The sequence below is a fragment of the Phenylobacterium sp. genome, assembly GCF_030651185.1.
In the GTDB taxonomy this organism is placed as follows: domain Bacteria; phylum Pseudomonadota; class Alphaproteobacteria; order Caulobacterales; family Caulobacteraceae; genus Phenylobacterium.
Genome location: NZ_JAUSCJ010000022.1, coordinates 503,480 through 555,601 on the forward strand (window position 1 = coordinate 503,480; position 52,122 = coordinate 555,601).

The 52,122-nt window shown below is 68.5% G+C and carries 64 protein-coding genes and 1 pseudogene (2 of these 65 only partly in view); 30 read left to right on the forward strand and 35 right to left on the reverse strand.

Annotation, left to right across the window (positions count from 1 at the left end; all coding sequences use genetic code 11):
* A protein-coding gene (locus Q7J39_RS11340) for a hypothetical protein (protein ID WP_304824520.1) crosses the window boundary here: on the reverse strand, window positions 1-230 show its start. The gene continues 1,093 nt to the left of window position 1, outside the view; 230 of the gene's 1,323 nt are visible here — the first part of the coding sequence; the start codon lies at window positions 228-230; the stop codon falls past the left edge of the window.
* 172 nt (window positions 231-402) lie between these two features.
* Between Q7J39_RS11340 and Q7J39_RS11345 the strand changes: the two genes are divergently transcribed.
* From Q7J39_RS11345 to Q7J39_RS11360, 4 genes are read left to right on the forward strand one after another with little or no spacing between them, the layout of a single operon-like run.
* The gene (locus Q7J39_RS11345; RefSeq protein ID WP_304824523.1) at window positions 403-1,467 is read left to right on the forward strand and encodes an MBL fold metallo-hydrolase; all 1,065 of its coding nucleotides are present in this window, start codon (window positions 403-405) and stop codon (window positions 1,465-1,467) included.
* Between the two features lie 31 nt (window positions 1,468-1,498).
* On the forward strand, window positions 1,499-2,278 hold the full coding sequence (locus Q7J39_RS11350) for an enoyl-CoA hydratase-related protein (protein ID WP_304824525.1): 780 nt from the start codon (window positions 1,499-1,501) through the stop codon (window positions 2,276-2,278).
* A 1-nt stretch (window position 2,279) separates the two neighbouring features.
* Window positions 2,280-3,245, forward strand: coding sequence for an oxidoreductase (locus Q7J39_RS11355; protein WP_304824528.1), 966 nt, complete (start codon window positions 2,280-2,282; stop codon window positions 3,243-3,245).
* Window positions 3,242-4,099, forward strand: coding sequence for an NAD(P)-dependent oxidoreductase (locus Q7J39_RS11360; RefSeq protein ID WP_304824531.1), 858 nt, complete (start codon window positions 3,242-3,244; stop codon window positions 4,097-4,099). Before Q7J39_RS11355 ends, Q7J39_RS11360 begins: the two co-directional genes overlap by 4 nt.
* Before the next feature lie 48 nt (window positions 4,100-4,147).
* Here Q7J39_RS11360 and Q7J39_RS11365 read toward each other — a convergent pair whose 3' ends face one another.
* Window positions 4,148-4,486, reverse strand: coding sequence for a TfoX/Sxy family protein (locus Q7J39_RS11365; protein ID WP_304824535.1), 339 nt, complete (start codon window positions 4,484-4,486; stop codon window positions 4,148-4,150).
* A 33-nt stretch (window positions 4,487-4,519) separates the two neighbouring features.
* On the opposite strand from Q7J39_RS11365, the gene Q7J39_RS11370 reads away from it, so the two are divergent.
* Window positions 4,520-4,999, forward strand: a complete 480-nt coding sequence (locus Q7J39_RS11370) for a GNAT family N-acetyltransferase (protein ID WP_304824538.1) — start codon at window positions 4,520-4,522, stop codon at window positions 4,997-4,999.
* Here Q7J39_RS11370 and Q7J39_RS11375 read toward each other — a convergent pair.
* Window positions 4,996-5,415, reverse strand: a complete 420-nt coding sequence (locus tag Q7J39_RS11375) for a hypothetical protein (RefSeq protein WP_304824541.1) — start codon at window positions 5,413-5,415, stop codon at window positions 4,996-4,998. The two genes, Q7J39_RS11370 and Q7J39_RS11375, sit on opposite strands and share 4 nt — an antisense overlap.
* Window positions 5,416-5,485: 70 nt before the next feature.
* Between Q7J39_RS11375 and Q7J39_RS11380 the strand changes: the two genes are divergently transcribed.
* Window positions 5,486-6,097, forward strand: coding sequence for a GNAT family N-acetyltransferase (locus Q7J39_RS11380; protein ID WP_304824544.1), 612 nt, complete (start codon window positions 5,486-5,488; stop codon window positions 6,095-6,097).
* A 50-nt stretch (window positions 6,098-6,147) separates the two neighbouring features.
* Here Q7J39_RS11380 and Q7J39_RS11385 read toward each other — a convergent pair whose 3' ends face one another.
* The gene (locus tag Q7J39_RS11385) at window positions 6,148-7,062 is read right to left on the reverse strand and encodes an SDR family NAD(P)-dependent oxidoreductase (protein ID WP_304777395.1); all 915 of its coding nucleotides are present in this window, start codon (window positions 7,060-7,062) and stop codon (window positions 6,148-6,150) included.
* Between the two features lie 34 nt (window positions 7,063-7,096).
* Window positions 7,097-8,359 (reverse strand): MFS transporter, encoded by a 1,263-nt coding sequence (locus tag Q7J39_RS11390; protein WP_304824547.1) that lies wholly within the window; start codon window positions 8,357-8,359, stop codon window positions 7,097-7,099.
* A 217-nt stretch (window positions 8,360-8,576) separates the two neighbouring features.
* Between Q7J39_RS11390 and Q7J39_RS11395 the strand changes: the two genes are divergently transcribed.
* Genes Q7J39_RS11395 through Q7J39_RS11425 form a run of 7 tightly spaced genes read left to right on the forward strand, consistent with a single transcriptional unit; the run spans window position 8,577 to window position 13,354 of the window.
* Window positions 8,577-9,098: a GNAT family N-acetyltransferase gene (locus tag Q7J39_RS11395; protein WP_304824550.1), complete on the forward strand. Its 522-nt coding sequence runs from the start codon at window positions 8,577-8,579 to the stop codon at window positions 9,096-9,098.
* 43 nt (window positions 9,099-9,141) lie between these two features.
* Window positions 9,142-9,717 carry a DUF1285 domain-containing protein gene (locus tag Q7J39_RS11400; protein ID WP_304824553.1) on the forward strand — a complete coding sequence of 192 codons (576 nt, stop codon included), beginning with the start codon at window positions 9,142-9,144 and terminating at the stop codon, window positions 9,715-9,717.
* The gene (locus Q7J39_RS11405) at window positions 9,714-10,358 is read left to right on the forward strand and encodes a CoA pyrophosphatase (protein WP_304824556.1); all 645 of its coding nucleotides are present in this window, start codon (window positions 9,714-9,716) and stop codon (window positions 10,356-10,358) included. Before Q7J39_RS11400 ends, Q7J39_RS11405 begins: the two co-directional genes overlap by 4 nt.
* Window positions 10,351-10,629 (forward strand): hypothetical protein, encoded by a 279-nt coding sequence (locus tag Q7J39_RS11410; RefSeq protein ID WP_304824559.1) that lies wholly within the window; start codon window positions 10,351-10,353, stop codon window positions 10,627-10,629. Before Q7J39_RS11405 ends, Q7J39_RS11410 begins: the two co-directional genes overlap by 8 nt.
* Complete coding sequence (locus Q7J39_RS11415) at window positions 10,626-11,876, forward strand: CCA tRNA nucleotidyltransferase (RefSeq protein WP_304824563.1); 1,251 nt, start codon at window positions 10,626-10,628, stop codon at window positions 11,874-11,876. The genes Q7J39_RS11410 and Q7J39_RS11415 overlap by 4 nt, the downstream gene beginning before the upstream one ends.
* Entirely contained in the window at window positions 11,873-12,577 is a 705-nt protein-coding gene (locus Q7J39_RS11420; protein WP_304824566.1) for a type 1 glutamine amidotransferase, read from the forward strand. The genes Q7J39_RS11415 and Q7J39_RS11420 overlap by 4 nt, the downstream gene beginning before the upstream one ends.
* Window positions 12,578-12,625: 48 nt before the next feature.
* Window positions 12,626-13,354 carry an Isoquinoline 1-oxidoreductase subunit gene (locus Q7J39_RS11425; RefSeq protein ID WP_304824569.1) on the forward strand — a complete coding sequence of 243 codons (729 nt, stop codon included), beginning with the start codon at window positions 12,626-12,628 and terminating at the stop codon, window positions 13,352-13,354.
* Here Q7J39_RS11425 and Q7J39_RS11430 read toward each other — a convergent pair.
* Genes Q7J39_RS11430 through Q7J39_RS11440 form a run of 3 tightly spaced genes read right to left on the reverse strand, consistent with a single transcriptional unit; the run spans window position 13,351 to window position 15,313 of the window.
* A complete protein-coding gene (locus tag Q7J39_RS11430; protein ID WP_304824572.1) occupies window positions 13,351-13,965 on the reverse strand; it encodes a GNAT family N-acetyltransferase in 615 nt (204 codons plus the stop codon). The two genes, Q7J39_RS11425 and Q7J39_RS11430, sit on opposite strands and share 4 nt — an antisense overlap.
* Before the next feature lie 14 nt (window positions 13,966-13,979).
* Window positions 13,980-14,858, reverse strand: coding sequence for an oxygen-dependent coproporphyrinogen oxidase (hemF, locus tag Q7J39_RS11435; RefSeq protein WP_304824573.1), 879 nt, complete (start codon window positions 14,856-14,858; stop codon window positions 13,980-13,982).
* A complete protein-coding gene (locus Q7J39_RS11440) occupies window positions 14,855-15,313 on the reverse strand; it encodes a tRNA (cytidine(34)-2'-O)-methyltransferase (protein WP_304824574.1) in 459 nt (152 codons plus the stop codon). Before Q7J39_RS11440 ends, hemF begins: the two co-directional genes overlap by 4 nt.
* A 201-nt stretch (window positions 15,314-15,514) precedes the next feature.
* On the opposite strand from Q7J39_RS11440, the gene petA reads away from it, so the two are divergent.
* The 4 genes from petA (at window position 15,515) to Q7J39_RS11460 (ending at window position 19,311) form a co-directional block, all read left to right on the forward strand.
* Complete coding sequence (gene petA / locus Q7J39_RS11445) at window positions 15,515-16,069, forward strand: ubiquinol-cytochrome c reductase iron-sulfur subunit (RefSeq protein ID WP_304824576.1); 555 nt, start codon at window positions 15,515-15,517, stop codon at window positions 16,067-16,069.
* Between the two features lie 5 nt (window positions 16,070-16,074).
* The gene (locus tag Q7J39_RS11450; protein WP_304824578.1) at window positions 16,075-17,388 is read left to right on the forward strand and encodes a cytochrome b/b6; all 1,314 of its coding nucleotides are present in this window, start codon (window positions 16,075-16,077) and stop codon (window positions 17,386-17,388) included.
* 7 nt (window positions 17,389-17,395) lie between these two features.
* Complete coding sequence (locus tag Q7J39_RS11455; RefSeq protein WP_304824580.1) at window positions 17,396-18,238, forward strand: cytochrome c1; 843 nt, start codon at window positions 17,396-17,398, stop codon at window positions 18,236-18,238.
* A gap of 137 nt (window positions 18,239-18,375) precedes the next feature.
* On the forward strand, window positions 18,376-19,311 hold the full coding sequence (locus Q7J39_RS11460; protein ID WP_304824583.1) for a CPBP family intramembrane glutamic endopeptidase: 936 nt from the start codon (window positions 18,376-18,378) through the stop codon (window positions 19,309-19,311).
* On the opposite strand, the gene Q7J39_RS11465 is transcribed toward Q7J39_RS11460, so the two are convergent.
* Window positions 19,308-20,072, reverse strand: a complete 765-nt coding sequence (locus tag Q7J39_RS11465; RefSeq protein ID WP_304824586.1) for a hypothetical protein — start codon at window positions 20,070-20,072, stop codon at window positions 19,308-19,310. The two genes, Q7J39_RS11460 and Q7J39_RS11465, sit on opposite strands and share 4 nt — an antisense overlap.
* Before the next feature lie 116 nt (window positions 20,073-20,188).
* Here Q7J39_RS11465 and Q7J39_RS11470 point away from each other — a divergent pair, with 116 nt between their 5' ends.
* Window positions 20,189-20,659: a hypothetical protein gene (locus Q7J39_RS11470; protein WP_304824589.1), complete on the forward strand. Its 471-nt coding sequence runs from the start codon at window positions 20,189-20,191 to the stop codon at window positions 20,657-20,659.
* Between the two features lie 3 nt (window positions 20,660-20,662).
* Here the strand turns inward: Q7J39_RS11470 and Q7J39_RS11475 are convergent, their stop codons facing one another.
* Together Q7J39_RS11475 and Q7J39_RS11480 are read right to left on the reverse strand one after the other, a co-directional pair.
* On the reverse strand, window positions 20,663-21,343 hold the full coding sequence (locus tag Q7J39_RS11475) for a dienelactone hydrolase family protein (RefSeq protein ID WP_304824592.1): 681 nt from the start codon (window positions 21,341-21,343) through the stop codon (window positions 20,663-20,665).
* Between the two features lie 5 nt (window positions 21,344-21,348).
* Complete coding sequence (locus Q7J39_RS11480) at window positions 21,349-22,017, reverse strand: dienelactone hydrolase family protein (protein ID WP_304824595.1); 669 nt, start codon at window positions 22,015-22,017, stop codon at window positions 21,349-21,351.
* A 147-nt stretch (window positions 22,018-22,164) separates the two neighbouring features.
* On the opposite strand from Q7J39_RS11480, the gene Q7J39_RS11485 reads away from it, so the two are divergent.
* Window positions 22,165-22,731 (forward strand): GNAT family N-acetyltransferase, encoded by a 567-nt coding sequence (locus Q7J39_RS11485; protein WP_304824598.1) that lies wholly within the window; start codon window positions 22,165-22,167, stop codon window positions 22,729-22,731.
* Window positions 22,732-22,783: 52 nt separating this feature from the next.
* Here Q7J39_RS11485 and ychF read toward each other — a convergent pair whose 3' ends face one another.
* The 8 genes and pseudogenes from ychF to lgt form a co-directional block, all read right to left on the reverse strand.
* Window positions 22,784-23,881: a redox-regulated ATPase YchF gene (ychF, locus tag Q7J39_RS11490; RefSeq protein WP_304824600.1), complete on the reverse strand. Its 1,098-nt coding sequence runs from the start codon at window positions 23,879-23,881 to the stop codon at window positions 22,784-22,786.
* 66 nt (window positions 23,882-23,947) lie between these two features.
* Window positions 23,948-24,571: an aminoacyl-tRNA hydrolase gene (gene pth, locus Q7J39_RS11495; protein ID WP_304824602.1), complete on the reverse strand. Its 624-nt coding sequence runs from the start codon at window positions 24,569-24,571 to the stop codon at window positions 23,948-23,950.
* Between the two features lie 42 nt (window positions 24,572-24,613).
* Window positions 24,614-25,237: a 50S ribosomal protein L25/general stress protein Ctc gene (locus Q7J39_RS11500; protein ID WP_304824604.1), complete on the reverse strand. Its 624-nt coding sequence runs from the start codon at window positions 25,235-25,237 to the stop codon at window positions 24,614-24,616.
* 125 nt (window positions 25,238-25,362) lie between these two features.
* Complete coding sequence (locus Q7J39_RS11505) at window positions 25,363-26,409, reverse strand: hypothetical protein (RefSeq protein ID WP_304824606.1); 1,047 nt, start codon at window positions 26,407-26,409, stop codon at window positions 25,363-25,365.
* A gap of 158 nt (window positions 26,410-26,567) precedes the next feature.
* Window positions 26,568-27,503, reverse strand: coding sequence for a ribose-phosphate pyrophosphokinase (locus Q7J39_RS11510; protein WP_304824609.1), 936 nt, complete (start codon window positions 27,501-27,503; stop codon window positions 26,568-26,570).
* A 75-nt stretch (window positions 27,504-27,578) separates the two neighbouring features.
* Window positions 27,579-28,343: a peptidoglycan editing factor PgeF gene (gene pgeF, locus Q7J39_RS11515; RefSeq protein WP_304824611.1), complete on the reverse strand. Its 765-nt coding sequence runs from the start codon at window positions 28,341-28,343 to the stop codon at window positions 27,579-27,581.
* A gap of 1 nt (window position 28,344) precedes the next feature.
* Complete coding sequence (locus Q7J39_RS11520; RefSeq protein WP_304824614.1) at window positions 28,345-29,400, reverse strand: class I SAM-dependent methyltransferase; 1,056 nt, start codon at window positions 29,398-29,400, stop codon at window positions 28,345-28,347.
* Between the two features lie 79 nt (window positions 29,401-29,479).
* A pseudogene (gene lgt, locus Q7J39_RS11525) lies at window positions 29,480-30,289 on the reverse strand (prolipoprotein diacylglyceryl transferase); the annotation flags it as partial.
* 83 nt (window positions 30,290-30,372) lie between these two features.
* Between lgt and Q7J39_RS11530 the strand changes: the two are divergent.
* Together Q7J39_RS11530 and Q7J39_RS11535 are read left to right on the forward strand one after the other, a co-directional pair.
* The gene (locus Q7J39_RS11530; protein WP_304824617.1) at window positions 30,373-30,621 is read left to right on the forward strand and encodes an accessory factor UbiK family protein; all 249 of its coding nucleotides are present in this window, start codon (window positions 30,373-30,375) and stop codon (window positions 30,619-30,621) included.
* 156 nt (window positions 30,622-30,777) lie between these two features.
* On the forward strand, window positions 30,778-31,281 hold the full coding sequence (locus tag Q7J39_RS11535) for a YbjN domain-containing protein (protein WP_304824620.1): 504 nt from the start codon (window positions 30,778-30,780) through the stop codon (window positions 31,279-31,281).
* On the opposite strand, the gene Q7J39_RS11540 is transcribed toward Q7J39_RS11535, so the two are convergent.
* From Q7J39_RS11540 to Q7J39_RS11555, 4 genes are all read right to left on the reverse strand, one after another.
* The gene (locus tag Q7J39_RS11540) at window positions 31,278-32,330 is read right to left on the reverse strand and encodes a glycosyltransferase (RefSeq protein ID WP_304824624.1); all 1,053 of its coding nucleotides are present in this window, start codon (window positions 32,328-32,330) and stop codon (window positions 31,278-31,280) included. The genes Q7J39_RS11535 and Q7J39_RS11540 overlap by 4 nt on opposite strands.
* Window positions 32,331-32,535: 205 nt before the next feature.
* Complete coding sequence (locus Q7J39_RS11545; protein WP_304824627.1) at window positions 32,536-33,315, reverse strand: glycosyltransferase family A protein; 780 nt, start codon at window positions 33,313-33,315, stop codon at window positions 32,536-32,538.
* Window positions 33,312-34,220 carry a Gfo/Idh/MocA family protein gene (locus tag Q7J39_RS11550; RefSeq protein WP_304824630.1) on the reverse strand — a complete coding sequence of 303 codons (909 nt, stop codon included), beginning with the start codon at window positions 34,218-34,220 and terminating at the stop codon, window positions 33,312-33,314. Before Q7J39_RS11550 ends, Q7J39_RS11545 begins: the two co-directional genes overlap by 4 nt.
* The gene (locus tag Q7J39_RS11555; RefSeq protein WP_370690047.1) at window positions 34,217-34,873 is read right to left on the reverse strand and encodes a dTDP-4-dehydrorhamnose 3,5-epimerase family protein; all 657 of its coding nucleotides are present in this window, start codon (window positions 34,871-34,873) and stop codon (window positions 34,217-34,219) included. Before Q7J39_RS11555 ends, Q7J39_RS11550 begins: the two co-directional genes overlap by 4 nt.
* A 40-nt stretch (window positions 34,874-34,913) precedes the next feature.
* Here Q7J39_RS11555 and proC point away from each other — a divergent pair, with 40 nt between their 5' ends.
* A complete protein-coding gene (gene proC / locus Q7J39_RS11560) occupies window positions 34,914-35,705 on the forward strand; it encodes a pyrroline-5-carboxylate reductase (RefSeq protein ID WP_304824633.1) in 792 nt (263 codons plus the stop codon).
* On the opposite strand, the gene Q7J39_RS11565 is transcribed toward proC, so the two are convergent.
* Genes Q7J39_RS11565 through Q7J39_RS11580 form a run of 4 tightly spaced genes read right to left on the reverse strand, consistent with a single transcriptional unit; the run spans window position 35,702 to window position 38,720 of the window.
* Window positions 35,702-36,136, reverse strand: a complete 435-nt coding sequence (locus tag Q7J39_RS11565; RefSeq protein ID WP_304824636.1) for a DUF2147 domain-containing protein — start codon at window positions 36,134-36,136, stop codon at window positions 35,702-35,704. The genes proC and Q7J39_RS11565 overlap by 4 nt on opposite strands.
* A 60-nt stretch (window positions 36,137-36,196) precedes the next feature.
* Window positions 36,197-37,543: an ATP-binding protein gene (locus Q7J39_RS11570; RefSeq protein ID WP_304824639.1), complete on the reverse strand. Its 1,347-nt coding sequence runs from the start codon at window positions 37,541-37,543 to the stop codon at window positions 36,197-36,199.
* Window positions 37,543-38,244: a response regulator gene (locus tag Q7J39_RS11575; protein ID WP_304824642.1), complete on the reverse strand. Its 702-nt coding sequence runs from the start codon at window positions 38,242-38,244 to the stop codon at window positions 37,543-37,545. Before Q7J39_RS11575 ends, Q7J39_RS11570 begins: the two co-directional genes overlap by 1 nt.
* Window positions 38,241-38,720 (reverse strand): helix-turn-helix domain-containing protein, encoded by a 480-nt coding sequence (locus tag Q7J39_RS11580; protein WP_304824645.1) that lies wholly within the window; start codon window positions 38,718-38,720, stop codon window positions 38,241-38,243. Before Q7J39_RS11580 ends, Q7J39_RS11575 begins: the two co-directional genes overlap by 4 nt.
* A gap of 71 nt (window positions 38,721-38,791) precedes the next feature.
* Here Q7J39_RS11580 and Q7J39_RS11585 point away from each other — a divergent pair, with 71 nt between their 5' ends.
* Window positions 38,792-39,679 (forward strand): branched-chain amino acid aminotransferase, encoded by an 888-nt coding sequence (locus Q7J39_RS11585; protein ID WP_304824647.1) that lies wholly within the window; start codon window positions 38,792-38,794, stop codon window positions 39,677-39,679.
* Here the strand turns inward: Q7J39_RS11585 and Q7J39_RS11590 are convergent.
* From Q7J39_RS11590 to Q7J39_RS11615, 6 genes are all read right to left on the reverse strand, one after another.
* On the reverse strand, window positions 39,676-40,662 hold the full coding sequence (locus tag Q7J39_RS11590; RefSeq protein WP_304824650.1) for a tetratricopeptide repeat protein: 987 nt from the start codon (window positions 40,660-40,662) through the stop codon (window positions 39,676-39,678). The genes Q7J39_RS11585 and Q7J39_RS11590 overlap by 4 nt on opposite strands.
* Window positions 40,663-40,808: 146 nt before the next feature.
* Window positions 40,809-41,213 carry a hypothetical protein gene (locus Q7J39_RS11595; protein ID WP_304824654.1) on the reverse strand — a complete coding sequence of 135 codons (405 nt, stop codon included), beginning with the start codon at window positions 41,211-41,213 and terminating at the stop codon, window positions 40,809-40,811.
* A gap of 126 nt (window positions 41,214-41,339) precedes the next feature.
* Entirely contained in the window at window positions 41,340-41,843 is a 504-nt protein-coding gene (locus Q7J39_RS11600) for a hypothetical protein (RefSeq protein ID WP_304824657.1), read from the reverse strand.
* A 94-nt stretch (window positions 41,844-41,937) separates the two neighbouring features.
* Window positions 41,938-42,285, reverse strand: coding sequence for a dihydroneopterin aldolase (gene folB / locus Q7J39_RS11605; RefSeq protein WP_370690051.1), 348 nt, complete (start codon window positions 42,283-42,285; stop codon window positions 41,938-41,940).
* Between the two features lie 83 nt (window positions 42,286-42,368).
* A complete protein-coding gene (locus Q7J39_RS11610; RefSeq protein WP_304824663.1) occupies window positions 42,369-43,103 on the reverse strand; it encodes an SDR family oxidoreductase in 735 nt (244 codons plus the stop codon).
* Window positions 43,104-43,113: 10 nt separating this feature from the next.
* Complete coding sequence (locus Q7J39_RS11615) at window positions 43,114-43,248, reverse strand: hypothetical protein (RefSeq protein ID WP_304824666.1); 135 nt, start codon at window positions 43,246-43,248, stop codon at window positions 43,114-43,116.
* Window positions 43,249-43,317: 69 nt separating this feature from the next.
* On the opposite strand from Q7J39_RS11615, the gene Q7J39_RS11620 reads away from it, so the two are divergent.
* A complete protein-coding gene (locus Q7J39_RS11620; RefSeq protein ID WP_304824669.1) occupies window positions 43,318-44,244 on the forward strand; it encodes an SMP-30/gluconolactonase/LRE family protein in 927 nt (308 codons plus the stop codon).
* A 125-nt stretch (window positions 44,245-44,369) separates the two neighbouring features.
* The gene (locus tag Q7J39_RS11625) at window positions 44,370-45,809 is read left to right on the forward strand and encodes an aldehyde dehydrogenase family protein (RefSeq protein WP_304824672.1); all 1,440 of its coding nucleotides are present in this window, start codon (window positions 44,370-44,372) and stop codon (window positions 45,807-45,809) included.
* A 62-nt stretch (window positions 45,810-45,871) separates the two neighbouring features.
* Here the strand turns inward: Q7J39_RS11625 and Q7J39_RS11630 are convergent, their stop codons facing one another.
* A complete protein-coding gene (locus Q7J39_RS11630) occupies window positions 45,872-46,432 on the reverse strand; it encodes a TetR/AcrR family transcriptional regulator (protein WP_304824675.1) in 561 nt (186 codons plus the stop codon).
* Between the two features lie 112 nt (window positions 46,433-46,544).
* Here Q7J39_RS11630 and Q7J39_RS11635 point away from each other — a divergent pair, with 112 nt between their 5' ends.
* From Q7J39_RS11635 to Q7J39_RS11645, 3 genes are all read left to right on the forward strand, one after another.
* A complete protein-coding gene (locus tag Q7J39_RS11635) occupies window positions 46,545-46,985 on the forward strand; it encodes a tautomerase family protein (RefSeq protein WP_304824678.1) in 441 nt (146 codons plus the stop codon).
* A 90-nt stretch (window positions 46,986-47,075) separates the two neighbouring features.
* Window positions 47,076-48,611 carry a long-chain-fatty-acid--CoA ligase gene (locus tag Q7J39_RS11640; protein WP_304824681.1) on the forward strand — a complete coding sequence of 512 codons (1,536 nt, stop codon included), beginning with the start codon at window positions 47,076-47,078 and terminating at the stop codon, window positions 48,609-48,611.
* A gap of 17 nt (window positions 48,612-48,628) precedes the next feature.
* Window positions 48,629-49,561 carry an alpha/beta hydrolase gene (locus tag Q7J39_RS11645; protein WP_304824684.1) on the forward strand — a complete coding sequence of 311 codons (933 nt, stop codon included), beginning with the start codon at window positions 48,629-48,631 and terminating at the stop codon, window positions 49,559-49,561.
* A gap of 103 nt (window positions 49,562-49,664) precedes the next feature.
* Here Q7J39_RS11645 and Q7J39_RS11650 read toward each other — a convergent pair whose 3' ends face one another.
* Window positions 49,665-50,921: an adenosylmethionine--8-amino-7-oxononanoate transaminase gene (locus tag Q7J39_RS11650; RefSeq protein WP_304824687.1), complete on the reverse strand. Its 1,257-nt coding sequence runs from the start codon at window positions 50,919-50,921 to the stop codon at window positions 49,665-49,667.
* 134 nt (window positions 50,922-51,055) lie between these two features.
* On the opposite strand from Q7J39_RS11650, the gene Q7J39_RS11655 reads away from it, so the two are divergent.
* Entirely contained in the window at window positions 51,056-51,991 is a 936-nt protein-coding gene (locus Q7J39_RS11655) for a hypothetical protein (protein ID WP_304824690.1), read from the forward strand.
* Window positions 51,992-52,058: 67 nt separating this feature from the next.
* Window positions 52,059-52,122 carry the beginning of a PAS domain-containing sensor histidine kinase gene (locus tag Q7J39_RS11660; RefSeq protein ID WP_304824693.1) on the forward strand. The gene runs 1,481 nt beyond the window's last position, so only the first 64 of its 1,545 coding nucleotides appear in the window; its start codon is at window positions 52,059-52,061; its stop codon lies beyond the right edge, outside the window.

Below are 52,122 nucleotides of genomic sequence, written 5' to 3' on the forward strand. Positions count from 1 at the left end.
CTGGTTTCCGTCTTCGCCTTCTTGTCGCTCATCTTGCCGACGAAGCGCGCGTCGCTGACCGTGCAGGCGATGCCAATGGCTTTCGCGATGGCGGGAGCCTCGGCCATGCCCTGGGTGCGGGACGCGGCGGTGACTTCCTCAACCGGCTTCTTGGCCGCCATAACGACGGCGGCGGGCGCCATCACTGCGACAAACAGGGCCGCCGCGAGCCCGATTCCGAATGACCTCATGGTCGTGATCTCTCCTGGGGTAGTTCCTCTGGGCGGACTTAAGCGCCCCTGCGTCCTTCAAATCAAGTTTGGCGTGAACGGCGTCTGAACTGAGCCGCGCATGACCGTATTGCGGTTTGATAGAGACAGCCTGTGGCGCGACAATGACCGAACACGGGTTGGAGTGGCGGCGATGCGGGACGGATTCGAAGAGACCATTGTCGAACACCCGCGCCCGAGGCTGACCTATCCCTTCGAAAGCGGCCCCAAGACCGGCGAAGCGCTGGACGTCGCGCCGGGGGTGAAGTGGCTGCGGATGCCATTGGGCGGGTCATTGGCCTTCATCAATGTCTGGGCGATTCGCGAGGGCGCCGGCTGGGCCATCGTCGACACGGGCATGGGCGGGTCGGAGACCATGCAGGCCTGGCGTGAGGCCTTCGCCAGGTCCCTGGGCGGCCTGCCGGTGACGAGGGTTTTCGTCACCCACATGCATCCCGACCACATCGGCATGGCCGGCTGGCTGACGCGGAAGTTTGATTGCCGCCTGTGGATCACCCGGCTGGAATTCCTGATGTGCCACAACCTGGCGGCCGACACCGGCCGCGAGGCGCCGGAGGACGCCCTGCGATTCTATCGTGGAGCCGGCTGGACCGAGGAGCAGATCGAAACCTACCGCGCCCGGTTCGGGGGCTTCGGCAAGGGGCTGCACGCCCTGCCGGCCAGCTTCCAGCGGCTGTCCGACGGCGACGAGATCCAGATCGGCGACCATCTGTGGCGGATCGTCGTGGGCTCGGGTCATTCGCCAGAGCATGCCTGCCTCTATTGCCCGGACCTGAGGCTGATGATCAGCGGCGACCAGGTGTTGCCGAAGATCTCCTCCAACGTCTCGGTCTTCCCCACCGAGCCCGGCGGCGATCCGCTGACCGACTGGCTGACATCGCTGGCCCGCATCAAGACCAAGGTCCCCGACGACGTGCTGGTGCTGCCGGCGCACAACGATCCCTTCCATGGCCTGCACGCCCGCATCGACCACCTGATCGGCGGCCATGAGCGGGGACTGGCGCGGCTCAAGACCCTGATCAGCGAGCCCAAGCGGTCGGTGGACGTATTCTCGGTCCTGTTCCGGCGGAAGATCGACGAGTGGGTGCTGGGGATGGCGACGGGCGAGAGCCTTGCCCATCTCAACTGCCTGATCACCCGGGGACAGGCCGTGCGCGAGACCGACGCGCAGGGGGTCGACTGGTACCGGGCGGCCTAATATACGATGTAAGAAATTGAGGGAGTGGACGATGAGCGAACATGTCTTGAGCGAGAAGTCGGGCGGCGTCCTGACCCTGACGCTGAATCGGCCGGAGAAGAAGAACGCCCTGACGCGGGACATGTACCAGGCCCTGGGCGACGCCATCGACCAGGCCGAATTCGACAAGGAGGTCCGCTGCGTCCTGATCCAGGCCAATGGCGACATGTTCACCGCCGGCAACGATCTCACCGACTTCGCCGCGGTCAATGCGGGCGAGAGCAACGCCAATGAGGCTCGGCGCGGCGGCAATCCGTTGCTGGCCGCCCTGGCGCGGGCCAAGACCCCGCTGGTGGCCGCCGTCAACGGCCGCGCCGTCGGCGTCGGGGTCACCATGCTGTTGCACTGCGACCTGGTCTACATCTCCGAGGACGCCCTGCTCACCACCCCCTTCGTCAACCTGGCCCTGGTGCCGGAAGCCGCCTCCAGCCTGACTCTGCCGGCCCGCATCGGCCATGCGCGGGCCTTCTCGATGTTCGTGCTGGGCGAGGCCGTGGATGCGAAGAAGGCCGTCGACTGGGGCATCGCCAACGCGGCGGTCCCCATCGACCAGCTCCGCGCCCGGGCCAAGGCCGCCGCCGACGCCGTAGCCGCCCGCCCGCCCGCCGCCGTGGTGATCACCAAGTCGCTGATGCGTGACGGCGAAGCCATCGCCAACCGCATGGACGAGGAGGGCCGCCACTTCGCCGCCCAGCTCAAGTCGCCGGAAGCCAAGGAGGCCTTCGCCGCCTTCGCCGAGAAGCGCGCGCCTGACTTCGCCAAGGCGGGCTGAGATGGCCCGCATCACCGCAGGGCTGTCGCCTTTCACCGACGCCGCCGAGATCGCCGAGGACCATGACCTCACCGGCCGCACGGTGGTGATCACCGGGGCGGCCACCGGCATCGGCATCGAGACCGCCCGGGCGCTCGCCGCCGCCGGCGCCGAGGTCACTATCGCCGTCCGCAACCGCGAGGCCGGCGAGACGGCCGCCGCTCAGATCAACGCCGACATCGGCGAGGACCGGGTCAAGGTCGGCGCCCTGGACCTCTCCGACCTCGCCTCGGTGGCCGGCTTCGTCAGCACCTGGGGCGACGCGCCGCTGAATGTGCTGATCAACAATGCCGGGGTCATGGCCTGTCCTCAGGCCTACACCGCCAACGATCTGGAGATGCAGATCGGCACCAACCACTTCGGCCACTTCCTGCTCGGGGTCGGCCTGGCGCGGGCCTTGATGAACGGGGCCGAGGCGGGGCGTTCGGCTCGGCTGGTCTCGCTGAGCTCCAGCGGCCACCGGCGGGGCGGCATCAACTGGGATGACGTCCACTACCGCACCCGGCCCTACGACAAGTGGGAGTCCTACGGCCAGTCCAAGACCGCCAACGCCCTGTTCGCCGTGGGCTACCACAAACGCTTCGCCGAGCTGGGGATCACCGCCAATTCGGTGATGCCCGGCGGCATCATGACCCCCCTGCAGCGCCACATGGCTCGCGAGGAGATGATCGCGCTGGGCTGGATGAACGCCGAGGGCGTGGTCCGCGAGGGCTTCAAGACCCCGGCACAGGGCGCGTCCACCAGCGTGTGGGCGGCCATCGGCCCGGAGCTGGAGGGCGTCGGCGGCCTGTATCTCGAGAACCTTGCGGAGGCCGTGCCCTTCGACCCCGCCGATCCCTATCAGGGCGTCATGCCCCACGCCCTGGATCCGGAGAGCGCCGAACGCCTCTGGGCCCTTTCCGAAGAGACCACCGGAGTGAACCTATGAGCCTGCAAGGCAAGACCCTCTTCGTCACCGGCGCCAGCCGCGGCATCGGCCTGGCCATCGCCCTGCGCGCCGCCCGCGACGGCGCCAATATCGCCATCGCCGCCAAGACCGCCGAGCCGCACAAACACCTGCCCGGCACCATCTATTCCGCCGCCAAGGAGATCGAGGCCGCCGGCGGCAAGGCCCTGCCGCTGATCGTCGACGTGCGCGACGAGGCTAGCGTCTACGCGGCGGTGGAGAAGACCGTGGCGGCCTTCGGCGGGATCGACATCTGCGTCAACAACGCCTCGGCCATCCAGCTGACCGGAACCCTGCAGACCGACATGAAGCGCTACGACCTGATGAACCAGGTCAATGCGCGCGGCTCGTACCTGACCTCCAAGGCCTGCATCCCGCACCTGAAGAACGCCGCCAATCCGCACGTCCTGATGCTGTCGCCGCCGCTGGACATGAGCCCCCGCTGGTTCGAGGGTCACGTGGCCTACACCATGGCCAAGTTCGGCATGAGCATGTGCGTGCTGGGCATGGCCGCGGAGTTCAAGGCCGACGGGATCGCCTTCAACGCGCTCTGGCCGCGCACCGGGATCGCCACGGCCGCCATCCAATTCGCCCTGGCCGGCGACGAGGGCATGAAGCAGTGCCGCACCGTCGAGATCATGGCCGACGCCGCCCACGCGATTTTCGAGAAGCCGGCCCGCGAGTTCACGGGCAATTTCCTGATCGACGATAGCTTCCTCTATGCGGAGGGCGAACGCGACTTCGACAAGTACCGGGTCGATCCCACCACCCGGCTGATGCCCGACTTCTTCGTGCCGGCGGACTCCGTGCCGCCGCCCGGCGTGGTCATCGGCTGACCCTTCTTTCCTCCCCTGTGAAGCGGAGCGGAAAGGGGGAGGAAAAGGTCAGCGTTTCGGCCTGCTCTTCCCCCGCGCGGCGGCGTCGATGCCCTTGCCCGCCCAGGCGGCCAGCAGGTCGGGGTCCTCAAGGGCCTCCAGCGGCGTGGACCAGTAGCTCATCGCCTTGTCGCCGCCGAAGGGCTTGAAGGGTTCGCAGCCCGCCGCCTCGAAGTCGGCCCGGTTGGCGTCGTCGACCTTGAGATAGAGGGTGTCCTCGGCGATCAGGGCGAAGAACAGCTCGTGGCGTGACAGGCCCACCCCGCCGAACATGCGGCGGTGGGTGATCCCGCCCAGGGGCTGGAGTTGCTCCAGCACGTAGTCGACGAATTCCGGTGAGACCGCCATGCGCTCCTCGCCAAGCCAGAGGACACCCTAGCCGTGACCGTCACCGTTCGTCCCGCCGTTCCCGCCGACGCCCCTGTCATCTTCAGCTTCATCCGGGCTCTGGCCGACTACGAGAAGCTGCTGCACGAGGTGGAGGCGACGGAGGCCGACCTGGCCGGACACCTGTTCGGGCCGGCTCCGCGCCTGTTCTGCGACATCGCCGAGCAGGACGGGACGCCGGTAGGGTTCGCCATCTGGTTCTACAACTACTCCACCTTCAGGGGCCGGCACGGGATCTATCTGGAGGACCTGTTCGTGGTCCCGCAGGCGCGGGGCGTGGGCGCTGGGAAGGCCCTGCTGCGCACCCTGGCCCAGCGTTGCGAGGCGCAGGGCCTGGCGCGGCTGGAATGGGCGGTGCTCAACTGGAACACGCCCGCCATCGCCTTCTATGACGGACTGGGCGCCGGGGCGCAGACGGAGTGGACGGTGCGCCGCCTCACCGACGAGGCGCTGACGCGGCTGGCGCGGAGCTAGACCTTGATGTCGATGATCGCCGGGCCCGACGGCTTGCCCTCGGGATCGGCCTTGGCTTGGTTTTCCAGCATCTCGAGCATGGCTTCCTTGATCCGCCGGGCAAGTTCTTCCGCGATGGAAGACTCTGCCGACGCCCGCTGCTTGGGATCGAGCTTGGCCAAGTCGCCCTCGCTTGTCCCGCGGGATTCCAGGATCTCGGCGCGCAGCTTCTCCTTCAGCTTCTCGGCCTTCACCTCCTGCGCCCACTGGTAGATTCCCTTCTCGCGTATCGCGTCGAGGGTGGCCTGGGTCTTGGTCTTGGACTCCGCGGCCTTCATGGCGGCGACGTCGGCCGCGCTCGCGGGCTTGCTGACGGCGTCGGCGACAGCGCGCAGGAGCGCGCCGAGAACCGAGGCGCCGATGGCGGAAATGGACATGCGAAACTCCGGTCTACCAGTTAAGGTTACGCAAGTTTCGGGCCAGCAAGAGCCCAGCAGGGAGGAGCTGATGAGCGCGCCACCGAAGACGGTTCTGGTCGCCACGCCGCAGGAGGAGGAAGCGATCCGGCAGGCTGTGCGGACCGCCCGGCCCAACTCGCCCGACAGTGTCCTGGCCGGAGCCGAACATGTGCCGGGCCTGGTGACCCTGCTCGCCGATCCGGCTGTCTCAGGCCCCATCTATGACCTGCCCAGGCCGATTAACACCGAGACGGTGAGCGCCTGGGTCGCGGAGGCGCAGGCGCTGCGCCAGAAGGGGGAAGCCCTGCTCTTTGTTTCGCTCGACCCGGCGGGCGAGGTGGCCGGCTATTCACGGTTCTCCGTCTGGCCCGACCGCGCCTCGGCGGAGATCGTCGGCGCCCGCCGCGCCGATCTGCAGAGCCGGGGGCAGGGCGGCTCTGGCGCGGCGCGCTCCTTCGGCTGGATGTTCGAGGCGCTGGGCGTGCGGCTGGTGGGCCTGACCGCCGCCCTCGACAACCTGCGCTCGGCCAAGGTGATCGAGGCCGCCGGCTTCGTGCGAATGGGCGAGCGCGACAGCGTCCGGCCCGACGGGACGATCCGCAGGTCGCTCTATTGGGAACTCACCCGCGACCAGTGGCAGGCGCTGCGGACAGCCCCATAGAAAAAGACCCCGGCCTTTCGACCGGGGTCTTCTTGTCGAACCGTTGGTTCTTAGGCGGCGGGCGCGGGGGCCGGAGCCGGGCGCTGAACCGGGAAGAACTTCGGGGCCATCGCGGGGATGGCTTCCTTGATGATGCTGTCGACGGTCCAGCCCTCTTCCTTGGTCACCGTCTCGATGGGCCGCGGCTGCGAGTAGAGGGTGATGGTTTCGCCCGAGGAGCCGAAGATCTGGCCCGAGACGCTGGCGGCGGCCGGGGTGATCATGGCGACGGAGAAACGGGCCGGCTGGTCGGCGCGGATCTTCTCGGCCATCACCGCGCGGCGGGCCGCGGCGGCTTCGTCCTTCACGGGGACCGACTGGGTCATGCGGGTCCAGGCGACCGGGGCCACGCAGTTGGAACGCACGTTGTTACGGGCGCCTTCCATGGCGATGATGCGCGACAGACCGGCGATGCCCATCTTGGCCGCGCCGTAGTTGGCCTGGCCGATGTTGCCCAGCAGGCCCGAGGTCGAGGTGAAGAACATGTAGGCGCCGTCGTTCTGCTCGCGGAACAGCTCGATGGTGGCGCGGGCCACGTTGAAGGAGCCGCGCATGTGGACGGCGATGACGGAGTCCCACTCGGCTTCGGTCATCTTGTGGAACATCACGTCGCGCAGGATGCCGGCGGGATTGATCACGGCGTGCAGACCGCCGAATTCCTTCTTGGCCTGCTCGACCATGCCGTAGACGGCGTCGAGGTCGGTCACGCTGTCGGAGTTGGAAACCGCTTCGCCGCCCGCGGCGCGGATTTCCTGGGCGACGGATTCAGCCGGACCGGCCGAACCTTCGTCTTCACCCTTCAGGCTACCGCCCAGATCGTTGACCACGACCTTCGCGCCTTCCTGCGCGGCGATCAGCGCGCAATCGCGGCCAATCCCGTTGCCGCCACCCGTTACAAGAACAACTTTGCCTGAAAGAGCACCCATGGACCAATCTCCCTGAAATATAATGCGCAGACTGTTATTCGAGCCTGTCGGCCTTGCGCAAGGCTGGAAACAGTTTCGCCCAGACGCCGGTGACGATCAACGCGCCTACTCCGCCGAACACAGCCGCGCCCACCGGACCCAGGAATCGCGCCACGACGCCGCTCTCGAACTCGCCCAATTCATTGGACGCGCCGATGAACAGGGACGACACCGCCGCCACCCGGCCGCGCATGTGGTCGGGGGTGACGATCTGCACGAGGGTCTGGCGGACATACACGCTGAGCATGTCGGCACCGCCCAGGACGGCGAGCGCAAGGACTGACAGGGGCAGGGATTTCGACAGCCCGAAGACGATGGTGGCCATGCCGAACACCGCCACGCCGGCGAACATCATCAGGCCCGCATGGCGCTTGATCGGCCGGCCGGCCAGGATCACCGCCACCAGGGTCGCCCCGATGGCGGGGCCGGCCCGCAGCAGGCCAAAGCCGTCGGGGCCGACATGCAGCACATCGCGCGCGAACACGGGAAGCAGGGCGGTGGCCCCGCCCAGCAGCACGGCGAACATATCGAAGGAAATGGCCCCGAAGACGATCTTGTTGGTCCAGGTATAGACCATCCCCTCCTTGATCAGCGCCCAGCGGGAGCCCGCCTGGACGACGGGCTTGGTCACGCCCCGGATCATGAAGACGCACAGGAACGAGACCGCGTAGAGGACCGTGGTCACCGAATAGGAGAGGCCGGTGGAGTGGGCCAGCAACAGCCCGCCGATCGCCGGGCCGACGATAGACCCGCCCTGCCAGGCGAGGGAATTGAGCGCGATGGCGCGGGGTAGCAGGCTGCGCGGCACCAGCATCGGGCCAAGCGCGGTGGCGGACGGGCCCATGAAGGCGCGGCTGGCCCCGAACAAGGCTGAGAGCAGCAGCAGCAGCGGGATCGTGGCGAAGCCATAGATCGAGGCCGCCGCCAGGGTGACCGCCGTGGCGATCTCGCCCACATAGCAGAGCAGCAGCACCTTGCGCCGATCGTAGCGGTCGGCGGTCTCGCCGGCGAAAGGCGACAGCAACAGCACCGGGATGAAGGCGGCCAGGCCGATCATGCCGACATAGAAGGCCGACTGCTTCACATCCATGGTCTCGCGGGCCACGGCGTACATCTGCCAGCCCAGGGCCACGCTCTGGATCTGTACGCCCAGAGTCGCGCCGACGCGCCCGATCCAGAACAGCACGTAGTCGCGGCGCCTCATCAGCTCGCGAAGGGTGGTGGGTTCGGCGGGGCCGTCGGGGAGAGTCTGCGTCATGGGCGGCGGACCTTGCGGCGCCGGGGGCCGCGTCGCAACGCGTGATTGACGCCACGCCCACATGGCCCTATCGCCGCGAAACGTTGAACGAAGTTCCGGGCCTGACGTCATGCGACGACTGCGACGAACCGGGCGCGCCCGCCGCGCCAGTTAGAACCGCCCGCCGGTCTGCGCATTGTTGCGCGGCCGGTGACCGTCGCACTTCGAAGAAGATCCCATGCCCATGACCCTCTCCGCCGCCGCGCAGGCGCCGACCCTCAAGCTTGAACAGGATCAGGATGGCGCCGCCATCGAGGTTCTGCTGGACCACGCCTTCGGGCCTGGCCGCTTCACCAAGGTTTCCGAACGCGTCCGCGAGATCGCCGAGTTCCGCCAGGACCTGTCCTTCTGCGCGTGGGACGGCGGCCGGCTCGTGGGCTGCGTGCGCATGACCCGCATCGCCATCGGCGACACCGAGGCGATGTTCCTGGGGCCGTTGGCGGTCGAGGAAGACGTGCGAAAATTCGGGACCGGCGGCCTGCTGGTGCAAGCGGCCTGCGACGCCGCCCAGGCGGCCGGCTTCGCAAATGTGCTGCTGGTGGGCGACGAACCCTATTTCAGCCGCTTCGGTTTCGCTGCCGCTCCGGCCAAGGCCGTGCGCCTGCCGGGGCCTGTCGATCAGCTGCGGGTGCTGGTCCGCGCCCTGCGCGAGGGCGGCGCCGATTGCCTTTCCGGTCTCGTCACGGCCCCGCTTCCCTAGCGTCGCGCTTGAGGCGGGGGGCCGCGCGCCCTACCTTCACAGGATGACCGACCCGACCCCCAAGACCGGCCTCGAAGGCGTGATCGCCGCCGCCAAGCAGGCGCCGGGCCGTGGCCTGCCGCCGGTCCATCTCTGGCATCCTGAGCACTGTGGCGACATCGACATCGTCATCAAGAAGGACGGGCTGTGGTTCCACGAGGGCACGCCCATCGGCCGCGAGGCCCTGGTGCGGCTGTTCTCCACCGTGCTGCGCAAGGATCCTGACGGCTTCCACCTGGTGACCCCGGTGGAGAAGATGAAGATCACCGTGGAGGACGCCCCCTTCATCGCCGTCCGCGTCGACAAGGTGGGCGAGACCCTGACGTTCCTCACCAATGTCGGCGACGAGGTCGAGGCCGGACCCGAGAACGAGATTCGCGTCGAGATGGACGCGACCACCGGCGAGCCGCGTCCCTATCTCCACGTCCGCCGTGGCCTGGAGGCCCTGATCGCCCGCCCGGTCTTCTATGAGCTGGTGGAGCTGGCCCAGGAGCGCGAGACGCCCGACGGGCCGCGCCTTGGGGTGGCCTCCAACGGCGCCTGGTTCCCCGTGGGCCCGGCCGGGGCGCACGTTCTGTGAATCCCGCGCAGGCCTCAGCCGCCACCCGCGACTGGATCACCCGGCATCTCGATCCGCTGGAGGAGCGTGAACCGGTGACGGGCGCGACGCGCTCGGACTTCGACCTGTCGGGCCAGTACGGAAACCCACCGGCCGAACTCACCCCAGCCTCGGTGCTGGTGGGCCTGGTGGAGCGGGAAGGCGCCTATTCGGTGATCCTGACCCGCCGGGCCGACACCCTGCGCCGCCACACCGGCCAGATCGCCCTGCCGGGCGGCCGTCGCGATCCGGGGGAGACGCCCTGGGGAACGGCCCTGCGCGAGGCGCACGAGGAGGTGGGACTGCACCCCGACTACGTGACGGTAGCCGGGCTTTCCTCGCCCTATGTCACCGGAACGGGCTTCCTGATCACCCCGGTGGTGGGGTTCATCCGCCAGGGCTTCACCCTGACGGCCAATCCCGACGAGGTGGCCGACATCTTCGAGACCCCCTTCGGCTTCCTGATGGATCCCGCCAATCACGAGGAGCATGAGCGTGAGGCGCCCAGCGGGGAAAGGCGTAGGTTCTACGCCATGACCCACGCCGAACGCTTCATCTGGGGGGCCACCGCCGGCGTCCTGCGGGCGCTGTACGAGCGGCTCTACGGCGCGGCTGTTGCTTAGCCTCATCGCCACCCGCGCGCTCCTGGTGGCCCTGCCCTTCGGTCTGTGGTTCCTGTGGCGCGAGGTCGCCCGGCGCACCGGCCGGGAGATGGGCTCCACCCCCTGGGCCTGGCTGTTCGCGGCCGGCGCGGTGCTGTTGGGGGTTTCGCTGATGGCCACGGCGGTGTTCCATGGCGACAATCGTGGCGAGGTCTATGTCCCCGCCGAAGCGGCCCCCGACGGGCGCGTCACGCCCGGCCATTTCGAGAAGAGAGCGCCCCAGACTCCATGACCGACAGTCTCGGCCAAAAGCCCTGGATGAAGACCCCGGCGGTCACCGCCGTGATGGACGCCCTGGAGGCGCGCGGCTTTTCCGGCTGCGCGCGGTTCGTGGGCGGGTGCGTGCGCAACTCCCTGCTCAATCGACCCATCGAAGACGTCGACATCGCCACGACCCTGACCCCGGACCAGGTCACCGAGGCCCTGCAGGAGGCCGGCATCCGGGCGGTGCCCACAGGGGTCGAGCACGGCACCATCACCGCCGTGGCCGACGGACAGCCCTTCGAGATCACCACCCTGCGCCGGGACGTCTCCACCGATGGCCGCCGCGCCGTGGTGGCCTTCACCCAGGACTGGGCCGAGGACGCGCAACGCCGGGACTTCACCCTGAACGCCGTCTATGCCGACCGCGACGGGACCTTGTTCGATCCGACCGGTCGAGGGATCGAGGACGGCCGGGCGGGCCGCATCGTCTTCGTGGGCGACGCCATGACCCGCATCCGCGAGGACTATCTGCGCATCCTGCGCTTCTTCCGGTTTCAGGCCTGGTACGGCAAGGGTGAGGCCGACGAAAAGGCGTTGGCGGCCTGCAAGGCGCTGAAGGAGACCCTGTCGGGCCGCCCGGCGGAACGCACGGCCAAGGAGCTCACCAAGCTGCTGGCCGCCGAGGAGCCACGCCCGGCCCTGGCCCTGATGGCCAAGACCGGCGTGCTGACCGCGGTCCTGCCCTGCGCCACCGATCTGGCGGCCCTCAACCAGCTGGTGGAGATCGAGACCGACCAGCTCTTCGAGAACGATCCGATCCTGCGGCTGGCCACCCTGATCCCCGACGACCAGATCGGCGCGGCCCAGATCGCCGAGCGCCTGCGCCTCTCCAACGAGGTCCGCGACCGGCTGGTGGCGGCCATGGGCAAGACGCCCCGCATCACCAGCTGGATGAGCCCGCGCGAGACCCGGCGCGGCGTCTACGCCATCGGGCTGTCGGCCTTCAACGACCGGGTGAAGCTGGCCTGGGCCAAATCGGGTCGTACATCGGCCACCCACCAGTGGCGGGGCCTGCTGGCCCTGGCCGAAAGCTGGTCGCCGCCGACCTTCCCGCTGACCGGTGAGGACGTGATGGCGTCTGGCGTCCCCAAGGGCCCGATGGTGGGCCAGGTGCTGCGCGAGGTGGAGGACTGGTGGATCGATCACGACTTCATCGACGACAAGTTCTCGGCCATCGAGAAGCTGAAGGCCGTCGCCCAGGGCATGGCCTATTGAGGCTGGGGATCCTCGAAACCGGCGCCCCGCCGCGCGAGGTCGACCAGTTCGGCGACTACCCCGCCATGTTCCGCGCCCTGTTCGGCCCGGACGCCTACGACTACGCCACCTTCGACGTGCAGGCGGGGAGGCTGCCGGCCACCGCCGACGCCTGCGCCGCCTATGTGATCACCGGGTCGTCGGCGGGGGTCTATGACCCGCTGCCCTGGATCGAACCGCTGAAGGCCTTTCTGCGCGCGGCCAGGGGCACGCCGATGGTCGGGATCTGTTTCGGCCACCAGATCATGGCCGAGGCCTTCGGCGGCAAGGTGATCGCGTCGCCCAAGGGCTGGGGCCTGGGCCTGCACCGCTACGAGGTCCAGGCCGCCCGGGCCTGGATGGACGCGCCCCGCCTGACCATCGCGGCCTCGCATCAGGATCAGGTGGTGCAGGCGCCGCCGGGCGCGACGGTGATCGCCGCCAGCGCGTTCACCCCCTTCGGCATGCTGGCCTATGACGACCAGCCGGCCATCTCCCTGCAGCTGCATCCGGAATTCGAGCCGGCCTATGCCCGGGCCCTGATCGAGAGCCGGCGCGGGACGCGGCTGACCGATGAACAGGCCGACACCGCCATCCTGTCCTTCGAGCAGCCGGACGACCGCCTCCAGGTCGGCGGCTGGATCCAGCGGTTCCTGGCCCAGGCAACGCTTGGCCGTCCCTGACGTTCTGGTCTCCGGCGTGATGTTGCGCGCCGGCCAGGAACGTTCCCAATGCGCCATGCCCGCGCCCTGCTTCTGTCCCTCGGCGCCGCCGGCCTGGTCGCCGCCGTGACCTTGACCGCCCAGGCCCAGACCGCCCCCAGCCAGACCGCCGCCTCGGTATTGGCCGAGATGGAGCAGCGGACCTCGCTGAAGCCCGCCGCCACGTTCAACACCATCGCCGACAAGACCGCCCGCTCGGTCGCCCTCTTCCAGGAGGCCGGCAAGGTCATCACCCACCCGCGCTGCGCCAATTGCCACCCGGTGGACCGCCCGACCCAGACCGATGATCGCCGCCCCCACATGCCGGTGGTCTCCCGCGGCGAGGACGGTCATGGCGAGGGCTTGCGGTGCGCGTCGTGCCACACCGCCAAGAACGTCTGGGTCGGCGGGACCCACATCGTCACCATCCCCGGCAATCCGAAGTGGGCGCTCGCGCCCGCCGCCATGGCCTGGCAGGGCAAGTCGCTCGGGGAGATCTGCGCTCAGATCAAGGACCCGGCCCGCAACGGCGGCAAGACCCTGGCCCAGATCCAGGAACACATGGCCAGCGACGAACTGGTGGCCTGGGGCTGGAACCCCGGTCTCGGCCGCACCGCCGCGCCGGGCACGCAGGCCCAGCTGGGCGAACTGATCCAGGCCTGGATCGACACCGGCGCCAAATGCCCCGGCCCCGGCGGCGTGAAGGTGCCCAGCCACGACCTGAAGACCGAGGCGGCGACGATGAAGCCGGCGGTCTAGGTCAGGTCCCGCACCATCCAGATCGTTCCTGGCGTGGCCTGATCGTCGAAGCGGGTGAAGCCGTAGATGTCGTAGAACCGCTGCGCGCGGGTATTGGCCTCGCTGACGCCCAGGTGGAGACCGCGGCCGCCGGCCGCCCTCAGCGCGTCGGACAGCGTGTCGATCAGGCGCTGGCCCAGGCCCTGGCCCTGCAGATGGGGCAGCAGGTTGATGTGCAGATGGGCGGGATAGGCCGCGACGACGGCGTCCGGCGCGGTGTTGGGTTTGTGGAACAGGCGCTCCAGGTGTTGGTCGGGCGTGCGCTCGGACCATGGGACTCCCTGCGGATCGGCATGGGCGGCCCGCAGCATCGGCCACCAGCGGTCCTCCAGCAGGGCCTCGAAGGCCCGCGTGTCGGCGGTTCCCACGACATAGCCGGCGACCTGGCCGCGATCCTCCACCACGAAGGCCAGGTCGGGGGCGTGGCGGCCGTAGGGGGCGGCGTAGATGGCCCCCAGCAGGTGTTTGTCCCGATAGAGGTTGGTGGCGTCCTGGCCGCTGTCGCCGGTTTTCAGGCAGACCTTGTAGAGGCCTTCCAGGTCGTCTGGGCGATGGGGCCGGATCTGAGCCATCCGTCGCTCCCTGGTCAGACCCAGGCCACCATCGGCGGCATGGACGACAGGATGGTGTCGATGTTCCCGCCCGCCTTCAGGCCGAACATGGTGCCACGATCGTAGAGCAGGTTGAACTCGACGTACCGGCCCCGGCGGACAAGTTGCTCCATCCGGTCCTGCTCGGTCCAGGGTTCGCTCATGCGGTGGCGGACGATCTTCGGATAGACCTCCAGGAAGGCCTCGCCGACGGCGCGGGTGAAGGCGAAGTCCTTCTCGAAGTCGCCGGAGTTGTGGCGGTCGTAGAAGATGCCCCCCACGCCCCGGGTTTCCTTGCGATGGGGCAGGTAGAAGTACTCGTCGCACCAGGCCTTGTACTTGGCGTGCCACTCTGGATCGTAGGGGTCGCAGGCCGCCTTCATGGCGGCGTGGAACAGGACCGCGTCGTCGGCCTCCTCGCTGCGCTGCTCATCGACCATCGGGGTCAGGTCGGCCCCGCCGCCGAACCAGCTCTCGGCGGTGGACAGGAAGCGGGTGTTCATGTGGACGGTCGGGATGCGCGGCGAGCGCGGGTGCACGATCAGGCTGATGCTGGCCGAGACATAGGAGGGGTCCTTGTCGGCGCCCGGCATCTGGGCCGCCATCTCTGGGGAGAAGCGGCTGGTGGCCGCCGAGGTGTGGACCCCGGCCTTTTCGAACAGGCGTCCCTTCAGGTGTCCGCCGATCCCGCCTCCGACGCCGGTGTCGCGGGTCCAAGGCCGCGGGTCGAATCGGCCCGGCGCCTCGGGATAGAGCTCGGGGGGGGCTTCCGCCTCCAGTTGCTCCAAGGCGGCGAAGATCCGCAATTGCAGGTCTTCAAACCACGTCTTGGCGCGGGCGCGGCGGTCTTCGATCTCGGGCGGCAGGCTGCTCATGTGGCTGGATTAGGAAATTGGCCGGTCTGGCGCAACGCCTCCGACAGGCCGATGGCCGCCGAGACGGTGACGTTCAGCGACCTCATTCCGGGTATCAGCGGAATATAAACCCGCGCATCGGCGCTCTCGTGAACCTCGTCGGGAACGCCTGCGCTTTCGCGCCCGAACAGCAGCACATCGTCGGGTTGGAAGACGAAGTCGTGGAGGGGCGTTGCGCCCCGGGTTGTGAACAGAACGATCCTTCCGGGCCTATCTTGCGCAAAATCGGCCCATCCGGGGTGCCGCGTCACTTCGCCCGGCTCACCGTAATCGAGGGCCGCGCGGCGTATCGCACGGTCGGAAAGTGGGAAGCCACAGGGCTCTATGACGTGAATACCGACCCCCAGACAGGCGCCGAGACGGAGAGCCGCCCCAAGGTTTTGCGGAATGTCCGGTTGAAAAAGCGCCAGCAGCATTCTAAGCGATCCAGCCTACGGGATTGGCCGGGGCTAGGCGCGAATCACGGGAGGGGCGACCGCAATGCGCGATCGCTGTCACTTCCGGTAATTCGACCTGCTCCAGCATTTGATTCTGAATGGCCCTTACCAGAACGTCTGGCAGGGTCGAAGACGGGTCTCGGCGCAAGGTCGCGGCCGCAAACGAAGGGTAGCTTTAAGGTGGCCGACACCGTCGTGGGCGCAAATCCCGATCCTCATGCCTCGGGCGAAGACCCGAACCGGCGTGATTTCATTCACATCGCCGCGGCCGTCATGGCCGTGGGCGCGGTTGGGGCCTTGGCCTGGCCGTTCATCGACCAGATGAACCCGGCCGGCGACACCCTCGCCCTCGCCTCGGTGGAATTCGACCTGACAAAGGTCGAAGCTGGCCAGCAGGTCACCATCAAGTGGCGCGGCAAGCCGCTCTTCATCCGGAATCGGACGGGCAAGGAGATCGCCGAGGCGATCAAGGACGACACCGCCGATCTGCGCGATCCGCAGACCGACGAGCAGCGTCACAAGCCCGGCAAGGCCCAATGGCTGATCCTGGTTGGCACCTGCACCCACCTGGGCTGCGTGCCGACCTTCGGCGGCGGCGATTACGGCGGCTGGTTCTGCCCTTGCCACGGTTCGCACTACGACACCTCCGGCCGGATCCGTAAGGGTCCCGCGCCGACCAACCTGGCCGTGCCGGACTACACCTTCCTGTCGGACACCAAGGTCAAGGTGGGCTGAGGATCATGAGCGGACATTCAAACTACGAGCCGAAAACCGGCTTCGAGCGCTGGCTCGACACCCGACTGCCGATCGTGCGCCTGGCGTACGACAGCGTGATCGACTTCCCGACCCCGAAGAACCTGAACTACTGGTGGACCTTCGGCGGCATCCTGGCGGTCTGCCTGGGCATCCAGATCGTGACCGGCATCGTGCTGGCCATGCACTACGTCCCGCACGTCGACCACGCCTTCAACTCCGTCGAGCGCATCATGCGCGACGTGAACTACGGGTGGCTGGTGCGCTACATGCACTCCAACGGGGCCTCGATGTTCTTCATCGCGGTCTACATCCACATGTTCCGCGGCCTCTACTACGGGTCCTACAAGGCGCCCCGCGAGGTGCTGTGGATCCTGGGCTGCGTGATCTATCTGCTGATGATGGCCACGGCCTTCATGGGCTACGTCCTGCCCTGGGGCCAGATGAGCTTCCACGGCGCGGTGGTGATCACCAACCTGTTCGGCGCCCTGCCGCTGGTGGGCGAGTCCATCACCACCTGGCTGTGGGGCGGCTTCGCGGTGGATAACCCCACCCTGAACCGCTTCTTCTCGCTGCACTTCCTGCTGCCGTTCATGATCGCCGGCGTGGTGATCCTGCACATCTGGGCGCTGCACGTGCCCGGCAACGGCAACCCCACCGGCGTGAACGTGAAGTCCAAGGAGGACACCGTTCCCTTCCACCCGTACTACACGGTGAAGGACGGCTTCGCGATTTCGGTCTTCCTGCTGATGTTCGCGGTCTTCGTGTTCTTCCAGCCGAACGCACTAGGCGACGCGGTGAACTATGTTCCCGCCAACCCGCTGGTGACCCCGGCCCACATCGTTCCGGAATGGTACTTCCTGCCGTTCTACGCGATCCTGCGGGCGGTTCCGGACAAGCTGGCCGGCGTGCTGCTGATGTTCGGCGCCATCGCCATGCTGTTCGTCCTGCCCTGGCTCGACACCTCCAAGGTGCGGTCCATGCGCTACCGGCCCACCGCGAAGCTCTACTTCGGCATCTTCGTGCTGGCCTGCCTGGTGCTGGGCTATTGCGGCGGCCGTCTTCCCGACGACCACGTGATCGGCAACCTGTCGACCTTCCAGCTGCTGGACGCCGACCTGAACTCGATGGTGTGGCTCTCCCGCATCGCGACGGCCTACTACTTCGCCTACTTCCTGGTCGTGCTTCCGATCCTGGGCCTCACCGAGACCCCGTTGCCCCAGCCGGAATCGATCTCCGCGCCGGTGCTCCCCGCCAACGCGCCCGCCGGCGCCGCGGCTTCGCCTGAAAAGAGGGGCTGAGCCTCAGATGCTGCGCAAAGGTTTCATTCTCGCGGCGCTCGGGCTCGCTTTCGTTGCTGGTCCGTCGTTCGCGGCGACCCATCCGGAAGAGCCCAAGGGTGTCCACTGGAGCTTCGAGGGCCCGTTCGGCAAGTTCGACCAGGCCCAGGTTCAACGGGGTTACAAGGTCTATCGGGAGGTCTGCGCGGCCTGCCACTCGATGAGCCTGCTGAGCTTCCGCAATCTGGGTGAGAAGAACGGCCCGTTCTTCGACGACAAGTACAAGAACCCGAACGACAACGCCTATGTGAAGGCGATCTCCAAGGACTATCAGATCAACGATATCGACTCGGAGACCGGTGACGTCGTGCAACGTCCCGGCACCCCGGCCGATCGTTTCCCCAGCCCGTTCCCGAACGAGGCCGCCGCGCGCGCCTCCAACGGCGGCGCCCTGCCGCCGGACCTCTCGGTGATCATCAAGGCCCGGGCCCAGGGACCGCAATACGTCTACTCGATCCTGACCGGCTACGTGGCGCCGCCGGCCGGTCTCGAAGTGCCGCCGAACCAGCACTACAACCCCTACATGCCCGGCGACGTCAGCGCCTTCTACAAGGGCAAGGGCCATGTGCCTGCCGGGGGCTTCATCGCGATGGCCCCGCCGCTGGAAGCCAACAAGGTGACCTTCGACGACGGCACGAAGTCGACCCTCGACCAACAGGCCAAGGATGTCGTGGCCTTCCTGGCCTGGGCCTCCGAGCCCAAGCAGACCGAGCGCAAGCAGTTCGGCGTGGCGGCCATGGTCTATCTGCTGATCTTCGCCGGCCTGCTGTTCGTCAGCTACCGCCGCATCTGGAAGAACGTCGCCCACTAAGGGTGTCGTCCTTTCGAGCACGATCGAAGGCCCCGGTGAAAGCCGGGGCCTTTTTCGTTTCCGGCGCATGAACAATCGATAAGTTGCCTGGGGGCCTCGGTCCGCCGATAGGCGAGGGGACGATGGGGAGGGCCAGTATGGGGGCCGGGACTGGGCGCAGCCGCGCCATCGGGTATCTGGCGCTCTACGCCCTGCTCTGGGGGGCGGCCTTCGCCTATCTCTTCTTCAAACAGGCCGACTGGAGCTTCCCCCTGGTGTCCCTGGGGGTGTTCGGCGTCGCGCTGTCCGGCGTGGCCTGGGCCCTGACCCGGCGGTCGGATCCGCCGCCGGTCCGGGTGCGCCGGCCTAAGGTCGAGCTGGCCGCCGTGCTGATCTTCATGGTGGTCTACGCCCTGGGCTTCCTGGGCGTCGGCATGCAGATGCTGAAGGCCGCCCTGCCGGAGGGCCAGACCCGCGAGCTGGTGATCCTGGCCGTCAAGCTGGCGGTCCATGTGGCGATCCCGGCCCTGATCCTGCTGGCTTTGGGGGGCCGGGTCGCGCCGCTGTTCTCCAGCGGCCTCCACCGCAAAGGGTTCTGGCCCACCCTGATCGTCATGGGGGTGATCTTCCTGGCCCTGCTCAGCGTGGTCAGCCCCAGCCTCCAACAGATCGCCGACCTGCAGCCGGGGCTCCAGGTCCTGGCCTGGGCCGCGCCGGCCGCCTTCGTCTGGATCGCCCTGGAAGCGGGCCTGGCCGAGGAGTTCCTGTTTCGCGCGGTGCTGCAGACGAGGCTGGCCGCTGTCCTGCGTAGCGAGACCGGCGCGGTCATCCTCGGCGCCCTGGTCTTCGCGCTGGCCCACGTGCCCGGCCTCTACCTGCGCGGCGCGCCGGGCGAGCAGGGCCATTCCACCGACCTCTTCGAAGTCATCGCCTACACCATCGGCGCCCTGTCGCCCGTGGCCCTGATGCTGGGGGTGATCTGGGCCCGGACCCGCAGCCTGCTGCTGGTGGTCCTGCTGCACGCCGCCATCGACGTCCTGCCGATCCTGCCGGAGTTCCTGACGACCTGGGCCGGGTTGACCCCGGTCTCCTAGGGTCTACGCAACAGCAGCCGTCGGCGCGGGAAGTCGAACCGCAGCGACCAGCGCGACAGCACCGGCGCGCCGATGGCGCCGACAGCGCCCTCGACGGCGGGCTGCAGGCCGGCGCTCAGCGCCTCGAACAGCTCGCCCGCGACGGAAAGCGCCCGCAGCTTGGCGCGGCGGGGGCCGTAGGGCGCCACATCCATCCCCGTGGCCCCAGGGACGCTCGCCAGGGCCTCGTCGAGCCGCGCGGCGCTGTCCAGGCCGGTGGCGACCACAAAGCCCCCCACGGCCGTCCTGGGGCCGTCGGCCGCGGCGGCGGCCACCATCGGCCGCCCGGCGCGCAGCGGCATCGCCAGGCGGGTGTCGGCGTGGAACCCCGGCGCCCTGCCAGTGGGCCAGATCGTCACCCGACAGGGGGCGAAGCTGACATCCACCACATAGGCCGACAGGATATCGGCGCCGATCACCCCGGCGATAGGGGTGGGGAAGGCGTAGGTCCGGGCGTCGAGGTCGGCGACCACCACAGGCCGATCGGTCAGGCGCAGGCCGTCCACCCGCACCTCGCCCGCCAACGCCGGCGGCAGGCCCTCCATCTGGGCGCGGGTCTCGTGGAGCTGGGTGATGGGGCTGCCGGTGTCGAGAATGTAGTCGCCAGCGACGCCCGCCACGCTGGCCGGGACCACCACCACGCCGTGCTCGAACCAGCAGGCCGCCGCCTGCGCGGGCGCCGGGGCGAGCCAGAGGACGGCGAGGGCCAGGACAAGCTTCAACTCAGGCGATTCCCGGTGGGGAGGGGCGCCCGACCATAGCCAAGGCGGGCGGCCTACGCGATAAATGCGCATGCTCACCTTGATCCCCATCCCGTCGCCCACCGCTGGCTGCTGACATGGCCCTCATCAAGGCCTGGCGCGACTTCCGGCGGATGCAGGACGTGGCCACCGCCGCGTCCAGCCTGATCTATGCGGGCTCGGTGGTCCACGCCTTCAGCGTGCTGCCGGGCGGCCCCGCCGTCATCGCCCGCCATGCCCTGGTCTGGCCGGCCACCGCCCTGCTGGCGGGCTTCGCCCTGCCGCTGCTGATCCTGCCGGCGCGCCGGGCCCTGGCCCGCTATGTGTGGATGAGCTTCATCTCGGGGTTTGGCCAGACGCCGGTCTCCGTGCTGACCGGGATCGGCCTGCTGATCGCCGCGGCGGGCTTCATCTATTGGCAGGTGGCGTCGGTGGCCACGGGCGGGCATTACCCCGCCGCCGTCTTCGCGGGCTATGCCGCCGGCATCGGTATCCTGGCCGCCCAGTCGGTCCTGGCCCGCTGGCTGGAACGAGACCCCGAGGCGCGCAAGCACATCGAGGAAGCCTGAGGCTCACATCTCGCCGCGGCCGCCGCCGTTGTTCATGAACACCTGCAGGGTCCGCAGCCGCGCCAGCCGGGCGGCGTCGGGGTTGTAGTCGGCGCGGCGGTCGGAGACGAAGCCGTGGCCGGCGTCGTAGAGGTGGACCGGAGTGTCGGGATGCTTCGCGCGGATACCCTCGACCGTCTCCAGGGGGATGGAGGCGTCGCCCTTGCCGAAGTGAAGAATGGTGGGGACCTTCGGCGTCTCGTCCACCAGCTCACTGATCCGGCGGCCGTAATAGGCCGAGGCCGCCGAAATCCCGGTGCAGCGGCACGCCGCCAGCCACGCCGCGGTCCCGCCCCAGCAGAAGCCGGCGACGAAGACGGCGGGGGCGAGCGCGTCGATGGCGGCCTGGAGGTCGCCGGCCACCTGGTCCCAGGGCGTCTCGGTGGAGTACCTCACCCCCTTGGCGATGGCGTCTGGGCTATAGTCGGCCTCGAACCCCGGCTCGAGGCGGTCGTAGAAGCTCGGCGCGATCACCTCGTAGCCGTCCTCGGCGAAGCCGTCGGCCAGTTCGCGGATGTGGTCGGTGACCCCGAAGATCTCCTGGATCAGCACGACCCCGCCGCGGCGCGCATCGGCGACCGGGGCGTGATAGGCGGCCAGCTCGAAGCCGTCGAACTTGCTGGTCAGGCGGATCGTCTCGCCCATGGCGCTCAAGCGCCTGCGAACAGGTCGAGGGTGCGCTGGCGGGCCAGGTCGGCGCTGGGCTGGTTCAGCCGCTCGGGGTCCTCGTTGTTGAAGCCGTGGCCAGCGTCCTCGTAGATATAGACCGCCACGCCGGGATTGCTGGCCTGCACGGCGGCCTTGACGTCGTCGGCCGGGATGCCGGCGTCCTTGCGGCCCAGGTGGACGATGGTGGGGCACTTGGGCGTCTTGTCGGCATTGGCCTGGACCATGCTGCCGTAATAGCTCGACGCGGCGGAAAAGCCGTCCAGCTGGCAGGCCGACAGCCAGGTCAGCGAGCCGCCGTAGCAATAGCCCACCACGAAGACCTTACCGGCCGGCGCCAGGGCCGCGCGACAGGCGTCCACGTCGGCCAAGGCCTGGTCCAGCGGGGTGGCGCGGGCATGGGTGACCCCGGCGGTGAGGCCGGCCGGATCATGGCCGGCGGTGAAGCCCGGCTCGCGGCGGTCGTAGAGCGACGGAGCGATGGCCTCGTATCCGAGCGACGCCCAGCGGTCGACGTCGCGGGCGATATGCTCGTCGATCCCGAAGATCTCCTGGATCACCACGACGCCGCCCTTGCGCTCGCCCGTGGGCGCGGCGCGATAGACCGCGAACTCGAAGCCGTCGGCCCCCGTCAGCTTGGAAAATTCGCCCATGATGTCTCTCCCGGATTTTGAAGTCTGAGATAGGCTGGTGGGCGGGGAAGTCCAGCGCGGTACGCTGAGATCTCGGGCCTCGGCCCGTGCACGAACCAGGGCAATCAGGTCGTAGCTCCGGCATCGTGCGCGGACTACAATCAGAAGATGTCTGCGATCCTCACCGACATTCCCGGCGAAATTGTCACTGATCGACTCGTCATACGGCCGCATCGGCCAGGGGATGGCGCCGAGCTCTATGCCGCGACCCTTGATAGCCTAGTTGAACTCCGAAGATGGCCGGCCGCCATGGGTTGGGCATTGGATGATCCCTCGCCCGATGCGTCTGAGGCGTTTTGCCAAGCCTCGGCCAACTCCTTCGCCGAACGGGACGACTTTCCACTTCTGCTCTTCCATCGGCAGACGGGCCAGATCGTCGGGTCAAGCGGCCTTCACCGACCAGATTGGAGCGTACCGAAGATGGAAATCGGCTGGTGGGGCCGTACTTCCTACGCTGGTCAGGGATTCATCACCGAAGGTGTGCGGGCCATTCTTGCCTATGGCTTTGAACACCTTCGCGCCCGTCGCATCTTCGCGCGACCGGATGACGAAAACTCGCAAAGTTGGCGCCTCTGCGAGCGAGTGGGCATGACCTTCGAAGGGCGAATGCAGAACGAGCGTTGCGATCCTGATGGCTCGCTGCGGACTACACGCTTGTACGCCGCCACTCGCTAGGCGGTCGGCTTCCCATAGGGCTCGGGCCCTCGAACCGCGCGCCGTCGGGACTTCAGACGTTGAAGCGGAAGTTCAGGACGTCGCCGTCCTTGACGACGTACTCCTTGCCTTCCTGGCGGAACTTCCCGGCCTCACGGGCCCCGGCTTCGCCCTTGAGACCGACATAGTCCTCGTAGGCGATGGTTTCGGCCCGGATGAAGCCCTTCTCGAAGTCGGTGTGGATCACGCCGGCCGCCTGCGGGGCGGTGTCGCCCTTGTGGATGGTCCAGGCGCGGGCTTCCTTGGGGCCGACCGTGAAATAGGTCTGCAGGCCCAGCAGGTGGTAGGCCTCGCGGATCAGCTTGTTGAGGCCCGGCTCGCTGAGGCCCAGGGTCTCCAGGAACTCGGCGCGCTCCTCGGCGTCGAGCATGGCGATCTCGCTCTCGATCTGGGCCGAGATCGCCACGTGGTCGGCGCCGTCGCGGGCGGCGCGTTCGGCCACCAGCCGCGACATGTCGTTGCCCTCGGCGGCCGAGCCTTCATCGACGTTGGAGACATAGAGGGCGGGCTTGGAGGTCAGCAGCTGCAGCATGCGCCAGGCCTTGTCGTCCTCGGCGTCGACCTTGGCCTTGCGGGCCGGGCGGCCGGCGTTGAGCTCGGTCAGGGCCAGTTGCACCAGGCGCAGGGTCTGGGCGCTTTCCTTGTCGCCGGCCTTGGCGCGCTTTTCGAGGTTGCTGACCCGCTTCTCCAGGCTCTCCAGGTCGGCCAGCATCAGCTCGGTCTCGATGGTCTCCAGGTCCGACAGCGGATCGACCCTGCCCTCGACGTGGGTGATGTCGTCATCGATGAAGCAGCGGGCGACGAAGGCCACGGCGTCGCAGTCGCGGATATTGGCCAGGAACTGGTTGCCCAGGCCTTCCCCCTTGGAGGCGCCGCGCACCAGGCCGGCGATGTCCACGAAGTTGATCCGCGCCGGGATGATCTCCTTGGAGGGGATGACGGCGGCCAGCGCATCCAGGCGCGGCTCGGGCACCGCCACGTCGCCGGTATTGGGCTCGATGGTGCAGAACGGATAGTTGGCCGCCTGGGCCGACGCGGTCTGGGTCAGCGCGTTGAACAGGGTCGATTTGCCGACGTTGGGCAGGCCGACGATCGCGACTTTCAGGGCCATGGAGCTCTATTTCCTAATGCGAGGGCGCGACCTAGCACGTCTGCCGCCCCCAACCAATTCTGGTGGCTATGTATCGCCGCGGCTGCGGGCCTGGCGGGTGTCGCCCTTGTCGGCGGGGGCCAGACGCAGGACCTCGGTCTGGTACTTGTCGTCCTCGCCGGCGGCCAGCAGGGGGGCGGCCTCGGCCACGGCCTTCAGCAGGGCGATGACCCACGGGTGCTCGACCTTGTGGAAGTCAGACAGCACGTGGCCCTGGACCCGCTCGGGGTGTCCGGGATGGCCGACGCCCAGCCGGGCTCGGCGGAAGTCGGCGCCGATGTGGGCGGTGACGGAGCGGACGCCGTTGTTGCCCGCCGCCCCGCCGCCGGTCTTCATCCGGAAGCGGCCGGGGGCCAGGTCGATCTCGTCGTAGAACAGCACCACGTCGGCGGGCGTCGCCTTGTAGAACTTCATGGCCGCGCCGACAGAGCGGCCGCTCTCATTGTAGAAGGTCTGGGGCTTGAGGATCAGGGCCTTGACCGGGCCGGCGGGCGTATCGATCTCGCCCTCACGGGCAAGCCCGGAGAACTTCGAGCGCTCGGGTCCGAACCGCCATTGCTTGGCGATCTCGTCCACGGCGATGAAGCCGATGTTGTGGCGGTTCTTGGCGTACTGGGCGCCGGGATTGCCTTGGCCCGCGAGGATCAGCATGGCGCCAGGCGGCTCGGCCCCCCGAAGGGGGCCGGCCAATCCTTAAACGGTGGTGGTGGCGGCGGCGGCGGCCGCTTCGTCGGTGGCGGCGTCAGCCGAGGCCGAGGCCGACGAACCGGCCAGGGTGGCGACGACGTAGTCGCGGTCGGTGGCGGGCTTGACGCCTTCCGGCAGGGTGAAGGCCGACATGCGGATGGTGTCGCCGATTTCCAGACCGGTGAGGTCGAAGATCAGTTCTTCCGGGATGTGGTCGGCGGGGCAGGCCAGTTCGACGGTGTGACGCACGATGTTGAGCGTGCCGCCCTTCTTCAGGCCCGGCGATTCTTCCTGATTCTTGAAGTGCACCGGCACTTCGATCTTGATCAGCTGGTGCTCGTCGACGCGGTACAGGTCGAAGTGGACCGGCTCGTCGTTGACCGGGTGCATGTCGATCGCCTTGGCGATGACCGGCTGGGTCTCGTCGCCGTACTTCAGGGTCACCAGGTGGCCCAGCAGCTTGCCCGTATAGAGCGCCTTGCGGAATTCGTTGGCCTTCACGGCGATGGCGACCGGATCCTTGGCGCCGCCGTAGAGCACGCCGGGGACCATGCCCGCACGGCGGGTTTCGCGCGCGCCGCCGGTGCCCGTGCGATCGCGAACTTCAACGTTCAGAATGATATCGGCCATGGCCTTGCCTCAAAACGAAACCGCCGCGCGAAGTGCCGCGCGGCGACGGACGACCCTCCTGGGGTCGAAAGGTGGGCGTAAATACACAAAAGCCCCGCTCGTGGCAACGGGCGGGCGCAGATGTTTTAGCGCTTCTTGGTGTCGGCCTTGGCCGGGGTCTTGGCTGGGGTCACCTTGTAGGGGGCGCTACCGTCGGCGACCCTGATCTTGGGAATGAACTTCGCCTCGTAGGGCTCGGTGTTCCCCGAGGCCTTAATCACGCAGCGGCCGGTGTCCATCATGATGTGCTGGCCCAGGCAGAAGACGTCCTCGTAGTGCGGCTTGGAAACCGCCAGGCACTGGTAGAGGTTGAGCTTGGCCATGTTCATGCAGAACGCCACGTTGGGCTCGGCCATCACCGCCATCAGGGTGTCGACATTGGCGTCCCCGCCTTCGCCAAGCGCGGCGAGGGCGGCCACGGCCATGCCGCGGATCACGATGGGGCTGTAGGGCGGGGCGGCTGGCTCGGCGGTGAGGCCCAGCGGCGAGACGCCCAGGGCCGCCTGCTGCAGGCGGGCGGTCTCGGCCAGGTCGCCCACCACCGGGGTGGCCGAGAGATTCTTGGCCTGAGACAGGCGCAGGTCGCGGTTGAGGACGTCGGACTTCGACCACTTCTGCTTCTGAATGTCGTAGGCCGACTGCTTGACCGCCTTGCCGGCGTCGTAGAGCTGCTGGCCCTCGGCGCCGAGCGCGGTCTTCACCAGACCCGCGGCGCTGGCCGAGCCGCTGATGCCCACGACATAGGCCGGGTCCTTCAGGATCGCGGCCACCACTTCGCGGCGCTGGTCGACATTGACGGCATAGGTGCGGACGCCGGCCACGAAGGCCGGGTCCTGCAGGGCGACGACGGCGGCATAGGCCGTGGCGCCCCGCTGCAATTGCTTGGGCTCATAGGCCGCGCCGATGGCCACGCCCTTGGCGATCTGGTCGCCGTCGGCGAAGTCCGGCGTGATCGCGCTGACGTGGGCCATGTAATAGCGATAGGCGGCCGCCTGCTCGATCAGCTTGGGTGACAGGCTCACCGCCGGCGGCGGCGGCGGCGGCGGGGCCGGCGCGGGGCTGGAACAGGCCGACAGCAGGGCCGCGAAGGCGATGGCGGCGAGCGTGCCGGTCACGCGAATGGCAGAGGTCATCCTGAAGCTTCCCCAGAAGATAAGCGCGCGAGGCTAACACAGATGCGCGGGCAGGAATGTGACCGCGCGTCCTTAACCCTTATTGACCAAGCGTGGCCGTTTGGGGGTCTGGCCAGCAAGTCCCGTGCCGGAAAACCTTTAGAATCCAGGATGAACGGTCAGTCGAACAATTTCGACACGGACTCTTCATTGGCGATCCGCCGAATGGCTTCGCCCAACAGCTTATCGCAGCTGACATAGCGCAGCTTGGACTTGTCGCTGGCGGCTTCGGGGGCGGTGATGGAGTCGGTCATCACCAGCTCCTTGAGGATCGAGGAATTGACCCGGTCGATGGCCGCCCCCGACAGCACCCCGTGGGTGACATAGGCCGAGACCTCGGTTGCGCCGCCGTCCACCAGGGCCTGGGCGGCGTTGCAGAGCGTGCCGCCGCCATCGATGATGTCGTCGAACAGGATGCAGCGGCGGCCCGAGACGTCGCCGATGATGTTGGCCACCTCGCTCTTGCCCGGACCCGAGCGGCGCTTGTCGACGATCGCCAGCTCGGCGTTCAGCCGGCTGGCGACGGCCAGGGCCCTGACCACGCCGCCCACGTCGGGGGAGACGATCATCAGATCTGCGGTCTTCTCGTAGTTTTCCTTGATGTCGGCGGCCAGCAGCGGCGCGGAGACCAGGTTGTCGGTGGGGATGTCGAAGAAGCCCTGGATTTGGCCTGAGTGCAGGTCCATCGTCAGCACCCGGTCGGCGCCGGCGCGCTCGATCAGGTTGGAGACCAGCTTGGCCGAGATGGGCGTGCGGCCCCCGGTCTTCCGGTCCTGCCGGGCGTAGCCGAAATAGGGCATGACGGCGGTGATCCGCTTGGCCGAGGCGCGACGCAGCGCGTCGATGCAGATCAGCAGCTCCATCAGGTTATCGTTGGTGGGGTAGCTGGTGGACTGCAGCACGAAGACGTCCTCGCCGCGGACGTTCTCGTCGATGGTCACCCAGACCTCGTTGTCGGCGAAGCGCTTCACCTGAGCCTTGGTCAGCGGAAGGTCGAGATGGGAGGCCACGGCCTCGGCGAGAGCTCGATTGGAGTTGCCAGCCAGCAGCTTCATGAGAATTCCCGCAATGTCCCGCCGATGCGCGGGGCTTGTAGCAGGCGAGCCGCCCGCGGCAAGGCCCGGCGTGACTCAGACCAGGGATATCGCCGAGAGCAGCCGGCCGAAGTCCGGCTCGCCCCGCTTGAAGGCGCGGCGGTTGGAGAAGAACAGGTCTTCCTCCGCGCAGGTGTCGTGGCCGATCCAGTCGGCGGTGGCCACCCCGGCGGCCTTCAACCGCGAGACCACGAAGCCCGGCAGGTCGAACATCCGCTTCTCGGGGCCCTCACCCGCCGCGAAGAAGCGTTCGTGATCTGGGGCCTTGGCGGTGAAGGCGGCCAGGAACTCCAGCCCCACCTCGTAGGAGGCCTGGCCGATGCAGGGCCCCACCACCGCCACCATTCGCGACGGGTCGGCGCCCAGGCCGCTCATGGCGGCGACGGCGGCCTCGGCCACGCCGTTCAGCGCGCCCTTCCAGCCGGCATGGGCCGACGCCACCACGCGGCCTTCCGCGTCGGCGATCAGGATCGGGGCGCAGTCGGCGGCCAAGGCTCCGCAAAGCACGCCTCGGGTGGCGGTGACCACCGCGTCCCCCTCCGGGCGCTCGTCGCCCCAGGGCCGGTCCGTGACCAGGGCCGTCGCCGAGTGGATCTGGTAGCAGGTGGAGAGCGCGCTCACCGGCAGGCCGAAATGCGCCGCCGCCCGGCGCCGGTTCTCGGCCACATCGGCGGGTTCATCCTCCGAGCCCCGCCCGACATTCAGGCTGTCATAGATACCCGTCGAAACCCCGCCCTGCCGCGTGAAGAAGGCGTGGCGGATACCCGGCAGGTCCAGGAACGGCGAGGTCAACGGGTTCATCTCAGGTCTCGAAACCGGGCGGGACCAGGCCCTGCGTGTGGATGCAGACGACCTTGAACAGTTCGCCCATCTGGTCGGGGGACACCAGCCGTTCCAGCTGGCGTTCGATGACCTCGCTGCGGTCGGGCCGGGCGGCGGTGAGCGCCTCGGCCCGGGCGCCGATCCCCAGCCGCACCAGGAACTCGCCCTGGGTCAGGATCGGCGCCGTGGCCGCCCCTTCCCGCGCCGCCGCCGCCAGCACGGCCGGGAAGTCGGCATGGACGGTGAGGTCGGCCTCGCCGGGGCCGGCCAAGGGGCTCTCCTTCACATGGCGCCTGAGCGCCTGCAGGGTGTCGCCGAAGCCGGGGGCGTCGCGGCCGTAGTCGATCAGCAGGGCCGCGCCGCCGTCGGCGCCGATCCGCGCGCCGATCTCCGAGCCAAGGGCCTCCTGGCTGGGGGAGTGTTCCAGCACCGATCCGACGGGCGCGTCGGGCAGGGCCTGGCCCAGCGCGACGGCGGCGAGCCCGAAAGTGAGGTCTCCAGTGTCGGTCAGCCCCACCACCCGTTCCGACCAGCGGGTCTGCGTCCGCACGAACTGTCGCGGCGGCAGGCAGTCCAGCAATTCGTTGGCGATCAGGACCATGGGGGCGTCGTCGGGGACCTCGGCCAGGGACGCCGCCCACCGCACGCAATCCCCCAGCGCCGCGCGCTGCCGGGCCTTCAGCGGTTCGGAGGTCTCCACCAGCCAGACATCGGCGGCGGCGACAAAGGCCGGCGCCAGGCGCGCGGCCCGCAGCATGTCGTCCATCAGGGTGCCGTCGCCGGGCCCCATCTCCACCAGCCGAAAGGGAGAGGGGCGGCCCAGGCGTTCCCAGCACGCCACGGCCCATAGGCCGATCAGCTCGCCGAACATCTGGCTGACCAGGGGGGCGGTGATGAAGTCGCCCTCGGCGCCCAGGGACGGCCGGGTCGAATAGTAGCCATCCGCCGGATCGTGCAGGCAGGCGGTCATGTACTGGGCCACGCTCATCGGCCCGCTCTCGCGGACCTGGGCGATCAGCCGGTCACGCAGGCCCATCGGCTTCGATCTTGAACGGATCGCGTTGCGGCGGCTCGCCCTCGACGACCTCTTCGACCTGCGCTTCCAGGCCCACCTCGGCCTCCGGCAGCGGTTCGTTCATCCCGCGCCAGATCAGCCAGGCGCCGCCGATCGCCATCGGGATCGACAGCATCATCCCCATGGTCAGGCCGAGGGGGAAGTCGGGCATGTAGGCGTCCGGCTCGCGGACGTTCTCCAGCAGGATCCGGGAGACGGCGTAGCCCAGGAAGAACATCCCGGCCACGACGCCGCGCCGATTGAGCAGCTTGGCGTGATGGGTGGCGATCCGCAGGATGATGAACAGCAGCAGGCCCTCCAGCAGGGCCTCATAGATCTGGCTGGGGTGGCGCGGCATGATCCCCGCGTCAGGGAAGACCACGCCCCAGGGCAGGCTGGTGGGCCGGCCCCACAGCTCGCCGTTGATGAAGTTGGCGATACGCACGAAGAAGATGCCGATGGGCGCCGCGGCGGTGATCACGTCGCCCAACCGGAAGACGTCGACCTTGTTGACCCGGGCGAACAGCAGGGTGGCGATCAGCACGCCGAGCACCCCGCCGTGGAAACTCATCCCGCCCTTCCAGGTCTTGAACACCTCCAGCGGGTCGGTGACCACCACGGAGGGCGTGTAGAAGAACACGTGCCCCAGCCGCCCGCCGACGATGATTCCGAGGGTGATCCACAGGATCAGGTCATCGATCTGGGCGGGACTGGCGGGCGCCCCGCGCAGGGGCCACAGCGCCTGGTTCCTGGCCATCGAGGTGATGTAGCGCCAGCCGATCAGGATGCCGGCCACGTAGCCAAGGGCGTACCAGCGGATGGCGAAGGGACCGATGTGGATGAGGACGGGGTCGATGTCCGGGAAGGGCAAGGCCAGGCGCTCCGAGAAGATGTCCTGGCGGTTTAGACGGAAACCCCGTGGCTTTCATCCCCTCAGGTCCCATATAAGGAAGCATGCAGACCCAGAACCCCTTCCTCGACGAGATGGCCAAGCTGACCGGAGCCGCCATGGGCCTCGCCCAGAGCGCCGGCGAAGAGGCCAAGGCCGCGTTCCGAGCCCAGGCCGACCGCATCGTCGCCGAGCTCGACCTGATCCGTCGCGATGAGTTCGAGATTCTCAAGGCCGAGATCGCCGCCCTGCGCGCCGAGATCGCCGCCCTGAAAGGCGCGGACGCCCCTAAGAAGGCGTCCAAGAAGGCCTGATTGCGCGGCATAACGACCTGAACACACGAATGTGGCTCGCCCGCCGGAAGAAGCCGGTGACAGGCGAACCGCGAACCAGATTAGTTTCAAGATCGCAGGCGATTCGGGGCGCGCTCGCTCCCTCCGGACGCCGTACGCGAAAGGACCACGGGTCTTATGGACACGCCTCAGTCTGACGAAGACGTCCTGCTCGCCCACGACCCGCTCGATGTCGTTGAGCATGTTCTGCAAGCCGAAAATCTTCAGTTCGACCGTACCGAAGAGGGCGACCTCGCCTTCACCCTGGCCGGCGACTGGAAGGACTACGAACTCTGGTTCGCCTGGCGGCCCGAGGCAGACTGTCTGCAGCTCTGCCTCTCGGTGGACATCCAGGTCCGCCCCGAACAGCGCGCCGCGGCCTTCGAACTGGTCTCCACCGTCAACCAGCGCGTCTGGCTCGGCCACTTCGAGGTCTGGGACGACGGCGAGATCGTGTTCCGCCACGCCATGGCCCTGATGACCGGCGAACGCCCGACCCTCGCCCAGGCCGCCGCCATGATCGATGTGGCCATGGAAGGCGCCGACCGCTTCTATCCGGCCTTCGACTTCATGGCGCGGGGCGGCAAGTCGCCGGCCGAGGCCATCGCGGCCTGCATGTTTGACACGGTGGGCGAAGCCTAACCCGCGACCCGCGCTGCGAGGGCCGGAACCCGCGCCAGCAGGTCCCGGGTCAGGGCCTCGCGATTGGACCAGAGCGAGAGATACCAGTCGCGCCGCTCGGCCGCCTGGCCTGAGAACATCCGCGCGTCATGGACATATTCCCACGCCGCCCGGGCCATCGCCCGGCGCTTGTCGCCGTTGCGCAGGGCGATGCGCAGCTGACGGTCCCAGTCGCGCAGGTCGTGAGCGATCAGGCCGGTCTCCCCCTCCTTGATGGTGTCGGCATAGACCGCCGGGGAGGCAATCATCAGCACGCCGCCCCGCGCGGCGTCGAGGAACTTGGCGTCGCTCTTGAACGCTTCCCCCGGCGTCCCCTGCAGCGGCGACAGGCAGATGTCGCAGGCCGCCATGGCCTCCAGATAGGCCTCATAGGGCAGGGTGGGGTGGAAGGTCTTGCGCTTGGTGGGCAGGGCCTCGAACACCGCCCGGTCGTGGACCACCACGAAGCTGGTGCGGGGATTGTCGCCGATCACATTCCTCAGGGAGGCCGCCACCTGCGCCGGGAACAGGCCCCGGTTCGCCGCGCCGTAGAAGACGCTGGGCGAGCCGCTGCGCTCGGGGAAGGGCGGCAGGTCGAACACCGCATTGGGAAACACCTTCACCTCCGGGTTCCGCGTCCGGAAGGCCTCGGCCAGGGCCGGCGTGCTGGTCTGCACAGCGTGGACGTGGGCGAACTTGCTCCAGTCGGTGGCGGCCTGGGGCCGGCCTTGCTGCTGGGCGATGAAGTCGGGGTGGTCGTCGACGTCGATCACCACCACCCAGCCGTTGCGCAGGATTTGGGTCAGGTCCCCCAGCATCCGCGCCTCGGTGTCGTAGAAGGGCCGCTGCAGCACCAGCACCTTGGGCTGGCCTGGCGGGGTGGCGGGCAGGGCGATGGGCAGGCCTTGGGCGAAGGTGGACTCGAGTGCGGGGTCGGCCGCCAGGGCCAGGCTCGGCAACCGGCCGCGAATGTCCAGCAGGGTCGAGGCGAAGGCCGCGACGTGAAGGCGCAGGGGTGACGGTTCGGCCACGGTCTCCGGGTCCTCCTCTTGCGGGTTCTTAGCAACCAAGCGACTTGCTGGCGACTCGGCGGACGGAGCACGAGGGTGCGGCGAACCCCATCGCCTAGGAGCCCGCCCCTGACCCCCATTCTGATCCTGGGCGCCGGCGGCCCCTGATCCAGGGCCGGCGTCTTCGCCCCCTCCAAGGAACTCGGCGCCTGACGCCGTGGAAGGCTTAAGTGTCGTAGGCCAATCGGCCGTTCGTGATGCGCGGCCCAGCAGGGCTGTCCTCGATCGTAAGGTCGAAGCGCAGGCCGCGGCGGACGCGCTCCATCCACCTGAGCGTCTCGGCCTCCCGCGCCGCGATGTCCGTGCCGGCGCGCAGGGCGTCGGCCAGGTGCACCGTTTGGATGGTCGGCCGCGAGCCGGTGAGGATCGGGTCGAGGGCTAGGAACTTTCGCCACATGTGCAGGTCGGTCCAGATGTCTGGCGGGGCCGGGGACCAACCCACGGGTAGCCGCCGGTAGGTCGACATCCGGTAGCCCGCGTCGCTCGGCCCAAAGAAGTTGAACCGCTCGCGCCGCATGCGGGCGCGCACGGAAGGGTCCTCCAGACGGTGAGTCGAGTGGGTCCAGGGTTGGTCCGGATAGACCTGGACGGGGGTCAGGGCGCCAAACTCGACGGTCTCAAGCAGGGCGGCCATCTCCCGCAAGTGATGACGCAGCCACAGGTCGTCGTCAGCGATCTGGCAGACGAACTCGCCCCTCGCGCCCTGCAGCACCTCGTGCCGGTAGGCCTCTCCGAACCGCTCGCCCTTTGGGAAGACGCAGGCGGTGATCCGGGGGTCGCAGGCGGCGAAGGCGCGCGCCGCCTCGGCTGTCGCCTCGGGCGCGCCGTCGCAGATGATGAACATCTCCCAGTCGGTCTCCGACTGCGCAATCACGGTCTCGATCGCGTAGGGCAGCAGGACTGGCGGGCGGTGGATCGGCAGGAGGATGGTGAAGCGGGGGGTCATCGCACCCCCAGGGCAGCCTCGCGCAGGGCCTGCAGGGCCTCGACAACAGCGGCGCCGGACCGCGCGTCGGTGGGCGGCGGCGGTCCGCCCCTCAGATGCTCCACGAAGACCCGCAGCTCCTTGATCAGTGGCCACTCGGTATCGATGGGCCGGCGCTCCAGGCCTTCCGGGTCATGCCGCTCCCCGGCCGGAGCCGCGCCCCGCACCAGAGCGATGTGGTCGGCGAGGGGGTCGTCCAGCATCGCGAGGCCGTCTCGGAAAATCGCCCGAATCTTGCGCTCGGTTCCTGGCCAGCCGACGCTCACCTCCAAGTGACCGAAGGGCGAGCCCCCCAGGGTGGCGACGATTCCCTCCATCTGGTCACCCCGCATCACCGCGCGCGCGGCGGCTACCGGCGGCAACGCCCCCAGGATGGCGTAATGGATGCTCAAGTCATGGATAGCCAGTTCCCAGACCGCGTCGGCCTCCGCCGCTGGCTTGCCCCATTGCAGGCGTCGGGTGAACACACCCTGCAGCGGTCCCAGTTCGCCGCTGCGGGCCACGGCCGCCAGAGCCTGGACGCCGCCATGATAGGCCCATTTGTGCATGACGAAGAGCTGCCCGTCCAAGGCGTCGGCCAAGCTCCGGGCGACCGCGGCGTCGGTGGTCAGCGGTTTCTCGCAGAAGATCGGCTTGCCGCGCGGCGCCAGGGCGGTGATCACCGCGGCGTGGGTGGGGGCGGGCGTGGCCACAACATAGCCGTCGAGGCCAGGGTCCAGAGCCTCGAGCCCGGGCACCACGGTGCGCGCGCCCACGATCGGATAGGCGCCGCCGGGTTCTGCGACGTCGACCTCGCAGCCCAGGACCTTCAGGTCGCGCAGGATATTGCGGCCCCAGTAGCCGCAGCCCACCAGCCCGACCCTCACGCCGAAACCCCTTCGAAGCGTGTCAGCAGCTCCTGGAGGCTGCCGGCGTCCCTGTCTCGCGCCGACAGGATCGGGTCGACGGCCGGGAAGGGCAGGTCAAGGTCGGGATCGTCCCAGCGGCAGGCCAGGTCGTCCTCGATGTCCCAGTTATGGGTCAGGCCATAGACCAGGCTTCCGGCCTCGACGCAGTGGAACCCGTGAGCGACCCCGGGTGGGATCAGCAGGGCGCCGCCGGTCATGTCGAGCATAGTGGTCCGCCCGAATGTCCCGGCCTCGCGGCGAAGGTCACGCAGACCAAAGATGAACCGCCCCGACAGCACCACCAAGTAGTCCGTGTGCCGAAAGTGCAAGTGAACGCCTCGGAGCGAATTATTCACGCAGTGGGAAACATTCCACTGAGGAAAATGGATATCGGAATGCCACTCTTGGCGGTAGATCTCAGATAGAGCGCCACGATCATCCGTATGATACTGGAGTTGATGCAGGACAACACCCTCAGGTAGCGGACCGCTTACTCCACTGGGTTGCGAATGAGTACAATGGGTGTTCATGCCGGCGATGTTCTTTGTGGACTTGATGCACATCTTCGTAGCGACCGTTGACCCATGCGCGCAAGGCCGCCTCCTCGCCCAAGCTGACTTCGCCGTCGTCATCGCCTAGGGTGCGCCGTCCCTGACGCCTAGGAGCCCGCCCATGACCCCCATCCTGATCCTGGGCGCCGGCCGCATGGGCGGGGCCCTGATCCAGGGCTGGCGCAGGGCCGGCGCCTTCGCCCCCTCCGACCTGATCCTGCGCGATCCGTACCCCACCGAACTGGCCCAGGCCGCCGCCCGTGACGGCGCCCGGCTCAATCCCGCCGACGCGGCGCTGGTTGAGGCCCGAACGGTCCTGCTCGCCGTCAAGCCGCAGCTCTGGCGCGAAACCGCGGCGGAGGTGGCGAGCCTGCTGCATCCCGAGGCAGTGATCGTCTCGGTGGCGGCCGGGGTGCAGTCCGCCGACATCGCCGCCGGCTTCGGCCGCAAGGTCGCCCGGGTCATGCCCACCACCGCCGTGGCGATCGGCCAGGGAACTACCAGCATCTACGCCGCCGAGCCCGAGGCCCGGGCCCGGGCCCAGGCTTTGTTCAGCCCGGTCGGGACGGTGGTCGACCTCGAAGACGAAGCGCTGATGCATGCGGCCACCGCCGTTTCCGGCTCGGCCCCGGCTTATCTCTACGCCTTCATCGAGGCCCTGGAGGATGGCGGGGTGGCTGCGGGCCTGCCGGTGGAAGGCGCCCGGCGCCTGGCCCGCTCCACCATCGCCGGCGCGGCGGCCCTGCTGGCGCAGAGCGGCGAGGAGCCCGCCGAATTGCGCCGCCAGGTCACTTCGCCCGGCGGGACCACTCAGGCGGCGCTCGAGGTGCTGATGGGCGAGGGCGGGCTGTCACCCCTGCTGCGCGACGCCGTGGCGGCCGCCGTGCGGCGCTCCAAGGAACTCGGCGCCTAGCGCGTCCAGGTCTGGGCCTGGCAGATCGGGCCGACGCAGCCCTCCACCTTCAAGGCGCCGTTGGGCATGGCGCTGAGCTTGGAGCCGTAGGTCTTGCCGCTGCCGGGGTCGTAGATCTTGCCGCCGGCCCACTTGCCGGGGCCGGCCGGCTTGAAGTCGCGGATCAGCTGCAGGCCCAGGACCGAGCGTGCGCGCAGGCCGGGGTCGGGATTGTTGGTGTCCTTCTGCGGACCACCGGCCTTGTCCTTGGGATTCTTCATCCAGGTGATCGTGCCGCAGGCCCTGGTCCCGTCAGAAGGGCACGGGGCGACGCGGACCTTTGCGCCGCCGCCCGCGGTCAGCCAGTCCCCCATCACCGGATCGGCGGCCTGGGCGGTGGTGGCGGCCAGCACGGCGATGGCGGCGGCGGGCGCGAAATAGGCGAGCTTCATGATGGTTTCCCCGTTTGCTGTCAGCTGAGCCATATCGAGCTGAACGATGGCTGAACGATGTTATCCCGGTAGCCTGACGGTGGCGCGAAGGCCGCCCATGGGCGAGCGGGAAAGCATCACGTCGCCCCCATGGCCGCGGGCCACGTCGCGGGCGATGGCCAGGCCCAAGCCCACGCCCTTGTCGTTTTGGTTGCGGGCCTCGTCGAGGCGGCTGAAGGCCTTGAAGGCCTCCTCGTGGCGGTCCTCCGGGATGCCGGGCCCGTCGTCGTCCACCACGATCTCCACCCCGCCCGTCGCCCGCGCGACGGCGGTCACCACGATATGCTCGCCATGCACGGCGGCGTTCATGATCAGGTTCGACAAGGCCCGCTTCAGTGAGTTGGGGCGCACGCTGGCGGTCAGGTCGGGCTCGGCGGTGACGCTGACCTGCGCTCCGGCCCGCAGAGCGCCCTCGCTGACCTCTTCGATCAGGGTCTTCAACTGGACGGTCTCGACAGCCTCGCCGCCCTCGCCGCGGGCGAAGGCCAGGTACTCGTCGATCATGTGCTCCATCTCGGAGAGGTCGCGCTTCATCTCGCCGGTGCGCTTGGTGGGCTCGGCCAGGGCCAGCTCCAGCTTCAGGCGGGTGAGCGGCGTGCGCAGGTCGTGGCTGACGCTGGCCAGTAGGGCCGTGCGCTGGTCCAGATGGCGCTGGATGCGGGCCTTCATGGCCAGGAAGGCCTGGGCCGCCTGGCGCACCTCGCGGGCGCCGGTGGGCTTGAAGGCCGGGACCTCCATGCCGCGGCCGAAGTCGTCAGCGGCCGAGGCCAGCCGCTCGATGGCGCGGACCTGGTTGCGAATGAACAGGATCGAGATAGCGGTCAGCAGCAGGGTCGCCACGGTCATCCACAGCACGAAGATGTGGCCCTGGGTGGCGATGGCCCGGTCCCGGGGCGCCAGCACCCGCATCACCCCCTGGGGCGTCTGCACCCGGATATCGACATAGGCCGGGTAGCGGGTCGTATCGAACCAGAAGGGCGCGTCGATCCGGCCGGCCAGGGCCTTCTCAAGGCTGCGGTCCACCACCGCGAACAGGGCGGTGCGCCGGCCGACGGGCAGGGTGCGGCCGGTCTGGAAGGCCATCGACAGGCTCATCGACCGCTCGGCCCGGTCGGCGATGCGGGCGAAGCTCTCGGGGGTTGGATCGTCCTGGTAGCTCTCCACGGCCCAGGCCACGTCGCCGGCCAGGCCCTCCGACAGCCGGCTGGTCACCGCCTGCCAGTGGGCGTCGAAGAACACCCAGGTGACGGCCACCTGCATCACCGCCACCGGAAGGATGATGATCAGCAGCGAGCGGCCGAACAGGGTGGTGGGCAGGCTGCGCTTGATCAGCCTCTGCAGACGCACCGGCGAGAGGCGCAGGCGCATCAGTCGGGCGCCAGCAGGTAGCCCACGCCGCGCACGGTCTGCAGGTAGCGGGGAGTCTTGGGGTCGGTCTCGATCTTGCGGCGCAGCCGGGTGACCTGAACGTCAACCGCCCGCCCCGACGGATCGACGGTCTCCCGGGCCAGCTCCATGCGGTCCACCGGCTCGTGCGGGCTGCGGGCCAGGCGCTTCAGCAGGGCGACCTCCGCCTCGGTGAGGCGCACCGGAACCTCCTCGCAGGTCAGCTCCCCGCGCTCGACGTCGAACCTGCAGCGCCCCAGTGAGACCGGCCCGTTGGCCGTGGAGCCCGGCCGTCCCTGCGACCGGCGCAGGATCGCCTCGATGCGCAGCAACAGTTCCTCGGGCTCGAAGGGCTTGTTGAGATAGTCGTCAGCCCCGAGCTTCAGCCCCTCGATCCGGTCCTCCGGCAGGCCGCGCGCGGTCAGCATCAGCACCGGGGTGCGGCCGGCCATGCCCTTGCGCTCCCGCAGCCACCGGGTCAGCGAGAAGCCGTCCTCGCCGGGCATCATCACGTCGAAGACCGCCAGGTCGAAATCGAGCGTCTCCATCAGCTTGCGGGCCGGCGCGCCGCCGGGAGCCGTGGTCACGCGGAAGCCGGCGCGGGCCAGGTATTCCTTCAGCAGTTCGCGGATGCGGTCGTCGTCGTCCACCACCAGCAGGTGGCGCTCTCCGGCCTCACTCATCGTCCCGCTCCCGTCTTCGTCCGCCCGCCCGCGAGCGCGGCCAGGATACGCCGCGCGGCGCCCACTCCGTCCAGCCCGCCGGTGCGATAAGCGCGCGCCAGCTGCCCGCGCAGGCGTTCGGAGATCCGCGCCTCGAAAGCCGCCCCGGCCGCGGTCAGGGTCGCCGCCCGCCTGCGTCCGTCCAGGTCCCCCTGGGCCTTTTCGGCCAGGCCATGACCCTCCAGGTCGCTGATCACCCGGCTGGCGGCCTGTTTCGACAGGCTGGTGATGTGGGCCAGCTCCTGGACGCCAATGCCTGGACGCCGCTTCAGCAGGAAGGCGGCCCGCCAGTGCGAGCGTCCCAGGCTCAGACCCTCGGCCTCAAGACCGGCGTCCACGCCCGCCCAGACGGCGGCCTCGGCCAGCATCATCAGCTCAAGTCCGGCGTCGAGTTCCTCGTCGCGCAGGACCAGCCTCGGATCGGCCACGCCGCTCATCGGAAACCCCCAAATTGTTTGACGTCGCGGGCCCAGGGGTTTGTAAGGAGGCGTTCCCAGTAGGAGGTCCCATGTCTCTCGTTCCCTTCGATGACCGCGACGGATGGATCTGGCTCGACGGCCAGTTCGTAGCCTGGCGCGAGGCGAAGGTGCACGTGCTGACCCATGGGCTCCATTACGCTTCGTCGGTGTTCGAAGGCGAGCGGATGTACGGCGGGGAAATCTACAAGCTGACCGAGCATACCCAGCGTCTGTTCCAGTCGGCGGAGATCCTCGACTTCGAGATTCCGTTCACGGTGGCCGAGATCGACCAGGCCTGCAAGGACACCTGCGCCAAGAACGGCCTGACGGACGCCTATGTCCGTCCCATCGCCTGGCGCGGATCGGAGATGATCGGGGTCTCGGCCCAACAGACCAAGATCCACGTCGCCATCGCCGTCTGGGACTGGCCCAGCTACTTCAAGCCGGAAGAACGCGCCAAGGGCATCCGCATGTGCTGGGCCAAGTACAAGCGCCCCTCGCCGGAGTCCGAACCGGTCCACGCCAAGGCCAGCGGCCTCTACATGATCTGCACCATCTCCAAACACGCCGCGGAGAAGGCCGGCTACACCGACGCCATGATGCTGGACTATCGCGGCTATGTCGCCGAATCGACCGGCTCCAACGTCTTCTTCGTCAAAGACGGGGCGCTGCACACGCCCACCCCCGACTGCTTCCTGAACGGCATCACCCGCCAGTCGGTGATCGCGCTCGCCAAGTCCAAGGGCGTCGAGATCATCGAGCGGCACATTAAGCCCGAGGAGTTGTCCGGCTTCACCGAATGCTTCGTGGTGGGGACGGCGGCCGAGGTCACTCCGGTGGCGGAGATCGGCGAATACAGCTTCACGCCCGGCAAGCTGTCGCTGGAACTGATGGACGACTATTCCAAGCTGGTGCGGCGCGAGCTGGTCCCGGCCTAGGCCAGGACCTTCGCCTCAAGCTCCGCCAGGCGCCGCCGCGTGACCGCCAGGTCCTCGCCGTAGGCCACGGGGTCGGCTGAGGCCAGGGCGCCGCTGATGTCCAGGCTCTCGCGATAGAGATCCAGCGCCCGCATGCGGTGGCCGCGATCCTCGCGGGCGTCGGCCAGCCGCTCCAGGGCCAGGGCCAGGGCGCGCCTTCCATTCAGATCGCCGGGCTGCTGTTCGGCGAAGGCGCGACGCAGAGCCAGCGCCTCCTCGTAGGCGTCCACGGCGGTGTCCAGCCGCTGCTCCTCATAGGCCACGTCGCCGACATTGGTCAGGGCGTCGGCGAGCGCCGCCGGCTCGCCGATCTGGCGGGCATAGGTGAGCGCCTCGTCATAGGCGTCGGCGGCCTGGTCGGTCAGGCCCTGGGCGCGGGCGAAGTCTCCGGCGTCCTGGGCCGCGACGCGCCGTTCGTGATCATCCCCCGCCAATGACGAAAGCCGCCTGACGATGTCGGCGGCTTCTGACCAGCGTTCGGCCCTGGTGTGTTCGTGGAGCTCCCGCCTGGCCTCGGCGAAGGCTCCCGGGGCCCCGGGCGGCGCGCCGGAATGCACCTCGGGTTCGGGCGCGGCCTCGGCGACGGCCACGGGCTCAGGCGCCTCGGCCACCACCTCGGCCTCATGGCTGGCGTGGGTGGAGCCGTGGTCGTGGGCGGCCATGGGCGCGGGATCGTTGAAGTCGATGGTCATCGGGGCTGCCCCCTTGCGTCGCTTCTTGCCGCCGCCGCCCGACGGGCCGCTCGGGCCCTTGGGCATCAGGGCGGCGATGAAGATGATCGCCCCCAGGCCGGCCGCGGTCATCGCCACGAAGAACCGCAGGCTCTCGAAGGCGCCCAACGGGATCGGGGGAATTCGCCCCTCCAGCCCGCCCGGATGGAGAATGGCGTAGCCGACGCCTCCAAGCGCCAGCCCCAGCAGCATTCCAAAGATCCGACCCAGCATACGAATTCCCCCGGCCGCTCGCCCCCCAGGCGCCGACCGGTGAAGGTTCGGGACCCAAGGCGGGGGGCGTCGAGGCGATGCAACCGGCGGGGGATGCGATGAGGTCGATCCGCGCGCTTCCTAGGCGAAGCGCGCGGTTTCTGCCTTTAAATTAGCCAGTTCATGGGTCGGGGATAGGCTTCGCCCCGGGACAGATGCAGCAGTCCGATGATGCAGCGCACCGCGAACCAGATTCCCACGACGCTGCAGATGAAGATCCCCAGCATCAGGAACGGGATGCCCACCAGGATCAGCGAAAACACCCCGCCGAACAGGACCAGCAGCCCGCCGATGATGAACCACCAGATCGACAGCCAGAAGGTGCGGATCATGAAGGTGTAGTGGCTCTCCATCTTCGGGCCGGCCGTGGCGCGGTTGGCATAGGCGATGATAAGCCCGATGAAGACCGTGAAGCCGCTGGCGAAGGTCAGCAGGTAAAGCACATAGGCGACCATCGGCAGGGTCTTGTCTTCGGTCAGGTTGACCGTGCCGGTGTCCAGTCGTTCACTCATTGGCGGGCTCCTCTTCGTATCGTCCACAGGATGATGTGGCCCTGATTTGGCCCAGCGCCAGTTTAATTCGCGTCCATGTTTCCGCGAAGCCTGACAGCCGAAAGTGGATACCGGTTTCGGCGCCCGTCAGGCGTCAGGTCTAGATGCTCTGTTCAGCCAGGGCAGGGCGCCGGCCGCCAGGATCATCACGAACACCAGGCGGGCGGCCAAGGCCACGCCCAGGGTCCAGGCGCCGGCGGTGGCGGCGAACAGCAGCAGCATCAGGACGCCGCTCCCCAGCAAGCCGATCATCCAGATCAGCGGTTCGGCCATGGGCGCCCCGGCGTTGCGGAACCGCGCGCCCGGCGTGGTCACCGCGGCTGCGGCCGCCACGGCGCCGACAAAGACCGCGAAGGAGGCCGCGCGGTTCTCTGGCCGCAGGCCCCGCGTATAGCTCATGGCCGGAATGGTCAGCCGCCCGTGCGCGAAGGTCAGGACGGCCCCGCCCTGTGCGCTCTGCAGGCTCTTCAGCTTTGCCAGCTCGAACCGCCGCTCGCGGCGGCCCCGCGTCTCGGTGATCGCGTCGCCCTCCAGCGTCCACACGGTCTCGCCCTGCAGGGGCGAGAGCCGGGCGCTGTGGGAGATGGCCATCGGGAGAAACTCCGGTTCGAAGCAGCATCTTACCCACGACGAGGGCAAGCGCCGCTCATTTTCCTCCCCCGTAAACGGGGCAGGAAAAAGGGCGTTAGCCGCGGACGACCGTGATCTCGACGCCGGCCGCCGCGGCGTGGGGGGCGAGCGCCAATGGCTTCTCCACCCGAACCCGGGCCCGCGTCACGCGAGGATCGGCCAGACAGGCGCGCGCCAGCCGTTCGGCGAAGGCCTCCACCAGGCCGATATGGCCCTCGGCGGCGATGGCGCGGGCGGCTTCGCCCACCATCTCGTAGTTGACGGTCTCGCTCAGGCGCTCGGCGCCGGCGGTCGGCACGTCCAGCTCGACGTCGACGACGAGGGGCTGGGCCTTGCCCTTCTCATGGGAATAGACGCCGATCTGGGCTTCGACCTTCAGTCCGGTGACGAAGATCTTGGTCATGACGATGCGGCCCGCGGCCGCTGGCGTGGCTTGAGTTTCGGCGGGAATCTCCTGGATCGGCGAGAGGGCCAAGGTGGGCTCCTTCAGGTCAGGTGCTGACCGGAATCGACAGCGATCATCTGGCCCGTCACTGACCTTGCGTCAATCAGATAGGCCAGGGCCTGACCGATCTCCGCCGGATCGACCGGGTGGCCGAGCGGCGTCGAGGCGGCTTCGGCGGCGAAGGCGTCGTCGTCCTGGTGGATGGAGGCGAGCGTGGGCCCCGGCCCGATGCCGTTGACCCGGATGCGCGGCGCCAGCGCCTGGGCCAGCATCTGGGTGGCGCTCCACAGGGCGGCCTTGGACAGGGTGTAGCTGAAGAACTCCGCGCCGGGCGCCAGCACCCGCTGGTCCAGCACATTGACGATCAGGCCGGTGCGATCGGCCGGCAGCCGGCGGGCGAAGGCCTGGGCCAGGACCAGGGGCGCCCGGAGATTGGTCTCCATGTGCGCGTCCCAGGAGGCGCGGTTCATGCTGGAAAAGGCGTCCTCCTCGAAGGTCGAGGCGCAGTTCACCAGTAGGGTGACGGGGCCGAGCTCGGCCTCGACGTCGCCTACCATGGGGGCGGCGGCCGCCTCCTGGCGCAGGTCGCAGGGATGGAGGTAGGCCTTGCGGCCAAGGCTGCGGACATCGGCCGCGGCGGCCTGGGCGTCGTCGTCGACGGCCCGGCAGTGGATGGCGACGTCATAGCCCGCCCGCGCGCAGGCCAGTACGAGCGCCCGGCCGATCCGTCGCGCGCCCCCGGTGACCAGGGCCGCGCCCCGCGTGCTCGCCGTCATCCGAAGTCGATCAGTCGAAGCGGCCGAACTCGAAGAGGTTGAGGGCGAAGATCACCGCGAGGAAGGTGAGGATGGTGTAGATGGCGACCATGGTCGGGCTCCGATTTGCTGGGCCGGTGTTAGCGAGCGGCGACGGGCGGGGCAAGCCGACTTGTAGAACGCGTCGCCGCAGGGCCTAGTTCGAACAAAATATGAGCCGTCCCGAGGAAACCCCATGCCACTCACCCCCATCGCGCCGGACAGCCTGGCCAAGATCGCCATCGGCATCGACCGGCCCGAGGATGTCGTGGTCTCCAGGGACGGCCGAGTGTTCGCCTCGGATCACCAGTGTGCGGTGGCGGAGATCTTCGCCGACGGCTCCTTCAAGCGGCTGGGACCGAAGGGCGGCGCGCCCAACGGGATCAACATGGACCGCGAGGGCCGGGTGCTGATCGCCAACTTCGGCATCTACGACAAGGAGGAAGGCCCCCTCCAGCGTTTCGACCCCGCCACCGGCAAGCACGAGACCCTGGTGGCGCAGGTCGACGGCAGGCGGCTGACCAGCGCCAACTATCCGGTGATGGACCGCGCCGGGAATATCTGGTGCGCCAACTCCACCCATGCCGAGACCTGGCCCCAGGCCCTGGACGGCCGCGCCGACGGTTTCATCTTCGTGCTGCGCCCCAACGGCGCGACCTCCATCGTCGCCGAGGGGCTGAAATTTCCCAACGGCATGGCGCTGTCGGCCGACGAGCAGACCCTCTACTGCGCCCAGACCAGCGCCGCCGACGTCATGGCCTTCCCGGTTCTGCCCGGCGCCACCCTGGGCCTCGGCCGCCGCTACGGCCCGGTCCTGGGCAAGCTGCAGCAGGAGGTTCCGGCGCCGCCCGCGCAGGACCTGGGCTATACCGACGGGGTCGGGATGGACGCCGAGGGTAACCTTTGGGTCTGTCTGCCCGCCGCCAACAAGGTCGTCGCCATCACGCCGAGCCTTGAAGTCGTCACCGTGATCCACGATCTGTCGGGCGACATCGTCAACCACCCCACCAACATCACCTGGGGCGGCCCCGACCTGAAGGACCTCTATATCGGCTCCATCCGCGCGGGTTACGTCCTCAAGGGACGCAGCCCGGTGGCCGGCCAGCCGCACATCCACCAGTGACGGAAGTCGCCATGCCGTTGAGGAATACGGCTTTGGGGGCTTCCCCAGTGATCAACGATCACTAAAATGCTTGTTTGAAGTCGGCCCTGCCGGCGAACCATCAACGAAATCCCGGGAGGACGCCCATGCGCGAGTACCTGAAGTTCTACATCAACGGCGAATGGGTCGAACCCACCGAAGCCAAGACCCTCGACGTCATCAACCCGGCTAACGAAGAAGTCTGCGGCAAGATCTCGCTGGGCAACGCCACCGACGTGGACAAGGCCGTCAAGGCCGCCCGCGCCGCCTTCCCGGCCTGGAGCCAGACCACCCGCGAGGAGCGCCTGGAGGTCCTGGGTCGCATCCTGGCCGAGTACCAGAAGCGCTTCGGCGACCTGGCCACCGCCGTGACCGAGGAAATGGGCGCCCCCGCCAACCTCGCCCAGCGCGCCCAGGTTCCGATCGGCATGGGCCACCTGGCCACCGCCGTGGAAGTGCTGAAGACCTTCAAGTTCGAGGAAGACCGCGGTCCGACCCTGATCGTGAAAGAGCCGATCGGCGTCTGCGGGTTCATCACCCCCTGGAACTGGCCCCTGAACCAGATCGTCTGCAAGGTGGCCCCGGCCATCGCGACGGGCTGCACCATGGTGCTGAAGCCTTCGGAAGTGGCCCCGTTCTCGGGTCACATCTTCGCTGAGATCATGCATGCCGCGGGCGTTCCCGCCGGTGTGTTCAACATGGTCCAGGGCGACGGCATCGGCGTCGGCGTCCCGCTCAGCAGCCACCCTGAAGTGGACATGGTCTCCTTCACCGGCTCCACCCGCGCCGGCATCGAGGTGGCCAAGAACGCCGCCCCGACCGTCAAGCGAGTGGCCCAGGAACTGGGTGGCAAGAGCCCCAACATCGTTCTGGACGACTCGGCCTTCGCAAAGGGCGTGGGCCGTGGCGTCGCCACCATGATGACCAACTCGGGCCAGTCCTGTAATGCGCCCACCCGCATGCTGGTGCCCAAGACCCGCATGGACGAAGCCATCGCCGTGGCCCGCGAGGCGGTCTCCACCGTCACCGTCGGCGACCCGAACGGCAACAGCCAGCTGGGTCCCGTGGTCTCGGAAGTCCAGTTCAACAAGATCCAGAAGCTGATCCAGGCCGGCATCGACGAGGGCGCGACCCTGGTCGCCGGCGGCGTCGGCCGTCCGGACGGCCTGGACAAGGGCTACTATGTGAAGCCCACCGTCTTCGCCAACGTCACCAGCGACATGACCATCGCCAAGGAAGAGATCTTCGGCCCCGTGCTGTCGATCCTCGGCTACGACACGCTGGATCAGGCCATCGAGGTCGGCAACGACACCGAGTACGGCCTGGCCGCCTATGTGCAGGCCGAAGACCTGAACGCGGCCCGCAAGGTGGCCTCCAAGCTTCGCGCCGGCCAGGTGTCGATCAACGGCGGCGGCGGCGACATGATGGCCCCCTTCGGCGGCTACAAGATGAGCGGCAACGGGCGTGAGTGGGGCGATTTCGGCTTCCACGAGTTCCTGGAAACCAAGGCGATCCTCGGCTACGCGCCGAAGCCCGCCGCGGAATAATCTGACCTTCCAGACCCCCGGGGCGCTCGCCGTCCCGGGGGTTTTTGGTTCGCCCCCGCCGATCAGGCGCGCGCGGCGTCCTTGCGGCAAGCCTCCAGCGCGGCGGCCAGAACCTCCCGACCTAGATCCGATCCCTCCGGCATCGCTCTCGCCAGGGCGAGCGCGCCGACCATGCGCGACAGCAGGGCGATGGCCTCGGCGCGGGCCTCCGGTCCCTTGGGCAGGCGCTGCGCCATCGACTGCACCATCCGGTCAAAGCCCTCGGCGAAGACCCGCTTCACCGGTTCGCCCTGGCGCGCCACGTCCCCGGCCAGGGCGGCTGCGGGACAGGCCCTGCCCGGCGCCCGGCGGGCGGCCTCCGACAGATACTGGCTGAGCAGGTCGTCCAGGCTCTCCACGCTGGCCCGGTGGTCGTCCATCTGGCGGAAGGCCTGGTCCAGCGCCTGGGCCGAGAGGTCATCCTTGGAGTTGAAGTGATTGTAGAAGCCGCCGTGGGTGAAGCCGGCGGTCTTCATCAGGTCGCCCACGGCCACCCCCTCGAAGCCGCGCTCGCGGAACAGCCTCGCCGCCGTGGTCACCACCTTGTCGTGGTTCTGCTGGGCCTGGTCGCGGCTGATGCGCATGGCGTCGCCCCCTTTTGCTTACGGACATCATCAATAGAGCGCCGGCAGGGCTTGATCAATCCGGCGCGCCGCTACTATGATGATGAACATCATTATTGAAAGGAAGGATCCCATGCCGCTCTGGAAAATCTACCACCCCGAGAACGCCTTCTCCGCGCAGGACAAACAGGCCCTCTCGCAGGCCATCACGGCCCTCTACAGCCGCCTGCCCAAATTCTATGTCGGCGTGGTCTTCCAGGAAGTGGCCAAGGACTGCTTCTTCGTCGGCGGAGAACCAACGGAAAAGTTCGTGCGCATCTGGGTCGATCACATCGCCCGCACCTTGCCCTCGCCCGAGGCCAAGGCCTGGTGGATCAAGGCCTGTGACGAGGCGATCGCGCCCTATATCGGCGACCGCGGCTTCGACTGGGAATTCCACATCGACGAGACCCCCTTCGACCTCTGGTCGATCCAGGGCCTGCGCCCGCCGCCGGCCAATTCGCAGGCCGAGGCCCGCTGGATCGCGGAGAACAAGGCCACCCCTTACGAGCTTCCGGCGGCGTCCCCCGCCTGACGTCACGTCGCCGTTGCCATCCCGGCCATCTGATGCGAATTCAGATGCGCCGGGCCTCCGTCTCGAGGGGCAGGCGTGCCGGGAGGATCGATGTCCCAGGACATCTCGTGCGTGGCCGACGTCGCGCGTCATCATGGGCGCGTGCGCCCCGACGCCCAGGCCCTGTGGTTCGAGGACCGCGCCACCACCTATGGCGAGCTCGACGCCCTCTCGTCCCGTTGCGCCCAGGCCCTGATCGCCGCCGGCGTCCAGCCCGGCGACCGCATCGGGACCCTGTCCAAGGGCAATGACGATTTCTTCGTCCTCTGGTTCGGCTGCCTGAAGGCCCGGGTCTGCCTGACCCCGGTGAACTGGCGCTTGGCCCCGCCGGAGGTGGAATTCATCCTCAAGGACGCCGGCTGCCGCCTCGTGGTGGTGGGCCCGGACTATGCCGACCTGCTGGCCGGTCTCGACCTGCTGGATCTGAAGACCACCGTCGTATTCGGCGAGGCCTTCCGCGCCTGGCTGGCCGCCCAACCCGCCACCGATCCGCACCTGTCCCCGCTGCCCGACGACGACGTCATCCAACTCTACACCTCGGGCACCACTGGCCTGCCCAAGGGCGTCCAGCTCACCGAGACCAACTACGCCCACTGCTTCGACGGCGCGACCAAGGTCTGGGCGAAGTTCGAACCCGGTGACGGGGTGCTGGTGGCCATGCCCCTGTTCCATGTGGCCGGCGCCAATCTCGGTATGCTGTCCCTGTTGCAGGGCGCGCGCACCGTGATCATGCGCGAGGTCGATCCGGCCCTGCTGTTGGCCCTGACCGGCCAGCACAGGGTCCGCCACGCCTTCCTGGCCCCGGCCCTGATCAACATGCTGCTGCAGCATCCGGCCATGGCGGACGCCGACCTCACCACGCTGGATCACGTCTATTACGGCGCCTCGCCGATCTCGGAGGAGGTGCTCAAGCGCGCCCAGGACCGCTTCGGCTCGGAGTTCTCCCAGCTCTACGGCCTGACCGAGACCATCGGCGGCGGCGCCTATCTGCCCCCCGCCGACCACGATCCCAGACTCGGAAAGCTGCGCGCCTGCGGCACGCCTTCGCCGGGCTATGAGGTCCGCATCCGCCTCAATGGCCGCGACGCCGAGACGGGTGAAGTCGGCGAGATCGAGATCCGCTCGCCGGGCATTATGAAGGGTTACTGGAACCGCCCCGACGCGACCGCCCAGGCTATCGACGTCGAAGGCTGGTTCCGCTCGGGCGACGCCGGGTTCTTTGACGCCGACGGCTATCTGTTCATCCATGACCGGGTGAAGGACATGATCGTCACCGGCGGCGAAAACGTCTATCCGGCCGAGGTGGAGAACGCCCTCTTCGCCCACCCCGACGTGGCCGACGCCGCCGTCGTCGGCGTGCCCGATGACCGCTGGGGCGAGGCGGTGAAGGCCATGGTGGTGCTCAAGTTCGGCGCCGCCGCCGATCCGGCCTCGATCATCGCCCACTGCCGGCCGCTGATCGCCGGCTACAAGGTTCCAAAGAGCGTCGACTTCGTCGAGGCTCTGCCCCGAAACCCCTCCGGCAAGGTGCTGCGCCGCGAACTGCGCGCACCCTACTGGGAAGGTCGCGACCGCCAGGTCGGCTAGAGCTCAAGGAGAGACCCATGGATCCGCACATCAAAGCCATGCTCGACGCCGCCGACGCGGCCGCCGCCGGCCAGACCGCCCCGCCGCTGGACGCCATCCCGCCGGAGATGATCCGCGCCGGTTACCGCATGCAGCGCCAGGCCCAGAACCTGAACGCCCCCAAGGACGTCGCCGCCAGCGACATCAAGGTGGACGGCGCGGAGGGACAGATTCCGGCCCGTCTGTACGTCCCGGCCGGTGCGCCCGCCGTCACCCCGCTGCTGGTCTATTATCACGGTGGCGGCTTCGCCATCGGCGACCTGGAGACCCATGACGGCCACTGCCGTCGCATGGCCGCCTATGCCGGCCTCCGCGTCCTGGCCATCGACTACCGCCTGGCGCCGGAGCATCCCTTCCCGGCGGGCCACGACGACTGCCTGGCGGCCACCAAGTGGGCCTTCGACCATGCGTCGGAGATCGGCGTCGATCCCACCCGCATCGCCGTCGGCGGCTGCTCGGCGGGCGGCAACCTGGCCGCCTCCATCAGCGTCGACATGAAGAATGACCCCACGCGCAAGATCGCCTTCCAGCTGCTGCTCTATCCGGGCATCTGGCCCGAGCAGGAGACCCAGTCGCGCAAGGACCTCGACGGTCCGGTCCTGACCAAGGCGGCGCTGGCCTGGTTCGACAAGTGCCTGGCCGTCCTCGGCCACCCCCAGGCCCACCGCGCCATGCTGGGAGCGGCCGACGTGGCCGGCGTCGCGCCGGCCCTGGTGATCACCGCTGGCTATGACCCGCTGAAGGACGAGGGCCGCGACTTCGCCGCCAAGCTCAACGCCGCCGGCGTGAAGGCGGTCCACAAGGAATACCCGGACATGGTCCACGACTTCCTGATCATGGGCGACGTCTCCCCGGCAATCGACGCCGCCGCCCACGACGTGGCCGACGCGCTGAAGGCGGCGCTGGCCTGATCTCACCACGTCATCCCGGCCGCAGCGAAGCGGAGAGCCGGGACCGAGGGGCCACATCCAGTCCCCTGGGTCCCGGGTCTCCCTGCGGTCGCCCGGGATGACGTCAGGAGGCTCGGACCACCTCACAGATCGCCCCGGTCAGCCGGGCCAGTTCCGCGTCCGAGGTCACGAAGGGCGGGGTCAGGTAGACGACCTTGCCCATGGGGCGGATCCAGCAGCCGCGCTCGGCGAACTTCACGCAGAGGTCACCGGACTCCACGGCCGTCTCGAACTCCACGACCCCGATGGCGCCCAGGGTGCGGACATCCACGACGCCGGGAGCCTTTCGGCAAGGCTCCAGCCCCTCCACGAGCGCCGCGTTGATCCGCGCCACGTCCGTTTTCCAGCTGCCGCTCTCAAACAGGTCCAGCGACGCATTGGCCGCCGCGCAGGCCAGCGGGTTGGCCATGTAGGTGGGCCCGTGCATCAGGGCCGCGCCGGGATCGTCGGACCAGAAGGCCTGAAACACCTTGCGGCTGGCGATGGCCGCCGACAGCGGCAGGGTGCCGCCGGTCAGGGCCTTGGACAGGGTTACGATGTCGGGGATCACGCCCGAGCCCGAACAGGCGAACAGGTCGCCGGTCCGCCCGAAGCCGGTGAAGATCTCGTCGAAGATCAGCAGCAGGCCGTGCTTGTCGGCCAGCCGGCGCAGGGTCGCCAGCACCCTGTCGTCGTGCAGCAACATGCCGCCGGCGCCCTGCACCCGCGGCTCGACGATCAGGGCGGCGATCTCCGGCCCCTTCTCGGTGAGCAGCCGATCCAACGCCGCCTCGCTCTCGGCGTCGCGGGGCAGGGCGACCACGTGCTGGGCCGGCATGACGCCCGCGAACAGGCCATGCATGCCTTCCTCGGGATCGCAGATGGTCATCGTGGCCAGGGTGTCGCCATGATAGCCGCCCAGGAAGCTGACGAACTTCGTCCGACCCGCCACGCCCCGGTTGATCCAGAACTGCAGGGCCATCTTCATGGAGATCTCGACGGCCACCGACCCGCTCTCGGCGAAGAACACGTGATCCAGGTCTCCGGGCAGCAAGGCGGCCAGCCGCGCCGCCAGCCGATAGGCCGGTTCGTGGGCCAGGCCGCCGAACATCAAGTGCGGCGCCCGTTCCAGTTGCTGTGTGACCGCCGCCCGGATGTGGGGATGGTTGTAGCCGTGGCAGGCCGTCCACCAGCTGGCGATGCCATCCACCAGCTCGCGTCCGTCCTCCAGGATGATCCGCGCGCCGTGCGTCCGCGCCACCGCCAGCGGCGCCGGGGCGGTCTTCATCTGGCAATAGGGCCGCCAGACATGGGGCGCGCCGTCCGTGAGCCATTGGGGCATGGGGGGTATCCTCTGCGGGGTCGCCAGGGTCGTAGTGAGCGCCGCCCGCCCCTGGCAAGCCACCAACCTCCCACACCACAACCCCTGATACCCACATTGTGTACCCGGTCCCCGACGCAGCCTAAGTTCACCCGATGATTCACCCGCCTCAAGATTCGGCTTCCTCGGCGCTCGACAGCCGTCGACTGACCGCCCGGCAGAGCGCGGAGTATTTCCTCAACATCGTGCGGCTGCTGGACCACGCCGTCGACCGCGACCTGGTCACCACGCTCACCTTCCTGTCCATCGCCCGGGCCAACATGCGCAACTTCACCATGGATCCGGTCCGGGCCATGCGCTACGCCGCCATGGACGCCGTGCCGCCCGACAGTGAGCGTACGCCGGTCACCGTCTACGCGATCGCCAAGGAACTGGGGATTCCCTACGAGACGGTCCGCCGGCACGCAGCCAAGCTGCGCAAGGACGGCCTGTGCGAAAGCGTCCCCGGCGGGCTGATCATCCCCAACACCGCCTTCCTTCACCCCGGCATGCTGGAGGCTGTGCAGGCCCATTGGAGCCTGACCCAGGACCTGGTGAACACCGCTGGCGGCTACGCGGCCGTGCCGTCCGTGCCGCCCCCGGGGGATGTCAGCCGCCAGGTGGTGCGCCTGGGGGTCAACTACTTCCTGGACGTTATCGCTCTGATCGGACGTACCCTTGAGGTTGACGCCCTGGCCGCCCTGGTCATGCGGGCGGTGTCCTTCGTCAATATCGAGCAGCACGCCTACGATCCCAGCGGCTATCCCGACATCCCGGTCGGCCCGAGGGACAGCGAGCGGGAGCCGGTCTCGGTCTATGCGGTCGCCAAGACCCTGAACCTGCCCTACGAGACCACGCGGCGCCACGTCCGCCGCCTGATGGAGCGCGGCCTGCTGGAGAAGTCGGGCGCCGGCGTGATCGTGCCGGAGAAGGTCAGCGCCCGGCCGCAGGTCCTGGCCGGCATCGGCGAACTGACCGCCCGCACCGAGGCCTATCTGGCCCGGCTGGCCGAGCTCGGCGTGCGCCCCGGCGCCCCGCCGCCCGCCGCCTAGGTCAGGTCATGGCGGACGGAACCTTGTCCGCCCTCGTCCGTTTCTGAGCGGTTGAGGGGGCGTTTAGATGGACAAGGGACCGGCGGCGGTCACGGACGAGAGCCGCTACAGGCTGCTGATCGACGCCATCA

Bases quoted from the DNA above. Each gene is read 5' to 3' on its own strand.
- Q7J39_RS11425 (WP_304824569.1), top strand. From the start codon at position 12,626: ATGCGCCATGCCCGCGCCCTGCTTCTGTCCCTCGGCGCCGCCGGCCTG.
- Q7J39_RS11380 (WP_304824544.1), top strand. From the start codon at position 5,486: ATGAGCGCGCCACCGAAGACGGTTCTGGTCGCCACGCCGCAGGAGGAG.
- Q7J39_RS11595 (WP_304824654.1), bottom strand. From the start codon at position 41,213: ATGAGTGAACGACTGGACACCGGCACGGTCAACCTGACCGAAGACAAG.
- Q7J39_RS11635 (WP_304824678.1), top strand. From the start codon at position 46,545: ATGCCGCTCTGGAAAATCTACCACCCCGAGAACGCCTTCTCCGCGCAG.
- Q7J39_RS11650 (WP_304824687.1), bottom strand. From the start codon at position 50,921: ATGCCCCAATGGCTCACGGACGGCGCGCCCCATGTCTGGCGGCCCTAT.
- Q7J39_RS11485 (WP_304824598.1), top strand. From the start codon at position 22,165: ATGTCTGCGATCCTCACCGACATTCCCGGCGAAATTGTCACTGATCGA.
- Q7J39_RS11505 (WP_304824606.1), bottom strand. From the start codon at position 26,409: ATGACCTCTGCCATTCGCGTGACCGGCACGCTCGCCGCCATCGCCTTC.
- Q7J39_RS11555 (WP_370690047.1), bottom strand. From the start codon at position 34,873: ATGACGACGGCGAAGTCAGCTTGGGCGAGGAGGCGGCCTTGCGCGCAT.
- Q7J39_RS11580 (WP_304824645.1), bottom strand. From the start codon at position 38,720: ATGAGCGGCGTGGCCGATCCGAGGCTGGTCCTGCGCGACGAGGAACTC.
- Q7J39_RS11585 (WP_304824647.1), top strand. From the start codon at position 38,792: ATGTCTCTCGTTCCCTTCGATGACCGCGACGGATGGATCTGGCTCGAC.
- Q7J39_RS11470 (WP_304824589.1), top strand. From the start codon at position 20,189: ATGGCCCTCATCAAGGCCTGGCGCGACTTCCGGCGGATGCAGGACGTG.
- Q7J39_RS11530 (WP_304824617.1), top strand. From the start codon at position 30,373: ATGCAGACCCAGAACCCCTTCCTCGACGAGATGGCCAAGCTGACCGGA.
- Q7J39_RS11400 (WP_304824553.1), top strand. From the start codon at position 9,142: ATGACCGACCCGACCCCCAAGACCGGCCTCGAAGGCGTGATCGCCGCC.
- Q7J39_RS11645 (WP_304824684.1), top strand. From the start codon at position 48,629: ATGGATCCGCACATCAAAGCCATGCTCGACGCCGCCGACGCGGCCGCC.
- Q7J39_RS11460 (WP_304824583.1), top strand. From the start codon at position 18,376: ATGGGGGCCGGGACTGGGCGCAGCCGCGCCATCGGGTATCTGGCGCTC.
- folB (WP_370690051.1), bottom strand. From the start codon at position 42,285: ATGACCAAGATCTTCGTCACCGGACTGAAGGTCGAAGCCCAGATCGGC.
- Q7J39_RS11565 (WP_304824636.1), bottom strand. From the start codon at position 36,136: ATGAAGCTCGCCTATTTCGCGCCCGCCGCCGCCATCGCCGTGCTGGCC.
- Q7J39_RS11475 (WP_304824592.1), bottom strand. From the start codon at position 21,343: ATGGGCGAGACGATCCGCCTGACCAGCAAGTTCGACGGCTTCGAGCTG.
- Q7J39_RS11545 (WP_304824627.1), bottom strand. From the start codon at position 33,315: ATGACCCCCCGCTTCACCATCCTCCTGCCGATCCACCGCCCGCCAGTC.
- Q7J39_RS11630 (WP_304824675.1), bottom strand. From the start codon at position 46,432: ATGCGCATCAGCCGCGACCAGGCCCAGCAGAACCACGACAAGGTGGTG.
- pth (WP_304824602.1), bottom strand. From the start codon at position 24,571: ATGCTGATCCTCGCGGGCCAAGGCAATCCCGGCGCCCAGTACGCCAAG.
- Q7J39_RS11640 (WP_304824681.1), top strand. From the start codon at position 47,076: ATGTCCCAGGACATCTCGTGCGTGGCCGACGTCGCGCGTCATCATGGG.
- Q7J39_RS11655 (WP_304824690.1), top strand. From the start codon at position 51,056: ATGATTCACCCGCCTCAAGATTCGGCTTCCTCGGCGCTCGACAGCCGT.
- Q7J39_RS11440 (WP_304824574.1), bottom strand. From the start codon at position 15,313: ATGCTGCTGGCGCTTTTTCAACCGGACATTCCGCAAAACCTTGGGGCG.
- Q7J39_RS11520 (WP_304824614.1), bottom strand. From the start codon at position 29,400: ATGGGCCTGCGTGACCGGCTGATCGCCCAGGTCCGCGAGAGCGGGCCG.
- Q7J39_RS11390 (WP_304824547.1), bottom strand. From the start codon at position 8,359: ATGACGCAGACTCTCCCCGACGGCCCCGCCGAACCCACCACCCTTCGC.
- Q7J39_RS11590 (WP_304824650.1), bottom strand. From the start codon at position 40,662: ATGCTGGGTCGGATCTTTGGAATGCTGCTGGGGCTGGCGCTTGGAGGC.
- proC (WP_304824633.1), top strand. From the start codon at position 34,914: ATGACCCCCATCCTGATCCTGGGCGCCGGCCGCATGGGCGGGGCCCTG.
- Q7J39_RS11570 (WP_304824639.1), bottom strand. From the start codon at position 37,543: ATGCGCCTGCGCCTCTCGCCGGTGCGTCTGCAGAGGCTGATCAAGCGC.
- hemF (WP_304824573.1), bottom strand. From the start codon at position 14,858: ATGAGCAGCCTGCCGCCCGAGATCGAAGACCGCCGCGCCCGCGCCAAG.
- Q7J39_RS11625 (WP_304824672.1), top strand. From the start codon at position 44,370: ATGCGCGAGTACCTGAAGTTCTACATCAACGGCGAATGGGTCGAACCC.
- Q7J39_RS11500 (WP_304824604.1), bottom strand. From the start codon at position 25,237: ATGGCCGATATCATTCTGAACGTTGAAGTTCGCGATCGCACGGGCACC.
- Q7J39_RS11480 (WP_304824595.1), bottom strand. From the start codon at position 22,017: ATGGGCGAATTTTCCAAGCTGACGGGGGCCGACGGCTTCGAGTTCGCG.
- Q7J39_RS11620 (WP_304824669.1), top strand. From the start codon at position 43,318: ATGCCACTCACCCCCATCGCGCCGGACAGCCTGGCCAAGATCGCCATC.
- Q7J39_RS11375 (WP_304824541.1), bottom strand. From the start codon at position 5,415: ATGTCCATTTCCGCCATCGGCGCCTCGGTTCTCGGCGCGCTCCTGCGC.
- Q7J39_RS11430 (WP_304824572.1), bottom strand. From the start codon at position 13,965: ATGGCTCAGATCCGGCCCCATCGCCCAGACGACCTGGAAGGCCTCTAC.
- Q7J39_RS11350 (WP_304824525.1), top strand. From the start codon at position 1,499: ATGAGCGAACATGTCTTGAGCGAGAAGTCGGGCGGCGTCCTGACCCTG.
- ychF (WP_304824600.1), bottom strand. From the start codon at position 23,881: ATGGCCCTGAAAGTCGCGATCGTCGGCCTGCCCAACGTCGGCAAATCG.
- Q7J39_RS11455 (WP_304824580.1), top strand. From the start codon at position 17,396: ATGCTGCGCAAAGGTTTCATTCTCGCGGCGCTCGGGCTCGCTTTCGTT.
- Q7J39_RS11365 (WP_304824535.1), bottom strand. From the start codon at position 4,486: ATGGCGGTCTCACCGGAATTCGTCGACTACGTGCTGGAGCAACTCCAG.
- pgeF (WP_304824611.1), bottom strand. From the start codon at position 28,343: ATGAACCCGTTGACCTCGCCGTTCCTGGACCTGCCGGGTATCCGCCAC.
- Q7J39_RS11415 (WP_304824563.1), top strand. From the start codon at position 10,626: ATGACCGACAGTCTCGGCCAAAAGCCCTGGATGAAGACCCCGGCGGTC.
- Q7J39_RS11395 (WP_304824550.1), top strand. From the start codon at position 8,577: ATGCCCATGACCCTCTCCGCCGCCGCGCAGGCGCCGACCCTCAAGCTT.
- Q7J39_RS11385 (WP_304777395.1), bottom strand. From the start codon at position 7,062: ATGGGTGCTCTTTCAGGCAAAGTTGTTCTTGTAACGGGTGGCGGCAAC.
- Q7J39_RS11450 (WP_304824578.1), top strand. From the start codon at position 16,075: ATGAGCGGACATTCAAACTACGAGCCGAAAACCGGCTTCGAGCGCTGG.
- Q7J39_RS11600 (WP_304824657.1), bottom strand. From the start codon at position 41,843: ATGGCCATCTCCCACAGCGCCCGGCTCTCGCCCCTGCAGGGCGAGACC.
- Q7J39_RS11360 (WP_304824531.1), top strand. From the start codon at position 3,242: ATGAGCCTGCAAGGCAAGACCCTCTTCGTCACCGGCGCCAGCCGCGGC.
- Q7J39_RS11345 (WP_304824523.1), top strand. From the start codon at position 403: ATGCGGGACGGATTCGAAGAGACCATTGTCGAACACCCGCGCCCGAGG.
- Q7J39_RS11535 (WP_304824620.1), top strand. From the start codon at position 30,778: ATGGACACGCCTCAGTCTGACGAAGACGTCCTGCTCGCCCACGACCCG.
- Q7J39_RS11510 (WP_304824609.1), bottom strand. From the start codon at position 27,503: ATGAAGCTGCTGGCTGGCAACTCCAATCGAGCTCTCGCCGAGGCCGTG.
- Q7J39_RS11355 (WP_304824528.1), top strand. From the start codon at position 2,280: ATGGCCCGCATCACCGCAGGGCTGTCGCCTTTCACCGACGCCGCCGAG.
- Q7J39_RS11575 (WP_304824642.1), bottom strand. From the start codon at position 38,244: ATGAGTGAGGCCGGAGAGCGCCACCTGCTGGTGGTGGACGACGACGAC.
- Q7J39_RS11610 (WP_304824663.1), bottom strand. From the start codon at position 43,103: ATGACGGCGAGCACGCGGGGCGCGGCCCTGGTCACCGGGGGCGCGCGA.